Origin of the sequence: Nonomuraea sp. NPDC048892, assembly GCF_040649735.1 — a bacterium.
Lineage (GTDB): Bacteria > Actinomycetota > Actinomycetes > Streptosporangiales > Streptosporangiaceae > Nonomuraea > Nonomuraea maheshkhaliensis.
The window spans coordinates 874,759-930,034 of sequence record NZ_JBEZFZ010000001.1 but is presented as its reverse complement, the minus strand read 5'-3'; the positions used below and the strand labels follow the sequence as shown (position 1 = coordinate 930,034).

Below are 55,276 nucleotides of genomic sequence, written 5' to 3'. Positions count from 1 at the left end.
CAAAATCGACTGATCAACATGGCCCGAACGGTACCAGGGCGGTGCCGAGATCTCCAAATCAACACCTTCGCCCCGGACCATGGTGTTGATCAAGAACGGACTCCCAGGTTGAAATGGGGTTGATCAAGTAATCACTTCCAGGTGAAGGGGACCGTGAATGACCTCCCACATGCCGGTGACCCGCAGAGATCTGCTCAAACTCGGCGCCGGCGCCGCCGCGACCGCCGCGCTGGCGGCGCGACCCGCCGCCGCCACCGAGGGCCGTTTCGACCTGACCGGCTCGTCGTCGCCGCTGATCTGGAAGAAGGACCTGTACGACCAGACCGTCCTGCAGTCGTTCGCCTTCGACAACGTCCACGGGCACATCTACACGCTGCAGTTGCGGAACGGCACCGGCCAGAACGCCGCGGGCAACCTGTGCCTGACCAAGCTCAGCCTCACCGGCACGGTGCTCGGTCACATGTACCTCATGGGCTTCGGCCACGGCGTGCAGCTCGGGGTCGAGCCGTCGGGGTCGTCGGCGTACCTGTGGACGGAGACCGACGGGGTGACCGAGAACGGCAGCGCCAGGGGCAGCCAGTTGGCCAGGTTCAGGTTCGCGGACGGCCAGACGCTGGACACGTCGTCGCCGGCGCTCACCAAGTACAAGCCGATCGCGAGCGCGGACAACACCACGTGCGCGATCGACCCGTCCAGAAACCGGCTGATCATGCGGTACCGGTCCGAAGGCGCCTTCCGCTTCGCGGTCTACTCGCTGCCGGCGCTCAAGGCGGGCACGGTCAGCGCGTTGTTCGACATCGCCCAGCCGGCGGGCCTTGGCGTCTTCCAGGGGTACGCGGCCTTCGGAAACTTCCTCTACCTGCTGACCGGCGAGGCCTACAGCGACGCCAACCCCGCGCCGGGCAACACGCACATCACCTGCCTGGACCTGCGTACGGGCGGGCAGGTCCAGCGGGAGCTCACCGAGGCGGGCAAGTCGCTCGACTACCGCGAGCCCGAGGGCATGGCGATCCAGATCGCCGCCGGCCTCCCGCGCCTGTGCCTCGGCCTGGCCTCGGGCGTCGAGAAGGCGCGCAAGGCCAGCATCTTCTACAAGAGCGCGATGGTCTGAGCCCGGCCGCGCGGGGTTCCTGCCTGGCAGGATCTGTGGGTGAGAGGAGGAGCTGAGCGTGGAGGAGAGCGTCTCGCTGGCCCGGCTGGCCCGCCGGCTGGAAGAGGTGGTGGGCGACCTGCGCGGCATCCCCGTCGAGGTCGAGCGGGTGGAGGACAACGACCTGGTCCGCCGGCTGATCGCCCAGGCCGCCGACTCGTCCCGCGAGCTGCGGGCCATGCAGCCGCTGGGCGCGACGGAGACGGGCCGCGACGAGCAGCGGAGCAGGCGTCACGTGCTCGACGCGCTGCGGCAGGGCCTGTCGATGCGGACGATCATCCATTCCAGCGTGCTGGACGACCCGCGCAAGGCGGCCAGGATCAGGGAGCTGCACGCCGCCGGCGATCTGCACCGCCTGATCGACGAGCCGATCCAGCAGTTGCTGGTCTTCGACCGCTCGGTGGCGTTCGTCCGGATCACCCCCGTTCCCTATGCTCCCGGCGCGCTGGTGATCCGCCAGCAGAGTCTGATCACCACCCTCATCGACCTGTTCGAGCAGACGTGGATCAGGGCCAGGGAGGTCACGGAGCCGGCGCAGCGGCTGACCCCACGCGAGCGCGAGGTGCTGGCCCTGATCGCGGAGGGCCGCTCCAACAGCGCTGTCGCCCGCACCCTGTCGATCTCGGAGGCGGCCGTCGGCAAGCACGTGGCCAGCGTGTTCGCCAAGCTCGACCTGCCGTCGAGCGAGGACGACAACCGGCGGGTGCTGGCGGTGCTGGCCTATCTGAGAGGCGCGGCCAGGTAGGGCCAGACCTACCCCGTCCTCGTGCCACCCCCAGCGCGAGCGTGGACGGATGACCGCTTAGATGGATCCATGCAACGAATGTCTGGTTTGTTGGTGGGTGCGATTTTTGGCGCGGTCTTCGTGCTCGTCAACGCGCAGAGCCCGTTGAGCGCGCCGGTGTCGCTCGTGCTGCGGGTGGCCGCCTGCCTGGCGGCCGCGGGCGTGATCGCCATGTGGTTCACGACGGCCAGGAAGGAGCGCTCGGCCGTACGGGGAGAGCGGCCGGGCGGGCAGGAAGAGCGGCCGAAGAGCATGTTCGGCCGGGGTTACCTGATCGTGGTCGCCGCCGAGGTCGTCCTGCTCTTCGGCGGGCTGCGGGTGATGGCCGCCATGGGGGCGCCCGCGCAGGCCAACGTGGGCTGGGTGGCGTTCGTGGTCGGCGTGCACTTCATCGCGCTGGCGCCGGTGTGGAAGGACTGGGGCATCGCGGTGCCCGGCGTGGTGCTCACCCTGCTCGGCGGCGCCGGTCTGGTGCTGGCGGCCATGGGATCCGCCCTGGCGTGGGTGCCGTTCATCAGTGGCGTGCTGTCCGGCGTGGTGCTGCTGGGCGGGTCGCTCACCTTCGGCTGGCGGAACGTGCGGTCCGCGGCGCTGTGACCTCGTGGAGGCGGTCTGGCCTGTTGGTCATGATGCCGTCCACCCCGTACGAGACCAGCCGGCGGATGAGGGCCGACCGGTCCGCCGACCAGGTGTAGACCCGCATGCCCCGTTTGTGGGCCTTCCTGACGTAGCCCGCGGTGAGCCCGGCGTGCGGCACGGTCAGCCCGTCGGCGTAGCGGGCCAGCTCGGAGAGCCGATCGGCGGCGGGCTTGCCGAGCAGCGCGATGGGCAGGCCGGGCACCATGCTGTGCAGGACCCGCATCGACTGCCAGCCGAACGCCTGCACGGTCAGCCGTTCGGCGTTCCAGAGCTCGCGGGCGTCCTGCAGCTCGGCGGCCACCCGCCGGTCGATGTCCGGGCGGTGCGGCGGGTGCTTGACCTCCACCAGCAGCCTCGTGGCGGTGCCGCGTACCGACCGCAGGGCCTCCGTCAGCGTCGGCACTCCCTCGCCCCGGTAGCGCGGGGCGAACCAGGAGCCGGCGTCCAGGCGGCGGATCTCCGCGAGGGTGAAGTCCGCGACCCGCCACGGTGCGCGCCCGGGGAAGACCTTCTCCACGTTGGTGGTGCGCTCCAGCGTCTCGTCGTGCATCAGCACGAGCCGGCCGTCCTTGGTCTGCTGGACGTCGAACTCGCACACGTCCGCGCGCTGTGCCCTGGCCAGGGCACAGGCCGCGATGGTGTTCTCCGGCGCGTGCGCGGCACCGCCCCGATGGGCGATGTTGTCGACGCGGCGCGGCAAGGCGAGAGGCGCAGTGAGAGGCACTGCGAGCGGCGCCGTGAGGGGCGAGGCGAGGGCCGGACTGGCGGTGAGGATCAGGGTGGTGGCGGCGGCGACGCCGAGCGAGCGGTACATGGTCCTCCCCAGGCGTGCTCCCGCATGTCGAGTTATGCGGAAATGTGCCCAGAAAGGGGTCAAAGACCGCTTTCAGCGGAGGTCAGCACGAAAATTTGGGACAGAGGAGACGAGCCACCGGTCGGCCCCGCCGGCGGCGGGACCGCGACGCACCGAGCCCCGCCCGTGGCGCCAGCCAGGAATGCGGGCCAGGAATGCGGGCCAGGAATCGGGCTCGCCGCACACGCCGAGCCCGGCCCGCGGTGCGGACCGGGCTCGGGTCGATCAGATCGGGTCAGAACCGCAGTTTGCGCAGGTAGCGGTAACCGATCTCCGCCGTACGCCGTGGCGTCACGTCCGGACTGTCGTTCTCCACGATGTACTCCCGCACCTGGTGGGCGTCGAACACCCGGCGGAAGTCGATCGTCCCGGTGCCGAGGTCGGCGTGGTCGCCGTCGAGGTGCCGGTCCTTGACGTGGTACTGCAGCACGCGCTGCGGCGCCCTGCGGATCACGTCGATGGCGAACTTGATCGGGTCCCTGGCGCCGCGCCCGACGCCGCCGGTGACCGCCCAGTAGATGTCGATCTCCAGGTGGACCAGGCGCGGATCGAGCTCACGGGTGAGCACGTCCCACGGCGTCACGCCGCCGCCGAGGTCGGTGGTGAACTCGTGGGCGTGGTTGTGGTAGCCGTACCGGAGCCCGGCCGAGCGGGCGGCCCGCGCCTCGACGTTCATCCGCTCGGCCCAGCCCTTCCACTCGTCCAGGCTGTTGGACTGCAGGAATGGCACGACCATGTACGACTGACCGAGGGTCAGCGCGTTCTGGATCTTCGTGTCCAGGGCGGCGTCGTCGGGGCTGATGCCGTCGTGGCTGGAGGTGGCGCTGATCCCGAGCCCGTCGAAGAACGTACGCAGCTGCTGCGCCGTCCGCCCGAAGTAGCCGAGCGCGACCTCGACCTTCGGGTAGCCGATCTCGGCCAGGTAGGCCAGCGTGGTGTCGTAGTTCTGGGCGAGGTCGGCACGCACCGTGTAGAGCTGCATGCTGATCTGGCCCGGCGGAACGCGTCGCTTGGGGTGATGGTGGTGGTGCGGTGGCGTGGCCGCGGCGGCGGCGGGGGACGCGGCGGCCAGCGCGGCCGCCCCGAGCCCGAGGCCCGCGGCGAGCAGGGAGCGTCTGCTCGGCTCGTAGCCGTAACACATGGTGATCTCCTAACTCGTGGGCTGGAGCACGACCTCGGTGCTGCCGGTCAGCCCCGGCAGGTCGCCGGTGCCGGGGTCGGTGTAGGTGGCGACGAAGACGCCGGTCAGCTCGTCGTTCTCGGGGTCGTGGCCGCTCGGCACGGTGGTCTGGATCGAGCCCGTGCAGCCGCGCGCCGTGGTCTGCGGATGGCCGTGGTCGTCGTGACCGAGGATGTAGTTCACGGCCACGTTCGCGCAGTTCACCGGCTGGTCGTCGGTGACGCGTACCTCGAACTCGATCAGGTCGCCGAAGCGGAACGGCTGCCCCGCGACGGGACTGACCAGCTCGACGACCGGGACGGCGTTGCCGATGACGATCCGCACCGACGTGGAGGCGGACATGCCCGCGTCGTCGGTGACCTTGAGGGTGGCCTGGTAGAGGCCGTTCTCGCGGTAGGTGAACGACGCCGAAGAGCTGCGTGAGTCGACCCTGCCGTCGGCGTCGAAGTCCCACGCGTAACGGAGCCGGTCGCCGTCGGGATCGCTGGTACCGGTGCTGGTGAAGGCGACGGTCAGCGGGGCGAGCCCGCCCGTCACCGACGCCTGCGCCGCCGGGATCGGCGTGCGGTTGCCGGTGTGGCCGGTGAAGTCGATCCTGGCCAGCTGGGCGTCCGGGTTCTCGCTGAAGAAGCCGTCCCCGTACTCCAGCACGTAGAGCGCGCCGTCGGGGCCGAACTCCATGTCCATCGGGTTGTCGAAGACGATCGAGGGCAGCACGCTCTCGATCCGCTGTCCACGGTCGAACATCGCCTTGACGTAGTCGCGGGTCCACTCGTAGAACAGCGGGACGCCGTCGTAGTACTTCGGCCAGGCCACGGCGCGGGGTCCGCGGGTGTCGGCCGGGTCGAAGTCGTAAGCGGGCCCGCCCATCGGGCCGATCCCGCCGGTGCCCAGCGCGGGGAACTCCGCCGACGCCCCGTACGAGTACCAGACGTCCGGCTGCGTCACCGGCGGCAGCCGGCGCAGCCCGGTGTTGTGCGGCGACTCGTTCACCGGTGCCGCGCAGTCGAAGGTGGCCCCCGACGCGCCGGTGCCGAAGTCGTAGTCCACGTACGGCAGCCGCGCCGTCGCGCAGTACGGCCAGCCGTAGTTGCCCGCCCTGCGGATCGTGGTCCACTTGCCGGTGCCCGACGGGCCGCGCTGCGGGTTGGCCTGCTGCTGGTCGGGCGAGTAGTCGCCGACGTACAGCTCGCCGGTGCGGCGGTTGAGCTCGATGCGGAACGGGTTGCGCAGGCCCATCGCGTAGATCTCCGGCCTGGTGTTCTTCGTGCCCGGCCGGAAGAGGTTGCCGTGCGGGATCGAGTAGGAGCCGTTGTCACGGGGCTTGATGCGCAGGATCTTGCCGCGCAGGTCGTTGGTGTTGCCCGAGCTGCGCTGGGCGTCGAACGCCGGGTTGCGGTCGGCCCGCTCGTCGATCGGGGTGAAGCCGTCGGAGAAGAACGGGTTCGTGTCGTCTCCGGTGGACAGGTACAGGTTGCCCGCGGCGTCGAAGACGATGTCACCGCCGACGTGGCAGCAGATTCCGCGATCCACCGGCACGTCGAGGATGCGCTGCTCGGTGCGCAGGTCGATGGTGCTGCCGCTCCAGCGGTACCGCGAGAGCCGGATCAGGCCCTTGAACGGCGCGAAGTCCTCCGGAGTCCCGGTGAACGGGGCGTCGCCCTCGTTGACGTCCGGGGTGGCCGGGTCGTCGACGGGGGTGTCGAGCGGTGGCGAGTAGTAGAGGTAGATCCAGTCGTCCTTCTTGGAGCCCTTGCCGAAGCCCGGGCTGAGCGCGATGCTCTGCAGGCCCTCCTCGTCGTGCTGGTAGACGTCGAGCCTGGCGGCGAGCGTGTTGAGCCCCGTCTTGGGGTCGTGTAACCAGACCTCGCCGGGCCTGGTCGTGTGCAACACCCTCGAATCGGGTAACACCGCCAGGTCCATGGGCTCACCGGGGTTGTCGTTGAGCGTCACCTTCTGGAACTGACTGTCGGGCGGCGGGGCCGCGGCGCCCGAGGGCGCGCCAGCGTCGGCGGCCAGTGCGGCCTGCGGCATGAGGATCGCCGCAGCAGTCAACGCCGCGATCGTGCTTCTCACTCGCATGCCTCTCTCCTTCGGTTTACTCGGGGGGATAAGAGAGGGCAAAGTAACGTGAATGTAACCCGAGTTTCGCCGATCGACGAGGGCCTAATCGCCACGGATCGGGCATCTTTCGCGGATCATCGCCCTAAGTGCCGACGCGAACGCGGATCGCCCCCTGCCCGCGGGCGGCGGACAGAGGGCGATCGAGGAGCGAGGGCGGCGGGCGGGCGGCGGTCGTGGAGCGTGATCCGGGTTAGTTCTTCTTCTCCTGCATGGTGACGGTCACCGTGCTCTCCTTGCCGTTCCGCAGGTAGGTGATCTCGACCTGCTGGCCGACCTTGTAGCCGCGTACCTGGCCGACGACCGTGTCGCCGCCCTGGACCGGCGTCGCGCCGATCTTGGTGATCAGGTCGCCCTCCTTGAGCCCGGCCTTCTCGGCCGGGCTGCCCGCCGTGATCTGGCGGACGAGCGCGCCGGACACGTCGCCGGCGGCGTCGGTGACGCTGACGCCGAGGTACACGTGGCTCACCGTCCCCTTGCTGATGAGTTGCTCGGAGACGTGCTTGGCGGTGTTGACCGGGATGGCGAAGCCCAGGTTGACGCCGTCGGCGGCCACCGCGCTGTTGATGCCGACGAGTTCACCCGCGGCGTTGACCAGGGCGCCGCCTGAGTTGCCCGGGTTGATCGCCGCGTCGGTCTGGATCATGCCACCGAGCGTGGTCGTCTCCTCCTGGCCCTGCTGCCGGCCGCCCCAGCCCGGCGGGAGCTGCTGCTCGTTCGGGGCGTTGCCCGAGGTCACGGTGCGGTCGAGCGCGCTGACGATGCCCGACGTCACCGTCCCGTCCAGACCCAGAGGGCTGCCGATGGCCAGCACGTCGTCACCCACCTTGAGCTGGTCGCTGTCGCCGAGCGCCACCTTGGCCAGCCCCGAGACGCCCTCGGCCTTGATCACGGCCAGGTCGGTGGCCGGGTCGGTGCCGAGCACGGTGGCCTTGGCCGTCTTCCCGTCGTTGAACTTCACGGTCAGGCCGGAGTTCTGCCCGGACACGACGTGGTTGTTGGTCAGGATCTGGCCGTCCTCCGACAGCACCACGCCCGAGCCCTCGCTCGACTGCCCCTGGATCATCACCACGGACGGCTGCACCTTCGCCGCCACCTGCGCGACCGTGTACTGGTCGGAGGCGGTGTGGAACACCGGGCTCGGGTTGGCCGGCGTGGCGGTCACCACCGCCGGTGCGCCTCCTCCCGCGAGAGACGCGCCCACCGCGCCGCCGCCCAGCGCCGCCGCCGACATCGCGGCGACGGCGGCCAGGGCGAGGCCGGCGATCGCCTTGCGGGTCAGCACGAAACCGGTCCTCGGTGGCGCCGGCGGCATCGGCGGAGGCGGAGGCAACGGGCTCGTCGGCCGGGTGAACCCTCCGGCGGTGGGCGGCCTGTCGCCGAACTGGCTCCAACCGCCGGTGCGCGGCTCGTTCGCGTCCATGTCATCTCCTAGTGTCCCGAGGACACCAGGTTGCTCAACACGAAGTAAATCCTCGCTAAGCGGACGATCTCCCGGCCGCTGCGGCCCTGACACCTGCCTTATCGCCCCTGGCAGCGGCGATGCGTCACCCCCGGAAAAAAATCTAGGGCGCGGTGTCGCAGTACGGCCCAGGCGGCACCCCCGGCGCGGTGAACGACAGGCACATCACGTCGCCGGGGACCAGCGGCGGGTAGGGCTCGTACCAGCCCTGGACGTAGTCCTCCCCCGTGAAGTGCGTGAGGTTGCCGGTGACCGGCGTGCCGTTGACCGTGGCGTCCACCGCGAGCGTGACAGGCCGCGGTCTGATCGTGAAGGCGAAGCGGCCGTCGTCGAGGCCGGCGCACACCTGGGTCTCGGGCAGGCACACGGGCACGTCCGCGCGGGCGGGCGGGGCCGCCATGAGGAGGGCGAGCGGGACGGACAGTCCCAGGAGGAGGCGGGTGATCGGTTCGGCGTGGATGGCGCGCTCCCGTCGGTCGCGTGATCGTTCGCGGGTCTCGCGAAGCGATCTGACCCTAACCCGATCACCAGGTCAGGTCCACAGGTGAAGATCCCGGTCCGGCTCGCCGGGCACCGCCGGCCCTGAGGGCTCAGGCGGGCTCGCCGGGGACCGCCAGCCCCGTCTCGTACGCGACGATCACCGCCTGGACCCGGTCGCGCAGCCCGAGCTTGGTCAGCACGTTGCTGACGTGCGTCTTGACCGTGTGCTCGCTGACCACCATCTCCCGCGCGATCTCCGCGTTCGAGAGCCCGCGCGCGATCATCCGCAGCGTCTCCCGCTCGCGCCCGGTCAGCACGGCCAGCCGCTCCGAGGGCGGCACGGCGGGCCTGGGCGCTCTTGAGGTGAAGTCGGCGATCAGCCGCGTGGTGACCGAGGGGGCGAGCAGCGACTCTCCGGCCGCGACCACCCGTACGGCGTGCACGAGGTCGTCCCTGCGCACGTCCTTGAGCAGGAACCCGGCGGCGCCCGCCCGCAGCGCGTCGTAGACGTAGTCGTCCAGGTCGAACGTGGTCAGCATGAGCACCCGGCAGCCGCCGTCCGCGCACACGATCCTGGCCGCCTCGATGCCGTCCATGACGGGCATACGAATGTCGAGCAGGAGCAGGTCGGGGCGGTGCTCGCGGACGGCGGCGACGGCCTGCGCCCCGTCCCCCGCCTCGGCGACGACCTCGATGTCCGGCTGGGCGTCCAGGATCATGCTGAATCCGGCGCGTACCAGCTCCTGGTCGTCGGCCACCACCACGCGGAGCGTCATGACGCCGCCAGCGGGAGCAGGACGCGCACCCGGAAGCCGGGCCCGTCCTCGCGCGGGCCGGCCACGGCGCTGCCGCCGCAGGCCGCGGCGCGCTCGCGGATGCCGATCAGGCCGTTGCCTCCTGAGGGCAACTCCTGGTCCCGGCCGCTCGCGGCGGGACCTCCGTCGTCGGTGATGTCGATCATGAGTGCGTGGTCCTGCCAGGCGAGGGCGATGCGGGCGCGGGCGGCGCCCGCGTGCTTGACGATGTTGGTGAGGGCTTCCTGGGCGATCCGGTATGCGGCCACCTCCGCGTCGGGCGACAGCGCCCCCGGCTCACCGGACGTGGAGCAGGTGACGTGCACCCCGGCGGCCCTGACCTGCTCGGCCAGGGCGGGCAGCGCGGCGATGGTCGGCTGGGGCCCGCGTGGCCCCTGCTCCTCCTTGAGCACGTTCAGCATGCGGCGCAACTGGTCCATGGCGTCGCGCCCGGCGGCGGCGATGGCGTCGAAGGCGGCCACGGCCCGGTCGGGGGCGGCGGCCACCGCGACCGGCCCGGCCTCGGCCTGGACCACCATGACGCTGACCGCGTGGGCGAGGATGTCGTGCATGTCGCGGGCGATCCTGGCCCGCTCCCGCTCGGCGGCCCGCTCCGCCTCGGCCTCGCGCTCACGGGCGAGCTGAGCGGCGCGCTCCTCCAGCGCGGCGGTGTGCGCGCGGGAGGCGGCCGCGGCCCGGCCGATGGCGTACGCGGCGACGAAGAGCACGATCCCGCGCAGCGCGGTCTCGGACGAGCCGACGACGAGCAGGCCGCCGGAGATCGTGACGACGAACATGAGCCGGCGGATCCACCGGGTGCTGTGGGCCGCCACGGTGTAGAAGGCCACCAGGCTGCCGTACCAGACGGGCTGGCGCACCACCTCGTCCACGAAGTCGTAGCAGCCGGTCGGGACGAGCACGCCCAGCAGCACGGCCACGGGCGCACGGCGGCGCCAGATCAGCGGGATCGACGCGGCGATCACCACGGTGTAGCCCCACCAGTGCCACGGCCGGCCCCACGGGTTGTCCGCGCTGACGAACGGCCACAGCTGCGCGGCCAGCACGAGCGCCGCGAGCGCGCCGTCAACCAGCATGGGGGGCAGCGTGGCCACCCAGCCGCGGAGCCGGATGACATACCGCGGTTCGGTCATAACGCCCCATTTTGCCCGTCCGGCCGGGAAGACGGATCCAGCACTCATGGTGCGACATCCTCCTCGCGGGCCGGAGGAAGGGCATCGCCGGTGAGAGGGATCTGGCGGCTCCCTCTCAGAGGCGAGGACGAATGGGTCGTACCGGCGATCCGCGGAGGGGGGTGCGCCCAGCAGGCTTGCCACATCCCACAGGACCATCCCGCGACAACCCGGAGTTCACCATGATCAAGACCGCTGCCGCCGGCCTCGCCCTCGTCACCCTGCTCGTCGGAGCACCCGCCCAGGCCGCCACGCCCACACCCGCACCCGTACCCACACCCACGCCGTGCCCGGCGCCGGCCGCCGTCCGCACCGACCCTCCGGTGAAGGTGCCGCCGATCAACGACGCGGCGCTGCGCGAGTCGATCGCCGGGCTGCCCGCGGCCGACGCCACGGCGGCGATCGTCCGGGTGAGCGGCACCAAGGGCTCGTGGCGGGCCGTGCGCGGGGTGGCCGACCTGACGACGAAGCGGAAGGCCACGGCCGGCGCGCGCTTCCGGGCGGGCAGCGTGACCAAGATGTTCACCGCCGCGGTCGTGCTGCAGCTCGTGGCCGAGCGCAAGCTGTCACTCGACGACGCGGTGCAGGACCGGCTGCCCGGACTGCTGCCCGCCTCGTACCCGAAGGTGCGCGTCGGCCAGTTGCTCGACCACACCAGCGGCCTGCCCGCGCCGACCGTGCCCGGTACGTTCGAGTACGCCTACCGGACCAGGTTCAAGAAGTGGACCCCCGAGGAGTACGTGGCCCTGGCCGTGCGCAACCCGATCGAGTTCACCCCCGGCACCGCGCAGCACTATCTCAACACCAACACGTTCGTGGCGGGGCTGCTGATCGAGCAGGTCACGGGCAGGTCGTACGAGCGCGAGGTCACCACCCGGATCCTGCGCCCGGTGGGCATGAAGAACAGTTACCTGCCCGGCGCCTCGGTCCGCATCCGCGGCCCGCACCACGAGGGCTACCAGTCCGTGCCCGCGGGCTTCGACGACGCCGTCCCGTACGGCGACGGGCACGTGGTGAACATGACCGAGACCAGCGTCACCTCGACCTGGGCCTCGGGCGACCTGATCTCGACGGCCGCCGACCTGGAGAAGTTCGTCAAGGCGCTGTTCTCCGGCAAGGTGGTGCCGCCCGCCCAGCTGGAGCCGATGTTCACGGTGCCGGACGTGACGATGTTCGGCGCGTGCGACAAGCCGGCCGTGTACACCTCCGGCATGACGAGGCTGGTGCTGCCCGGCGGGCTCGTCGCGTACGGCAAGAGCGGAGCCCGTTACGGCTACTCCGCCGGCGTCGGTGCGACGCGCGACCTGGCCAGGACGCTCGTCTACTCGGTCAACTCCACCGACGCCAAGGCTTCGGGCCAGAACCAGCGGGCTATGGGCATCTCGGTGGCGGCGTTCTCCTGATGAGAATCCCGGCCGCGCTCTCCTGATCGAGACAGCGCAAGCGCCCGGCGAGACAGCGGAAGCGGCCGAGACGCCAGAGGTGAGGGCGGGGCCCCTCACCTCTTCCGGCGGATCCGCTCAGCGGCGGCGACGGCGCCTGCGCCGTGCGCGGCTGTAGCTTTCGTCGTCGCCGCCCCAAGGCGGCTCGTGGTACCGGAGCATGGGAAGTCGGAACGATGTGAGACCCAGATATCGCTGGATGGCCATGGTGTTCCCCCTCATGAAGCCCTTGAGGTTCGGCGCACCGGACGGCTGCGCGTCCGGCCACTACCGGACTGAGTCACGCTCTACCCGGAAACGCACCCGGCTATCCCGCTGACCTGCGTCTCAGCCCCTCCCCTACTTGACCGACAGCTTGCGCCGCTTGAACATCGGGTGCTTGGTCTCCCAGTAGCGCCAGCCCTCGACGCGGGACGGCACGCTGGCGATGCCGGCGGCGACCTTGTTACGCTCGCAGGTGCCGAGCACCGACCAGGCGGACCAGCCGACGCGGTAACCGAATACCCGGTACCACATGTTGCCGTACATGCCGTCGCTGATTTCCTTCGTGAATTCATGGCCGGAGAAGACCATGTGCCGCTCTTCCAGGTGCGGCAGCCCGAGCCGGCGCAAATGGTCGACGACGGTTTTGGTGTCGATGGTCTTGGAGAAGTCCTTCGCCTTCTCGTTCTCCGTTTCGAGGAATGCGGTGATTTCGGCCTCGCGCGTGACCGACACCGTCATGGAGCCGCCGGGGCCGTCGATGTAGCGGGTGCGGGGCAGGTAGAAGTTCCGCGGCGACATCTGGTGGATCCGGAAGAAGGTGCGTGGCCTGCAGTTTCTTCCGCCGTCGTCATCGTCATCGTGGTGATCGACGAATCCCCTGTCACTGGTGCGGTGGTGGTGGTCGTCGTCCTTGGAGTCGGCGTTCGCCGCCGGTGCCATGGTGACCGCCAGTGTCGCCGCGAGAAGACCGCGCAGTGCGGGCTTCGCCATTTCTCTCAGTGGGGTGAACATTACCGTTCCTTTCCGCATGCGACCTATAGTCGCCAGACCGGTACGATGCTTACAGTTGCCGCGAGCGAGATGACAACGCCACGCCGAAGTCGAATTTCCCGTATCCGGAAAAGAGCGATGAAAAAGCGTCATCAATCGACGCCTATTCGGTAAAGAAAGCACATACCCCGGGCAGCGATCCAGAAGTTACCCTCCGTGCGCGGGCGCTTTCGTACAGGTATGACGCCATATCTAAATGTGCATGCGTTGAGGCGGATGGATGACCCCGTACGTACCTCCCTACGGCAGATTCCGCGTTTCAGGAGGTACGTATGCACCGCAGAGTCGCCCTGCTCTCCACTTTCGTGCTCGCCCTGGCAGGTTCCCTCATCCCCGCGGGCGCCGCCCAGGCCGATCCCAGCAGGCCCGTCACCTGGTCCGCCACGGATTCCTGGTCGGAGCGCAGGTCCGTCTCGCAGTACTGGACCCCGCGTCGCATGGTCGCCGCGCAACCACTGGAGGCGCCCGCGCCCCGGCGTGGCGTCCGGTCGCGCACACCGTCCCAGGGCAGACCGTGGGCGACCCGCGGCACCTCGGGCAGCAGCAACGGCAGGCTGCAGGCCGCGGTGGCCAACAGCCCCGGCCTGCAGTGGACCGACGGCGGCGCCGTCGTGCGCACCACCGGCCGGGTCTTCTTCACCACCGCCGACGGCCGCAACTCATCCTGCTCCGGCTCGGCCGTGACCAGCGCGAACGAGAGCGTCGTGATCACGGCGGGACATTGTGTGAAGCTGAACGGCGCGGCGCACCGCAACTGGGCGTTCGTCCCGGCCTTCGACGACGGCCAGCGCCCGTTCGGCACCTGGGTGGCCAGCGAGATGTTCACCACACCGCAGTGGAACGCGCGCGAGGACATCAACTTCGACGTGGCCGCGGTGGTGGTCGCGCCGCTGAACGGCCGCACGCTGACCGACGTCGTGGGCGGGCAGGGGGTGGCGTTCAACCAGCCGAGGCAGCGGCAGAACTTCGCGTTCGGCTATCCGGCGGCCGATCCGTTCGACGGCTCCGAGCTGATCTACTGCAGCGGGCGCGCGTTCAACGACACCGTCTCGACCAACGACCAGGGGCTGCGCTGCAACATGACCGGCGGGTCCAGCGGCGGGCCGTGGTTCCAGGGGTTCGACCCGGCGACCGGGCTCGGCTGGCTGAACTCGCTCAACAGCTTCACCTACAACTTCGCCCCGAACTTCATGTTCGGCCCGTTCTTCGGGAACGAGGCGATGGCCGTCTACCAGACGGCCCAGAACTCGCAGGCCACCTGAGCGGCACGAGCCGGCCGACACGCGATGCGGCCGGCTTGAAGCGGTGCCGACCGGCCGGAAGCGGTTCGGACCGGCTGGGAAGCGGTGCGGCATGATGGGCCTGGATCCCCCAGGAGGCCCGCCATGCCGCCCGTTGTGCCGCCCGCCGTACCATCCACCGGATCGTCCGCCGGCGATCCGTTGCCGCTGCTCGAACGTCTCATCGCTGCGGACTCGGTCAATCCCGACCTCTCCCCCGGCGGCGCCGGCGAGTCGGCGGTGGCCGAGCTGTGCGCGGAGTGGCTGGGCGAGCGCGGTTTCGAGCTCCACCGGCTCGAACGAAGGCCCGGCCGCCCGTCTCTGGTGGCCGTGGCGCGCGGCACCGGGGGCGGGCGGTCGTTGATGCTCAACGGCCATCTGGACACGGTCGCGTACGGCACGTACGACGGCGACCCGCTCACCCCGCGCGTCCAGGACGGCCGGATATACGGCCGCGGCGCCTTCGACATGAAGGGCGGTGTGGCCGCCATGATGGCCGCCGCCGCCCGCGCCATCGCGGCCGGCCCACTGCGCGGTGACGTCATCGTGGCCTGCGTGGCCGACGAGGAGCACGCCAGCTTCGGCACCGAGGAGGTGCTGGAGAGGTTCACCGCGGACGCGGCGATCGTGACCGAGCCGAGCCTGCTGGAGGTGACGCTCGCGCACAAGGGGTTCGCCTGGTTCGAGATCGACGTCCTGGGCCTGGCCGCCCACGGCTCGCGCCCCGACCTGGGCGTGGACGCGATCGCCAAAGCCGGTCACTTCCTCGTCGCCCTGGAGGAGCTGGGCCTGCGCCTGGCCGCCTCGGGCGGGCACCGGCTGCTCGGGCCCGGCACCGTGCACGCCTCGCTCATCGAGGGCGGGGAAGGCCCTTCGACGTATCCGGCCCGCTGCCGGATCACCGTCGAGCGGCGCACGGTTCCCGGTGAGAGCGCCGAGACCGTACGGGCCGAGCTGGCCGAGATCCTCGACCGGCTGGCCGCCACCGTCCCCGATTTCCGGTACGAGCTGCGCGGTGGCCTGCACCGCGATCCGTTCGAGGCCGATCAGGAATCTCCTATCGCGCGGGTGCTGCTGCGGCACGTGGAGCGGGCGCTGGGCCGGCCGCCGGTGATCCGCGCGGAGCCGTTCTGGACCGACTGCGCCCTGCTGGCCCGCGCCGGGATCCCGTGCCTGCTCTTCGGGGTGGACGGCGGCGGCGCGCACGCCGACACGGAGTGGGCCGATATGGCCTCCGTCGAGCTGGTCACGGACGTGCTGGCGGCGACGATCGCCGAGTTCTGCGCCTGATCCACCCGCCCGGATGCGCCTCCCGGCCGCCGCATGCCCTGACAAATTCGGGCATTGACGAAAAATCCTTACATGGTAGTTGTAGATCGAGTCGGAAAGCTTCAAACCCCTCGCTGAGATCGTCCAGAGCTCACCCAAGGAGGACGCGCCATGGCGCGAAGCACGGCCACCGACCCGCCCGCCGACTTACTCGGCCCCGTCCAAGGAGAGGTCTCCTGGTTCTGCTGCGGCACCGCCTGGGGCCCGTGCAGCAGCACCGGCAAGGGAGCCTGCGGCACCTGCAACTCCGGCAACCTCCAGCACGCCTGGCCCAACACCTCCGACGCCTGCTGGGCCATCACCCGCCCCGACAGCTGCGGCGTCGGCCTGTCCCGCCGTACGTGCGGGTTCCGCCACCGCATCACGGCCCTGTGCAGCGGCTCCAGCGTCGTCACCGCCATCGCCGACTGCGGCCCGCAGACCGACCTGTTCTGCGGCGAGCGCAGTTGCTGCGGCGCGACCTGCGCCAGTAACCGGCTGATCGACCTCACCCCCGCCGCCTACAGCCAGATCGCCAGCCTCTCCTCCGGCCTGCGGCCGGCCGAGATCTCGACGGCCTGAGGAGGCGGAGCAGATGCGCAGCAGAAGGGATGTGCTCAGGTCCGCCGTGCTCGGCGGAGGCGCCGGCGTCGTCGCCGCCACCGCGATGGGCTCGCTCGGGCCCGAGGCGGCCTTCGCCGCCACCGCGTCCGCGCCCACGCAGAAGGTCGAGCCGGGCGCGCCCGACCCCGACTTCGCCGAGGGCCGGATCCGCTCGATCAAGGAGAACACGCTGCTCGTCCTGGGCTCGAACATGGTCTTCCACACCATCAGGGTCGTGGACGGCACGAGCCTGTGGAAGCTGGGACCGGTCGCGTTCGACCAGGCCAAGCCGGGAGACGGCCTGTACGCCAGGGGTGTGCGCATGCCGGACGGGATGCTGGCCGCCGAGTCGGTGTGGCTGAACATCGTCAACATCAAGGGCCACATCAAGAACATCACCGGACAGACCCTCCACCTCGACCACAACGGTCACGAAGTGCTGTGCCACGTCGTCGCCGGCAAGTCGGTGGCCATCCACTCCGAGTCGCCGCCCACCGAGGACCTGTCGATGCTGAAAGTGAGCCAGCACGTGCAGATCCTGGGCGCCTGGCGGCCGGACACGAACGAAGTGGACATCGCAACGGTCTTCTCCCCGCACTAGGAGGCAGTTCGTGAACGGGATCGCCGCGTCTCAGCCGTACGTGATCGCTTTCTTCCTCCTCTGGGCAGGTCTGTTGAAGCTGCTCAGCCGGCGGATGCGGGCACAGGCCGGCCAGACCGCTCTGGCCCGGCTCACCGGCCCGGCGCGCGCGGTCCCGGTCCTGCGGCTCGTCGGACTGGCCGAGGTCGCCGTGGCCACCGCCCTGCTGCTCCCCGCCCTCTTCTTCGGCGGGGCGACCGCGCACCTCCTCGATGGGGGCGCCGCGCCGTCGCCCGCGCATCTTCCCGGCGGGGTCGCCGCCGCGCTGCTGTCGGCCGGCTTCCTCGTCTATCTCGCCTACGCCCACGTCGCCGCGCCCGCCGCGTCGTGCGGCTGCCTGGGCACCCATGCCAAGCCCGTGGACGCGCGCTCCTTCGCCCGGGCGGGGCTGCTGCTGGCCGCCGCGCTGGTCACCGTGCTGTTCGCGGCGGCGCCCGGCCTGCTCCCGGCCGAGACCCTGCCCAGTGGTCTGGCGGGCGGTCTGGCGGGGGTCGTGGTCCTGGCGGAGATCGCGGCGCTGCTGGCTCTGTCATCGGAGCTGGACCGCTACTGGCTCGTCCCGCTGCGCCGCCTACTGGTCCGCCTGCGCCGACCGCTCGCTCTCACACCCACCGGGAGCGTTCCGCTGGAGGCATCGCTGCACCTGCTGCGCCGCAGCCCCGCCTACTGCTCGGCCTCGGCCCAGCTCACCTCGGACGTGCGCGACACGTGGGACGAGGACGGGTTGCGCTTCGTCGTCTACGGCGCCCGCGACCGCACGGCCGTCTTCGCCGTCCCCCTCGTCGGCGACGACCCGCACGCGGTCAAAGTCGCCCTGGTGAACGTCTGAAGCTCGAACGTCTGAAGCCCGGGAACGCTCAAGGGCGTGTGGACGCTCGGAGCGGGCCCGCGCAGCGGGTCAGTTGCCGCGGGAGGCCGCGTGGTTGCTGGCGATCAGCTCGTGGTGCCGGACGACCTCGGCGATGATGAAGTTCAGGAAGCGCTCGGCGAAGACGGGGTCGAGCTTCGACTCCTCGGCCATGGCGCGCAGGCGGCGGATCTGGGCCGCCTCCCGCTCGGGGTCGGCCGGGGGAAGCCGGTACTCGGCCTTGAGCCGGCCCACCTCCTGCGTGCACTTGAAGCGTTCGGCCAGCAGATGGACGAGCGCGGCGTCGAGGTTGTCGATGCTGTCGCGGAGCCGTTGCAGCTCCTTGCGGATGAAGATTTCCTGTTCGGTCAGATCCTGAGAGGTTTTATCCACAAATATCCCCACATAGCGCAACATGACCCTAGAAGGGGAAATGTTACCCGCCGGCCATCAGGTCGGCGAAGGCCCGAGCCGCCGCCCCCGAGCTGAACAGCCGCTCCAGCCGCGCCCTGGCCAGCTCCCGCCGGAACGGCCCCGCCAGCGTCGCGTCACCGGACTCGTGGGTCATCTCGGTCAGCCAGCGCGAGAACTCCTGGGCGTTCCACACCTTTTTCAGGCACGTGGCCGAGTACGCCTCCAGCGGCCCGCCGTCCCCCTCGCGCAGCGCCGCCCGCAGCGCGTGGGCCAGGACGTCCGCGTCGGCGATGGCCAGGTTCATCCCCTTTCCGCCCATCGGGGTGATGATGTGGGCGGCGTCCCCGGCCAGGAAGAGGCGCCCGTACCGCATGGGGTCGACGACGAAGCTGCGCATGTCCACCACGGCCTTCTCCGTGATCGGCCCCTCGGGCAGTCCCGGGTCGCCGAGGCGCAGCCGTAACTGGGCCCAGATCCGGGCGTCGTCCCAGTCGTCGAGCGCGTCGGCGGGCGCGCACTCCAGGTAGAAGCGGCTGGCCTGCGGCCCTCTCGGGAAGTGGGCGGCGAAGCCCGCCGGGTGGATCGCGAACATCGGGTGCCGCGGCGGCGTCACGTCGGCCATCACCGTGAACCAGCCGATGCCGTGGTCGTAGGTGTACGTGGTCAGCGCCTGCTCCGGCACGCTCGCCCGGCTGACGCCGTGGTGGCCGTCGCAGCCGGCCACGTACGAGCAGGCGATCTCGCGTACGGTGCCGTCCTGCTCCCGGTAGGAGACGACGGGGGCGTCACCCTCGACGCCGCGCGGCGTCACCTCGGCGGCGTCGAAGCGCAGGCCACCCCCGCCCGCCTCGAAGGCCGCGACGAGCCGGCCGACGAGGACCTGCTGCGGGACGATCCGCCCCGATCTGCCGTCGGCCAGCGCGACCACGTCGAGGAAGCGCGGCTCGCCGTCCACCCTGATCTCCATCGTGGAGTCCCGGTGCGTGCCCGCCAGCACGCTCTCGGCCAGGCCCCAGTCCTCGAAGACGCGGGTCGCGGCGTGATCGAGCACGCCGGCGCGCTGCCGCCGTTCCACGTAGGACCGGCTCTGCCGCTCCAGCACCACGCACGCGACGCCCGCCTGCCGCAGCAGATTGGCCAGGGTCAGGCCGGCCGGGCCGGCTCCGATGACGACGACCTCGGTGCTCTCCGGCATGCTCGGCCCCTCCGGCAATATCAGTGCTTGTCGTCCGGAATCCGACACCAGGATCGGCTGATCCGCAAGTCCTTCAGCTCCGGTCGTTCCTGCGGGTCTCGTAGTGCTGGGCGATCAGCGCCGCGGCGCACCCCAGCGTGGCCAGGCCGAACCCGACCCCGATGAACACGTTGACGTCGGCGATGGACGACACCGCGTTGCAGACCGCGAAGACGGCCAGCAGCAGCCAGAGCACGGGGCGGCGCATCCGGGAGAGGACGCCGGCGGGACGGGTCTCGGTGGTGTGATCGGTCATCATGCGCTCCTCGATCGATCCGTTCGTCATGTCGAGAACGCTACGGAGCGGCGCGGGCCGCGACGATCCCAGCAGCGGGACAGCCGGAGGTACAGCTAGCTGTACTTTTCGGCCGGCGATTGCCTGATGTCCCACCTCTTGTCCTAGTGTCTGTGCGTGTCCGAGCGGACGAAGAGCGGACGAAGCGCGGACGAAGGAGGTGCGGATGCAGGCCCAGGAGCCGGCGGCAGAGCAGCGGCGGGCCCGTTCGTGGGACGTGTTCGCCCGCGCCCGCACCACCCTCGACGGGCTGGAACACCTCGTGGGCGGCATGGGCACCAGCGCCCTGGCGCTCATCGCGCTGATCGGGCTGGCCGCCGTGCTGCCCTTCTGCCTCACGGGCGTGGGCCTGCGCCTGGTGCCGATCTCCCTGCGCGGGCTGCGTACGGTCGCCAACAGGGAACGGGCCCGGCTGTCCCGCTGGGGCCCGGAGATCATCAACCCCGATCCGGTGCCCGCCGACTGGCGGGTGGCCGTCAGGCAGCCCGCCACCGGCCGCGAGCTGCTCTGGCTGGCCTGGCACGCCACGATGGGGCTGCTGCTGGGCGCCATCGGGCTGACGCTGCCGTTCCGGGCGGCGCTCGACCTGGTGTTCCCGCTCTACTGGCCGCTGCTCGGGCCGGAGGATCGGGCCGGCGCCATCCTGGAGATCTGGCCGGCCGACGACCTGCCGAGCGCGCTCCTGGTGAGCCCGATGAGCCTGTTCTGGCTCGGGCTCGCGCTGGCCCTCATCCCGGGCATGGCCCGGCTGCAGGCGTGGCCCGGCCGCCGGCTGCTGGCCGCCGATCCGGGCACCGACCTGGCCCTGCGGGTGGCCCAGCTGACCGCCACCCGCGCCGCCGCGCTGGACGCGCACGCCGCTGAGCTGCGCCGGATCGAGCGCTCCCTGCACGACGGCACGCAGAACCGGATCGTGGCCGTCAACGTCCTGCTGGGCGCGGCCCGCCGCGCGGTGGAACGTGACCCGGCCACCGCCGACGCCGTGCTCGAACGGGCCCAGGACGCCGCCGAGCAGGCGCTGGCCGAGTTGCGCGCGGTCGTGCGCAGCATCCTGCCTCCGGTGCTGGCCGATCGCAGCCTGGCCGACGCGCTGAGCGGCCTGGCCGCGGCCAGCCCCGTGCCGTGCGAGGTCGACGCCGAGGTGCCGGGACGTTGCCCGGTCTCCGTCGAGGCCACCGCCTACTTCGTGGTGGCCGAGGCCCTCACCAACATCGCCAAGCACAGCAAGGCGCGGCGCGCCACCGTGACCGTGCGGCGGACCGACGACCGGCTGCGCATCCAGATCGTGGACGACGGCCGCGGCGGGGCCGTCGAGGACGGCGGGTCCGGGCTGGCCGGGATCCGCCGCCGTACCGAGGCGCTCGACGGCACCTTCACCCTGACCAGCCCTGTGGGCGGGCCGACCACCATGAATGTGAGCCTTCCATGCGGATAGTGATCGCCGAGGACGACGCCCTGCTGCGCGAGGGCCTCGCGCTGCTGCTGCGCGCGGAAGGGCTCGACGTGGTGGCCACCGCCCCCGACGCCGCCGGGTTCCTGGAGGCGGTGGACACGTACAAGCCGGACGTCGCCATCGTGGACGTACGCATGCCGCCGACCCACACCGACGAGGGCATCGTGGCGGCCGTCGAGGCCAGGCGGCGGCTGCCCGGGCTCGCCGTGCTCGTGCTGTCGGCCTACGTCGAGCAGGCGTTCGCCACCGACCTGCTCTCCCACGGCAGCTCCCGCCTCGGCTACCTGCTCAAGGAGCGGGTCGGCCGGGTCGGGGAGTTCCTGACGGCGCTGCACCGGGTGGCCGACGGCGGCACCGCCATCGACCCCGAGGTGGTCGCGCAGCTGCTGACCCGCAGCCGCCCGGACAACCGGCTGGAACGGCTGAGCCCGCGTGAGCGCGACGTGCTCGCGCTGATGGCGGAGGGGCTCGGGAACGCGGCCATCGCGGAGCGGCTGTTCGTCACCGACGGCGCCGTGCACAAGCACATCCGCAGCATCTTCGCCAAGCTCGACCTCGCGCCGACCGACGGGACGGACCGGCGGGTGGCGGCCGTGCTGCAGTACCTCGAAAGCGCCTGACCGCCACCGTACCTCGAAAACGCTCAACCGCTTTCAGGCGCCGAGGTCGCGGACCACATTGTCGAGCCGGATGGCCAGCCGGTCGAGCTCGTCCTCCGTCGGCTCGCCCGCCGGCAACTGGGCGATCACCTCGTCGCGCCGCGCGATGACCAGGCCCCTGTGCGCCTCGTCCACGTCGGAGGCGGGCAGCACCACGCAGTCACCGCGGACGAACACCAGCGTGGCGTCAGGATGACGCGATTCGAGCAGCTCACGGACGCACTCTTTGTCGATCACAGACATGGAAGACATCGGCTTTCCTCCCCCGGTCGGCCCCTCCAGGCAGCCGCCTACCCCCGTACGGAGCGCAAGAACCCCGGCCCTGCGGGACCTGCTTCCAGCAGGTGCCTGACCGGCGAATACACCCTTCTGCGGCAACACGTGTCGTCCTCGGTCAATTACGGAGAGTGACCGTATGGTGAAGTCAGTGGCCGCAGGTGGCCCCTCCGCAAGCGAGAGGATCGAAATGCCGCAGGAACCGAGAATCGACGTCGAGACCAGAGCCCACGGGATCGAGAGCAGCCTGTCCGCAGAACAGGTCGAGCGGATCGCCGAAGCGCTCGGCCACCAGGGCGTCTGGTTCGCCGGCCCGCCGGAGCGCTCCGGTCAGACCCGCCCGCCCGAGCAGGTCTGGGAGCTGGTCGGCGACAGCCCGCACCACGGCCGCCTGGCCACCGGCCGCGCCGCCGTGCACCTGGCCGAGGGGCACGACGCGCTGACCAGGCCGCTGATCCTGGCCGACGGCTTCAACTACGGTCCGAGCGACCTGGACGAGCTGTGGCGCCACTTCAACAAGCCGTACGCGCCCGGCAAGCCCGGCTTCCTCGACCAGCTCAGCACGCTCGGCATCGACGTGATCCTGCTGGGCTTCGACCAGCGGCACATCGCCGTCCAGGCCAACGCCGCCGTCGCGGTCACCGCCGTGCAGCGCGCCATCGCCGAGCGCATCGGCGACGCCCAGCTCGTCGTGGGCGGCGTCAGCATGGGCGGCCTGATCACCAGGTACGCGCTGGCCCGCATGGAGACCGAGCGCATCGACCACCAGACGGAGAAGTACTTCTCCTACGACAGCCCGCACCTCGGCGCCTGGATCCCGCTGGTGCTCCAGCAGCTGGCCTACCTGCACGAGGCGCTCGACCCGCGCTCCGACGGGCCGGGCCAGGCCGAGCTGATCCGCAGCCCCGCCGCGCAGCAGCTGCTGTGGGGCTGGGTCGAGAGCGCCGACTACTCGGGCCCGGTGACGGACAACGCGCTGCGCCAGGAGTGGATCGAGGATCTGCGCAGGGTGGGCTGGTTCCCGATGCGCCCGTACAAGCTGGGCATGGCCAACGCCACCGGCAACGGCGTCGGCAACGGCCTGCCCGCCGGCACCCCGGTCTTCGACCTCAACCTCGACGCGCTTCAGCTCGTCGCCCGTTTCCAGCCGGACCTGGGCGAGCTGCAGAACATCGGCACCGTGCGCTTCGGCGCCCCGGTGTGGACGAGCGCCACCTCACACGTCCCGGCGTTCGACGGCGCGCCCGGCGGCACGCTGGACGCGTGGGGCCGGCTCGCCGACGCGATGGGGCTGACGATCGAGCCGCGCTTCCGCAGCAGCTGCTTCGTCCCCGCGGTCAGCGCGGTCGCCCTGGCCAGGGACCTGTACCAGTGGCCGTCCGAGCTGCACCTGGACCTCAGCGACCTGCCGAAGGACGAGACGCAGCTGGACGCGTTCTGCTGCGACACCACCAACACCGAGCACAGCGCGGTGTCCAGGCCGCTGATCGAGTGGTTCCTTGAGCAGCTGGCCGGCTGGTAGAGCGAAGAAGGAGAGTGCCGGCTCGCCGCGCGAGCCGGCACTCGCCGTTCAGCGCACGCCCCGCCGCACGCGGCCGTTCAGCGCACGCCCCGGTGCACGCACAGGAGCTGGTCGCGGGTGGCGTTCTTGTCGCGGTAGGCGATGACGGCCGGGCCCTCGGCGCTGTGGTGGTCGGGCAGCCGCTCGTCGGCGAGCCAGCCGGAGCCGTTGAAGCTGCTCCACCACAGGCTCTGGTCGGACGCGCCGCGGTGCAGGCAGTAGAGCCGGTCCTTGTAGACGGTCAGGGCCGGGCCCTCGGTGGCGTGGTGCGCGGGCAGCTTCTGGTCGGCGCTCCACTTCCCTCCGTCCCAGCGGGTCCACCACAGCGCCGTGTCCCCGCCGGCGCCGCGGTGCACGCAGTAGAGGTGACCGCGGTACGTGGCCAGCGCCGGGTTCGAGCGCGAGGCGTGGCCGGGCAGCCGTTGGTCCTGGCTCCACCGGGAGCCGTCCCAGCGGGTCCACCACAGCGACTCGTCCGCGCCCGCGCCCCTGTGCACGCAGAAGAGCTGCCCGTCGTACGCCGCCAGCGCGGGAGCGGTCTTGCTGAAGTGCTGCGGGAAGCGCTCGTCGTCGCTCCACCTCGCCCCGTCCCAGCGGGTCCACCACAGCGACTCGTCCGCACCGGCGCCCCTGTGCACGCAGAACAGCTGCCCGTCGTACGCCGCCAGCGCGGGAGTCGCGGCGCTGAGGTGCCGGGGGAAGCGCTCGTCGTCGCTCCAGCCCTGCTCGGCGTCGTAGACCGTCCACCACAGGCTGGAGTCGCCCGTTTTGCCGCGGTGCGTCAGGAAGAGCCGGTCCTGGAACTGGGCCAGGGCGGGGCTCGACCCGCTGAAGTGGTCGACGAAGCGCTGGTCGCGGCTCCATCCCTCGCCGGGCTCGTGAACCGCCCAGTACAGGCTGGTGTCACCGGCGGGCCTGCCGTCCTGGCGGGCCGGGACGAGCATGCCGGGCGCGGTCCACGGCGAGACGAGCCTGACCCCGTACGGGCGGGCGATGGAGGCGATCCAGTCCGACCTGGCCCGCACGGAGCGCTCGACGAGCGGGGCGAGCCAGGAGCCGATCACGGCGCCCGCGGTCTCGCCGATGAGCTGCGGCAACTCGGCGGCCAGCAGCGCGGCCGACTCGTTCAGGTGGATCTCGTAACCCCACCACCTGGCCACCGGCCAGACGTCGGCGCCCATCGTGCGCAGCTCGCGCTGGAGGCGCTGGACCCGCTCCCGCTCCTTGGGGGTGAGCGCGGCGATCTGCCGCTCGCTCTCCCGCCTGGCGTCGGCCGCCTGGCGGGCGGGGGCGTCGTCGAGCAACTCCGTCTCGACGGCCGCGTCGACGGCGGCGGAGGCCACCGGGTCGTCCTGGGAGTGCAGGAGAACGGCCTCACCATCGAGCGCCGACTCCTCGGCCGTGTCGGTCCCGACCTTGCCGGCCCGGGTCTCGTCAGTCATTTTCCAGCCCCCTGGAGTGATAGATGAGCGAACTTCGCCATCGTAACGTTGAGTAGTGATTCAATTACTCTGGGGGTGTATTGTTCCGGGTAAAGCCCCCGCAGGGCGGCCTGAGGGTGCGGCGGGCGCGGTTCACAGCCGATTACTAAGCGGCGTTCATCGAACGCTCATGCAAGGACGTCATCGTCACGAGCATGCACACGTCCAGCGCGAACGTTTCGGCCGAGCCCGTGCGCCGGCCCGGCGGCGGCGCCGCCGACATCCTCGTCGTGGCCGGCGAGCCCGCACTGACGAAGCTCCGCTCCACGCTGGCGCGGCAGGAGTCGTGGCGGGTCCGCGGCGCGTACGACGGCGGCGCGGCCACCCGCGCGGCCCGGTGCGCCCGCCCCGACGCGGTCGTGCTCGACGCCACCATGCCCGGCGCGGCCGACGTCCGGCTGCCCGGCGTGCCCGTCCTGTACCTGACCACGACGGACCGCCTGGACGAGGAGCTGGCCGGGCTGGGCGCGGGGGCCGGCGACTACGTGACGAAGCCGTTCCGCGTGGAGGAGGTCGTCGCCCGGCTGCACCGGCTGCTGCGCCGCGCGCGTGCGGCCCGGCGGGACGGCGCCGGACTCGTGGTGGGGGACCTCACGCTGGACCAGCGCACCCGCCGGGCGCGGCGGGACGGCGAGGACATCCGGCTCTCGCCCACCGAGTACGAACTGCTGCGCCTGCTGATGCGCAACCCCGGCCGGGTGCTCAGCAAGGCGCACATCCTCGACCGCGTCTGGGCCTACGACTTCGGCGGCCGGGGCAACGTGGTCGAGCTGTACATCTCGTACCTGCGCAGGAAGATCGACGCCCGGCGCGCGCCGATGATCCACACCGTCCGCGGCGTCGGCTACACCCTGCGCCCGGCCGCTGGGGGCGGGGTGCCCGTCACGCCGGCCGGAGCGCGTCGGACAGCGCGCTCCCGGTCGGGCCGTTCAGGGTGATCGGGTCCAGGGGTTTCTGTCGGTGACCGCGTGGCCGGGTGTCCATCTGACGTAGTAGCCGACGCTCGCTCGCCGGGCTGCCCGCGTTCTGAAGCGGTACAGGCGTGCGTAGCGGCGGTCGCGGGCGCTGGCGAGCCGGTCGAGGAGGCTGGCGCGGCGGTCGCGGGCGCTGGCCCGGCGGTCGTCCGCGCTCGACGAACGCTCCAGCGCGGCGACGCGTCGCTCCTGGCCCTGCTCGCGTTCCAGTTGGACCCGGTCGGCGCGCAGGGCGGACAGTTCGTCGCGGATCGCGGCCCGGTCGAGCCGGTTGCGCTCCCGGTCGGCCGCCGCCGCGTCACGGTCCAGGGCCAGCAGCCGCCAGAGCTCGTCCGTGCCCTCGCCCCGCTCGGCCAGCGCTCGGTACCGGTCGGCGGCGGCCCGGTCGCGTTCCTCGGCCGCCCGGTCGCGACGCTCGGCCTCCCAGAGCAGGTCGTGCACGCGGCGGTCGTGCTCGTCGTTCTCCTGGCGCAGCCGCTCCAACTGCCGGACACGCGGCAACGCCTCCTCGTCCCTGGCGGTGGCCCGCAGGTCGCGCCGCCGCGCCGCCTCGTCGCGTTCGGCGGCGGCGCGGTCGCGCGTGTCGCCCTGCTCGTCACGCTGCCGTGCGGTGAGTTCGCGGGCGCGCGGCCGGTCCCGCTCGGACACCGTCGGCCGCCGGCTGTCTTCGCCTGTCATCGCCATCTCCGGGTACGAGCCGCGTGCCGTCCCTGTGAGTGTGCCCGGCCGCTAGGGAAGCCTCACCACGCCACCTCCAGGGAGGCCATGCCGTACACGATGCTGGACGTGCGGAACTGCGGCGTGTTGTCCGTCGTGCGCAGGCCGGGGAAGCGGCTGAGCAGGGCGGGCAGCGCGGTGCGCAGCTCCATGCGGGCCAGCGGGGCGCCCAGGCAGTGGTGCACGCCGTGGCCGAAGGCGACGTGGCCGGGGGCGCCGCGGGTGAGGTCGAACGTGTCCGCGTCGGGGATGAGCCCCTTGTCCCGGTTCGCGGCGGGCAGGGAGACCAGGAGCAGGTCACCCTCCGCGATCGCCTGCCCGCCGATCTCCGTGTCGGCGGTCGCGACCTTGGTGGTGCCCGAGTTGACGATGCTGAGCCAGCGCAGCAGCTCCTCGACGGTGGCGTCGATCCGCTGCGGCTCCTTCCTGAGCAGGTCGAGCTGCTCGGGGTGGCGCAGCAGGGCGAGCGTGCCCAGGGAGAGCATGTTGGAGGTGGTCTCGTGCCCGGCGAACAGCAGCAGCCCGCCGATCCCGACCAGCTCGTCGGTGGTCAGGTCGTCGCCGTGCTCGCGGACGAGCATGCCCAGCAGCTCCTCGCCCGGGTCCTGCTGAATGCGGGCGACCAGCCCCTCCATGTACGAGCGCTGCTGGAACTGGAGCATCATCCGCTCCTCGCCCGGCACGCTCATGTCGAGCATCCTGTTCGTCCGCTGCTGGAAGTCCTCGCGGTCCTCGTACGGCACCCCGAGCAGCTCGCAGATCACCAGCGCCGGGATCGGCAGCGCGAACGACGGCACCAGGTCCACGGGCGACCCGGCGGCCTCCATGGCGTCGAGGTGGTCGTTCACGATGGCCTCGATGCGCGGTTCGAGGCGGCGCATGCGCCGGATGGTGAACTCGGGCGTCAGCATCCGGCGCAGCCGGGTGTGCTCGGGCGGGTCGAGGCCGAGCAGGTTGCCCGCGCGCACCTTGGCGAGCTGCTCCTCCGTCATCGGCGGCGCTCCCGGCAGCCGCGCGATGGTCTGCGGGGCGACCTTGAACCGCTCGGCGTCGCCCAGCACCTCGCGGACGTCCGCGTACCGCGTCACCAGCCAGGCGTCGGCCCCGAATGCCGTCTGTACCCTCTTGACCCGCTCCTCGTCGCGCGCGGCCGCCAACTCCGGCGCTGGATCGAACTCCACCCGCCGCATGTGCAGCGGCATCGTCGAGGTCTCGCTCATGCAGTCCCCTGGATGGTCCCGGTTTTTGGCTTGCACGCTACTGATCGGGACGCCGGGCTCTCTAGAAGCGATCTTCAATCGTTGTGCGGTCGTACCAGAATCAATGCCGCATTGACGCGGGCCGTACGCCGTCAGGAATATACCTCTCATCATTCTGACGAATAGGACGTCCATGGACCTGGTTCCGCGCGTGCCCGACTCCGTACCGGTGCTGGTGGCCGGAGGCGGGCCCGTCGGCCTGGCCACCGCCGTCGAGCTGGCGTACCAGGGCGTCGAATGCCTGGTCGTCGAGCCGCGCGAGCAGGTGTCGTGGCTGCGGCCGCGCGCGAAGACCACCTCGGCCCGCTCGATGGAGCTGCTGCGCAGGTGGGGGCTGGCGCAGACGCTACGGGCGCGGGCGCCGCTGGCGGTGTCGTGGTCGGACCAGGCGGTGTTCGTGGACAGCCTGCTCGGGCGGGAGATCACCAGGATCGGCGGCTGCTTCGGCCTCGACCTGGCCGGCTCCGACCTGGCCGCCGAGTCCGGCCAGCAGGCGCCGCAGCCGCTGGTCGAGGAGGTGCTGCGCGAGGCGGTCGGGGACGCGCTGCTGACGGGATGGCGGGTGACGGGCCTGCGCGAGGACCCCGACGGGGTGACGGTCACGATCGCGGCGCAGGACGGCACCGAGCAGGAGGTACGCGCCCAGTACGTGGTCGGCTGCGACGGCCCGCGCAGCGTGACCAGGGAGGCCATCGGCGCCCGGTACGAGGGCCGCCAGGACGCCAGGCCCAACTACAACATCGTCTTCCGCGCCCCGGGGCTGGCCGAGCGCATGCCGCACGGCCCCGCCGTGCACTACTGGGTGCTGAACCCGGAGCAGCCCGGCATGGTCGGCCGCCTGGACCTGAAGGAGACCTGGTGGTGCATCGCGCAGGGGGTGCGCGAGCAGGACGCCGACCCCGTACGGCTGGTGCGGAACCTGGCCGGGGCCGACATCGAGGTGGAGATCCTGGCCACCGACCCGTGGACCGCCCGGATGTTGCTGGTCGACCGCTACGCCAGCGGGCGCGTGTTCCTGGCCGGCGACGCGGCGCACCAGAACCCGCCCTACGGCGGGCACGGGTTCAACACCGGCATCGGGGACGCGGTCAACCTCGGCTGGAAGCTGGCCGCCGTGTTGCGCGGGTGGGCGCCGGAGGCGCTGCTGGGCACGTACGAGCGGGAGCGCCGCCCCATCGCCGCCGACACGATCGAGACCGCCGCCGCGAACATGTCCACCCTCGCCCCGGAACTGGCCGATCCGGCGCTGATGGGCCCTGACGAGGAGTTCGAGCGGGTGCGTCCGGCCGTGGCGGAGGCGGTGCGCAGGACCAAGGACCGCGAGTTCCACAGCCTGGACCTGGTGCTGGGCTACACCTACGCGGGCTCCCCGATCGTCGCGCCCGGCTGCGGCGAGCGCCTGCCGCACCGCTGGCTCGCGCCCGGCGAGTCCCTGTACGACCGGCTCGGCCCCGCGTTCAGCCTGGTCGGCGACCGGAGCGCGCCGGGCGCGGACGTGCTGGTGGCGGAGGCGCGGGAGCTGGGCGTGCCGCTGCGCGTCGTGGACCTGCCCGGTGAGCCCCTCGCCCTGGTCCGCCCCGACCAGCACGTGGCCTGGCGCGCCGGCCACCCCTCGGGCGCGCTCCGGATGGCCCTCGGCTTCTCCTGACCCCCGGTCTACGCTGTTCACATGCGCGTAGTGGTGATCGGCGGAAGTGGACACATCGGCACGTACCTCATCCCGAGGCTGGTCGGCGTCGGGCACGAGGTGGTCAACGTCAGCCGGGGGCAGCGCGAGCCCTACAGCCCTCACGGCGCCTGGCAGCAGGTCACCACCGTCACCGCCGACCGCGAGGCCGAGGAGGCCGACGGCACGTTCGGCCGGCGGATCGCCGAGCTCGACCCCGACGTCGTGATCGACCTGATCTGCTTCACCGAGCACAGCGCCCGCGCGCTGGCCGACGCGCTCAGCGGCCGGGTGCGCCAGTTCCTGCACTGCGGCACGGTCTGGGTGCACGGCCCCAGCGCCCAGGTGCCGACCACCGAGGACGCCAAGCGGGAGCCGTTCGGTGACTACGGCGTCCAGAAGGCGGCCATCGAGGCGTTCCTGCTCGACCGGGCCCAGCGTGACGGGTTCCCGGCCACGATCATCCATCCCGGCCACATCACCGGGCCCGGCTGGGTGCCGGTCAACCCGGCGGGCAACGTCGATCCCGGCGTGTTCCAGGCACTCGCCGAGGGCGCCGAGGTGACGCTGCCCAACCTGGGCATGGAGACCGTCCAGCACGTGCACGCCGACGACGTGGCCCGGCTGTTCATGGACGCCATGGCCGGCCGCTCCGCCGCCGTCGGCGAGAGCTTCCACTCCGTCGCCACCACCGCCCTGACGCTGCGCGGGTACGCCGAGGCGGTGGCGGGCTGGTTCGGCAAGCCGGCGCGGCTGGCGTTCCTGCCGTGGGAGCGGTGGCGGGAGACGGTGTCCGAGCACGACGCGCAGGTGACCTACGACCACATCGCGCACAGCCCCCACTGCAGCATGGCCAAGGCCGAGCGGATGCTCGGCCACCGGCCGCGCCACACCTCCCTGGAGGCCATCCGCGAGGCGGTCGAATGGCTGGTGCGAGCGGGCACCATCAAGCCCTAGATCACCCGGTCAGAGGGCCGAACTCCTTGCGGGTGTCGATCACGTCGCCGAACAGTTCCCACCGCTCGCCCTTGAACGTCATGAGCTGCATCGACTCGATCGGGAACCCGTCGCCCTGCGCCGTGTCCATCGTCACCCCCGGCAGCAGCATGTCCACCTGCACCCCCTTGAGGTTGCGCACGGAGTCGCGCAGCCCCTCGCGGGTCGGGCACGCGGCCGCCTCCATGGCCTTGTGGAAACTGCTCGCCACGGCCCAGCCGAACGTGTGGTAAGGCACGTTGGGGTCGGCCTGCGGCGCGTACTGCCGCATCTTGTCCTTGTAGAGCTTCATCTCGGCGTCGTCCGCCCACGTCGGGTCGTTGGGGTCCTTGTAGTAGGTGGCCGACACGACACCCTGCACGTTCGGGAACCCGACCGGCTTCAGCACGGTGATCGAGGCGGCGACGTTGTTGACGATGTGCAGCGGGTTCCACTTGGTGTTCTTGGCGTCGGCCGCCAGCGCCTGCGAGCCGAACTTGGGCGTGGTGATGTTGAGGAACACCTCCGCCTCCGACTCGGCCAGGTTGCGCATCTGCGGATCGATACTGGGGTCGGTCACCTCGTAGCTCTGCTCGGCCACCACCTTGACCTGCGAGCCCTCCAGTGCCCGCTTGAAGCCGCCGAGCAGGTCCTTGCCGAAGTCGTCGTTCTGGTAGAGGACGGCGACCTTGGCCTCGGGCTTCTCCTTCTTCAGATAGGCCGCGTAGACGCGGGCCTCCGAGATGTAGTTGGGCTGCCAGCCGATGGTCCACGGATGTGTGGTGTCGGTGCCCCACTTGGAGGCGCCGGTGGCCACGAAGATCTGCGGGACCTTGCGCTGGTTGGCGTAGTCCCAGGTCGCGGAGGTCGAGGGGGTGCCGAGCGTCTGGAACAGGGCGAAGACCTGCTCCTGCTCCACCAGCCTGCGGGCCTCCTCGACGGCCTTGGGCGGCTGGTAGCCGTCGTCGCGGACGACGAACTCGACCTTGCGCCCGCCGATGCCGTTCTTCTCGGCGTTGACGTAGTCGAAGTACGCCTTGATGCCCTTGGGGATGTCCCCGTACGCGGAGGCGGGGCCGGACAGCGGATAGATGCCGCCCAGTTTGATGCTCTTGTCGGTAATGCCGGTGGTCTGCTGCCCGGCGCACTGGCCCGACGCGGCCGTGCCTCCGGTGTCACCGCCGCCGTCCCGTCCCCCGCAGGCGGCGACGGCGAGCAGGAGCAGCGCCGTGCAGCCGATGGCGGTTACTCGCATACCTCTTACTCCTTCCGGGGAATCTTCTTGACCAAGCGCCCGGCCAGGCCGGCCAGCCCCGTGGGGGCCACGTACATCACCACGATGATCAGCAGGCCGAAGATGACGCCGGGCGCGGCGTCGTTGACGTCCTGCGAGATGCTCGGCACGAACATCACGAACAGCCCGCCCAGCACCGGCCCCGACAGCGAGCCGAGCCCGCCGACGACCAGCCCGGCCAGCAGGGTGATCGACAGGTTCACGGTGAACGAGTCGGGCGAGACGAAGCCGATCACCCACGTGTAGACGCAGCCGGCCGCTCCGGCGAACATGGCGCTCCAGGCGAACGCGAGCGTCTTGTAGAACGACAGCCGCACGCCCATGACCTCGGCCGCCGTCTCGTTGTCCCTGAGCGCGTGCAGCGCCCGGCCCACGCGCGAGCGCAGCAGGCCCGCGGCCAGCAGGAACGCGGCGACGGCGACGACCAGGGTGAGGAAGTAGAGCCACTGGTCTTCGGCCAGGCCGCTCCAGGCGGGCGGCGCGGGCTTGGCCAGCGTCAGCCCCATGGAGCCGCCGGTCACCTCCTCGAACCGCTTGAGCAGCGGCACCAGGAAGATCGCGATGGCGAGCGTCACGAGCGCCAGGTACAGGCCGCGCAGCCGCATCGCGGGCACGCCGAGCGCCAGCCCCAGCACGAACGCCACCCCGGCCGCCACGGGCAGGGTCAGCGGGTACGGCAGGTCCCAGCGGTCGAGCAGGATGGCCCCCGTGTACGCCCCCACGGCGAAGAACGCGCCGTGCCCGAGCGAGATCTGCCCGGCGTGCCCGACGAGCAGGTTGAGCCCGAGCAGCGCCACCGCGTACACCAGCACCATCGTGAGCTGGAAGACGTGGAAGGGCGCGAGCTGGAAGGGCGCGTAGACGGCGGCGGCCAGCAGCAGGGCGAGCGCGGCCCAGCGCCACCTGGGGTCGGGCGGGCGCCGCGCGCGTACGGGGGCCGGCTCGGTGACGACCTTGGTGGCGCTCATGCCCGCTCCACCACCGCTCGGCCGAACAATCCCTGCGGCCGCAGCAGCAGGACCCCGAGAATGATCACCAGCGGCACCCCCACCTTGAGGTCGGATCCGATGATGCCGACGTACGCCCCGGCGAGCGTCTCCGCGACGCCCACGATCAGCCCGCCGGCGACCGCCCCGAGCGGGCTGTCGAAGCCGCCGAGCGTGGCCGCCGCGAACGCGTAGATGAGGACGCCTCCCATCATGTTCGGCTCCAGGAACAGCAGCGGCGCGACCAGCACCCCTGACACCGCGCCCACGGTGGCGGCCAGGCCCCAGCCGAGCGCCAGCGTCCGGCCGACGCGGATGCCGACCAGCCGCGCCGAGGCGGGGTTGGTGGCCACGGCGCGCATCCCGAGCCCGATCTTGGTGTGCTGGAAGAGCAGGTAGAGCAGCCCCATGACCACCGCGACCACGCCGAACACGCCGAGCGTGGAGAAGCTCACGCTGACCCCGGCCGCCTCCAGCGCGCCGCCGGGGAAGGGGTTGGGGAAGTCCTTGATGAGGAACGTCCAGATCCAGCCGGCCGCCGCGTTGACGAAGATGAACAGCCCGACGGTGACGATCACGATGGTGAGCTCGGGAGCGCCCTCGACCGGCCGGATGATCACCCGCTCGATGAGCATGCCGCCGGCGAACGACACCGCGAGCGTCAGCACCAGGGCCAGCCAGAACGGCAGACCGGCGGCCACGCACTGCCAGGCGACGTAGGTGGAGAACATGGCCAGCTCGCCCTGGGCGAAGTTGACGATGCCGGTGAACTGGTAGATCAGCACCAGGGCCAGCGCCAGGCTGGCGTAGATGGCGCCCGCGCCGAGCCCTTCGACGACCTGCTGCACGAATCCGGCCATCGCGCTACACCCGGTACCCGAGGTAGGACTGCGCGACCTGCTCGTCGGCCCTGATCTCCGCCGCCGTGCCCGACAGCACGATGCGCCCGGTCTCCAGGACGTGCGCCTGCTGGGCGATGCCGAGGGCGAGATGGGCGTTCTGCTCGACGACGACCACGGTGGTCCGCTCCTCTGCGTTGATGGCCTGGACGATGCGGAACAGCTCCCGGGTGACCAGCGGGGCCAGGCCCAGGGACGGCTCGTCGAGCAGCAGCAGCCGGGGGCGCAGCATGAGGGCGCGGCCGAGGGCCAGCATCTGCTGCTCGCCGCCGCTCAGGCTGCCCGCCGCCTGCTTGAGCCGGGTCTTCAGCACCGGGAAGTAGGTGTAGATGCGGGCGAGGTCCTGCTCGACCTCCGCTCCGCGGGGCCGGACGTACGCGCCGAGGCGCAGGTTCTCCTCGACGGTCAGCGGCATGAATGTGCCCCGGCCTTCGGGCACGTGGGCGACGCCGTGCCTGGCGATCGTGTCGGGCGAGCGGCCGGCCAGCGTGGTGCCGCCGAGCGTGATCGTGCCGCGGGCCCTGACCACGCCGGACAGGGCGCGCAGCAGGGTCGTCTTGCCGGCGCCGTTGGGGCCGAGGATGGCGCAGACCTCGCCCTCACGGACGGTGAAGCCGACGCCGTGCAGCACCCGCGCGTCTCCGTAACCGGCGACCAGGTCGGCCACCACGAGGTCGCTCATGCCGCCGTCCCCAGGTACGCCTCGATCACGGCGGGGTCGCGCTGGACGTCCTCAGGCGGGCCTTCGGCGATCTTGCGGCCGAAGTCCAGGCAGACGATGCGCTCGCAGATCCCCATGACGAACCCCATGTGGTGCTCGACCACGATCACGGTCAGGTCGTTCTCGGCGCGGATCGCGCCCAGGGTGCCCGCGAACTCCTCCACCTCGGCCGCGTTGAGCCCGTTCACCGGTTCGTCGAGGAGGAGCAGGCGGGGCCGGCCGATGAGCGCGCGGGCCAGCTCCACCCGCTTCAGGGTGCCGAACGGGAGCCCGGTCGCCGGATGGCCGGCCACCTCCGTCAGGCCCAGCCGCTCCAGGACCGCGTCCGCGTCGGCGCGCAGCTCGCGTTCCTCGCGGCGCACGCCCGGCAGCCGCAGCCCGGCGGACAGGAAGCCGGCGCGGCCCCGGTGATGCGCGCCGACCAGCACGTTGTCGCGTACCGACAGGCGCGGGAACAGGCCCAGGTTCTGGAACGTCCTGGCGATGCCGAGCGGGGCGATGGCGTAAGGGGCCACGGCGATGAGGTCGCGGCCCTCGTACGCGATCGTGCCCGAGTCGGCGTCGTAGCGCCGGGTCAGGCAGTTGAACAGGGTGGTCTTGCCGGCGCCGTTCGGCCCGATGAGTCCCACCATCTCGCCGGCCGCCACCTCGAACCCCACGCCGTCCAGCGCGGTGATGCCGCCGAAGCGAACGGTAAGATCGTGCACCTCCAGCATCCGGCCTCCTGGAGAACAATGTTCTGAAGTTGCGCTCAGCGTAGGAGCCGCTCGTCAGGAGCCGCATTGGGCACGGTGACCCAAGATGTTTCCGGCAAGTTGTCCTCTGAGCACAGGGAGGGTCTCGGACCGGTTACGACCCGTTGACCGCCCGGCGACGGGCATGGATCATCCCGGCATGTCCACCGGTTCGAGCACCGTGGCAGCCGCCGTCCGCGCGGAACGCACCCGAATCCTGTCCGAGCTGCTGAACGACCTTCCCGACCTGGCCGTCGTCGCCGTGTCGACCATGCTGGAGGAGATCCCCGCATACGCGGCGCAGGACGCCGCCTTCCGCACCGACGTGCGCGACCAGGTGGTCAAGCACTACCGGGCCAAACTGGGTGTGCTGCTGGAGGAGCGGACGGTCACCCCCGACGACATCTCCTTCACCCGGCGCGCCGCCATGCGCCGGGCCAGGGCCGGGATGGCGCTGGCCGACTACATCAACGCCTTCAGGGTCGGGCAGCAGGTCTTCTGGGAGGCCGTGGTCGAGCGGGCCGGGCACACGTACGCCGGGCGCGAGGCGGCGCTGTCGCTGGCCACGCCGCTGATGCGGTACTGCGACTTCGCCAGTACGCACGCGGCGAACGCGTACATGGAGTTCCAGCAGTACGCGGCGGCGGAGGCCGTACGGGAGAGCCGCGACCTGCTGGAGACGCTGCTGGCCGGCAGCCTGCCCACGCGGGGCAGGGAGCTGGCCGCGGCGCAGGCGCACGGCCTGGTGCCCGACACCCGCACGCCGCTGCTGGTGGTGATCGCGGTGCTGGCCGGGCCGCCCGCCCCGGTGCCGAGCGGCCCCGACCAGGGCGCCGACGCGCTGCACGCGGCGTGCGCGGCCATCGCCAGGACGGGTGGGAACGGCGTGCGCACGCTGTCGGTCGTGCGTCAGTCGGAGATCGTGGCCATCCCCGTGCTCGGCCCCCACCAGAGCCCCCATCAGAGCCCCCATCAGAGCGCTGAGGAGTTGTGCGACCGGCTGCAGGGGGTGCTGCGCGGCCTGGCCACGGAGGGCATCAGGCTGGCCATGGGCGTCAGCACCGTGGCGACGGGCGCCGCGCAGCTCCCGCAGGCCTACCAGGAGGCCAGGGCCGTGCTGGACTTCCTGCCCGAGGAGGGCGGGGTGGCGGCGCTGCCCAGGATCACGCCGTTCCAGTATCTGGCGCTCAAGGCCGACGACACCGCGCGCAACCTGGTGGACGCGCGCATCACCGCGCTGCTGTCGGAGGACCGGGCCCGCGGCGGCGTGCTGACGGCCACGATCAGGGCGTTCGCCGAGGCGGACCTGAACCTGCGGGTGGCGGCCGAGCGGCTGCAGATCCATCCCAACACAGCGCAGTACCGGATGCGGCGGATCCAGGAGCGCACCGGGCGGAGCCTGCGCTCGATCAACGATCTGGTCGAACTGCTGGTGGCCATAGCCCTCCAGGACACACTTCCCACCAATACCGGGCGGGAAAGACTGGGCACCGCGACCAATGAGGGGCGCGGGAGAGCGGACGTACCTTCTTTCCATGAACCTCGCTGACCGGCTCCACACCGCCGCCGACCGGCTGGGCGGCAGGGCGGTGCTCACGCTGGACGAGGCGGAGCTGACCTACGGCGCGCTGGAGGAGCTGAGCGCGCGGCTCGCCGGGTTGCTGCGGTGCCGCGGGATCGGTCCCGGCGACCGGGTCGCGATCATGCTGCCGAACGTGCCCGAGTTCGGCGTCGTCTACTACGGGGTGCTGCGGCTCGGGGCCGTGGTAGTGCCGCTGGACCCGCTGCTCCGGCGCCGGGAGATCTCGGCCTACCTGGGCGACTGCGGAGCCAGGCTGCTGATCGCCTGGCACGCGTTCGCGGAGACGGCGGAGGCGGGCTCGGCGGGCACGAAGGCGGACTGCTTCTTCGTGGTGCCGGGCGAGTTCAGGCGGCTGCTGCGGGGCGTGGCGGCCGAACGCGAGATCGCTCCCACGGCGGCGGGCACCACCGCGGTGATCCACTACACCTCGGGCACCACCGGCCGGCCGAAGGGCATCGAGCTGACCCACGCCAACCTGGGCGGCAACGCCGCGACCGTGGCCCGCATGCACGCGCTCGGCGTGGACGACGTGGTGCTGGGCGCGCTGCCGCTCTACCACACGTTCGGCCAGACCTGCTCGCTCAACGCGACCGTGCACGCGGGCGCGCGGCTGACGCTGCTGCGCCGCTTCGAGGCGGGCCGGGCGCTCGAAGTGATCAGGCGCGACGGGGTGACGGTCTTCCAGGGCGTGCCGACCATGTTCATCGCGCTGCTCGACCATCCCGGCGCCTCCGACATGTCGATGCTGCGGGTCTGCGCGTCGGGCGGGGCGGCGCTGCCGCTGGACGTGCTGCGCGCGTACGAGGCCAGGTTCGGCTGCGAGATCATCGAGGGGTACGGGCTCAGCGAGACCTCCCCCGTCGCCGCGACCAACCGGGGCGGCCGGCACCGCAGGCCCGGCTCGATCGGCTGGCCCATCAGGGACGTCGAGATGAAGGTGGTCGACGAGGACGGCCGCGAGCTGCCCGCCGGCGCGATCGGCGAGATCGTGGTGCGCGGCCCGAACGTGATGAAGGGCTACTGGAACGACCCCGAGGCCACGGCCGAGGCCGTCCACGACGGCTGGTTCCACACCGGCGACCTGGGCCGGGTGGACGAGGACGGCTACTTCTTCCTGGTGGACCGCCGCCGCGACGTGATCATCAGGGGCGGGTACACGGTCTATCCGCGCGAGGTGGAGGAGGTGCTCTACGAGCATCCGGCGGTGCGGCAGGCGGCGGTGATCGGCGTGCCGCACGCGGGGCTGGGCGAGGAGATCGAGGCCGTGGTGGCCCTGCGCGCGCCGGTGACCGGGGAGGAGCTGCGCGACTTCGTACGGGAGCGGGTGGCGGCGTACAAGTATCCGCGCCGGGTGTCGTTCGTGGACGAGCTGCCGATGAGCCCGACCGGCAAGATCCTCAAGCGGGCGCTGACCCGCCCGGCCGCCGGCGGCCGCTCCGGTTGATCTCAAGAGCGAGATATCTCACATAGCGGTATTAATCATCTTATTCAGTAAGATGAGATCTAAAGTGGCCAGGCATGACACCCTGGGAAATGGTCGCTGTGCTCGTGGCCGGCATCGCGGGCGGGGCCATCAACACCGTGGTCGGGTCGGGATCGCTGATCACGTTCCCCACGCTCCTCGCCGTGGGCCTGCCGCCGATCACCGCCAACGTCTCCAACAACATCGGCCTGGTCCCCGGCGGGCTGAGCGGTGTCATGGGCTACCGGAGCGAGCTCAAGGGCCAGCGCGAGCGGCTGCTCCGGCTCGCCCCCGCCTCCCTGGCCGGCGCGCTGACCGGCGGCCTGCTGCTGCTCAACCTGCCCGAGCGCACGTTCACCGTGGTCGTCACCGTGCTCATCGCGCTGTCGTGCACGCTGGTCCTGATCCAGCCCAGGCTCAACCGGCTGCTGGCCGCCCGGCCCCGGCGCGCGCACGGCGGCCCGTGGCTGTGGCTCGGCGCACTGGCCGCGGGGGCGTACGGCGGCTATTTCGGCGCCGGGCAGGGCATCCTGCTCATCGGCTTCATGGGCATCCTCATCGACGAGGAGCTCCAGCGCATCAACGCGGCCAAGAACGTGCTCGTCGTCGTGGTCAACGGCGCCGCCGCCATCCTGTACGCCCTGGTCGCCGACGTGGACTGGCTGGCGGTGCTGCTGGTGGCGCTGGGCTCGACGGCCGGCGGCTTCCTCGGCGCCCGCCTGGGTCGCCGGCTGCCCGCCCCGGTGCTGCGCGCGACGATCGTGGTCATCGGCGTCCTGGCGATCACCAAGCTCCTCGTCGGCTGAGGCGCGAGGCGGCGGTCAGTCCGGCGGGCGAACCTCGCCCGCGCTGCTCTCCCTGACGATCAGCCGGTGGGGCACCACGATCTCGGGTGGTGAGCCCAGCTCGCCGCGGATCGACTCCAGCAGCGTGTCCACCGCCCGGCGGGCGATCTCGCCCTTGTCGGGAGCGACCGTGGTCAGGCTGGGCGTGCTGTACTGGCCCTCCTCGATGTCGTCGAGACCCACCACCGCCACGTCCTCGGGGATGCGGCGGCCCGCCCTGATCAGCGCCCTGATCGCGCCGAGGGCGAGCAGGTCGTTGTAGCAGAAGACGGCGTCCGGCGGGTCGGGCAGGGCCAGCAGCCGCTCCATGGCCTCGGCGCCCAGCCGCCGGTGGAAGTGCGTGGTGGGCATGATCAGCGCCTCGTCGACCTCCAGGCCGTGCCTGGCGTGGGCCTGCCGGTAGCCGGCGGTGCGGAGCTGGGCGGTCTCGCCGGTCGCGTACGGCTGATCGCCGATGGCGGCCACCCGGCGGCGGCCGAGCCCGAGCAGGTGGTCGGTGGCGTCGCGGGCGGCGGCCACGTTGTCGATGGCCACGTGGGGGAAGCTGCCGTTGAAGATGTGCTCGCCGAGCAGCACGATCGGCACCCGGTTGCCCCTGCCGCGCAGCTCCTCGGCGGTGACCGACAGCGGGCTGAGCACCAGACCGTCGAACATGGTGGCCCGCGAGTCGCGCCCGAGCAGCTCGCGCTCCCTGTCACCGTCGCCGTCGGTCTGGTCGATCATGACCACGTAACCGCGCGTCCTGGCGGCGGTGATCACCTCGCGGGCCAGCTCGGCGAAGTAGGGGACGTCCAGCTCGGGCACCACGAGGGCGATCATCCCGGTGCGTCCCTGTTTGAGGTTGCGGGCGATGAGGTTGGGACGGTAGTCGAGCTCGTCGAGCACCGCCTGCACCCGGGCGCGCAGCTCGTCGGAGACCGGCGCGTAACCGTTCACCACGTTGGACACCGTGCGGATGGACACGTTCGCCCGCTTGGCGACGTCACGCAGGGTTGGACCGGCCATGCGTCTCCTATACCTCCGACCGCTCGTGTTGGGAAGATCCTAAACCCGGTCTTGCATCGTTGCAGACAAGTATGCATGATGTCTGCATCGTTGCAGAGCCCTCACAACGTCATTTCCTGTCCGGCGAGGAGTCGCACATGTCCACACCCCCTCTTGGCCGTCGTGGGTTTCTCCAGGGAGCCCTGGGCATCGGCGCACTCGCCGCCACCGGCTCCCTCGCCGCGTGCGCCCCCGGCGGCACGGCCACGCAGCCCAGCAAGCTCGCCGCGCCGAGCGCGTCCGCCTCGGCGGCCAAGGGCGAGATCACCATCTGGAACCGGTCCGGCGACCTGTTCAAGGTCTTCGACGCGGCCATCGCCAAGTTCCGCGAGGCGTACCCGAACGTCAAGGTCAACCATCAGGCCGTCGACATCGACGCCAAGCTCGCCAACACCCTGATCAGCGGCACCGACGTGCCCGACGGCAGCTTCTGGGACGACGCCAAGATCGGCGGGCAGGCCGAGCACCTCTTCGACCTGACCGACCTGATCGCGCCGTACAAGGATCAGACCTCGCCGTACAAGCTGTCGGTGAACACCGTGGACGGCAAGATCTTCGGCGTTCCGTGGGACCTCGACCCGGGCCTGCTGTGGTACCGCGAGGACATCCTGGAGAGTGCCGGGGTCGATCCCGCGAGCCTGGCCACGTACGACGACCTCATCACGGCGGCCAGGACCGTCAAGGAGAAGGACCCGAAGACCCAGCCCATCCACCTGGAGAAGACGCCGTTCCTCAGCCAGCTCTGGCTGGAGATGCTGGCAGGACAGCAGGGCACGAGCCTCACCGACGCACAGGGCAAGCTGCGCCTCGACTCCGAGGAGTACCGGCGGATCTTCACCTGGATCCAGACGGCGGTCAAGGACGACCTGGTCACCCACGCCCCCTACCTGGAGCCGGCCGACGTCAAGTCGCTCGACGACGGCAGGCAGGTGTTCGTGCCGTGGGCGATCTGGTGGTCGTTCGCGCCGCAGCAGCTGCTCAAGGCCACCAAGGGCAAGTGGCGCGCCGCGCCGCTGCCGGCCTGGACGCCCGGCGGCGCGCGCAGCGGCGCGATGGGCGGCAGCAGCTTCGTCATCCCGGCCAAGGCCAAGAACCCCGAGCTGGCCTGGCTGCTGTACGAGTTCCTGTGCTTCAAGGAGCCCGGCTACACCGCCGTGTACGGCCCCAACGACGTCTACCCCGGCGGCCTGTCCACCTCGATCCCCAGCTACACCCCGGCGGCCGACCCGGCCAAGCCGTTGTTCCAGCCCATCGAGGCGCTCGGCGGCCAGGACCTGTGGAAGGTCGCCGTCGAGGCCGGCGCCACCATCCCGGCCGCCACGCCGATCCCGTGGTGGTGGGCCCAGTCGGTGGACTACCTCGGCAACAACATGCAGCGCCTGATGGAAGGCAAGATGTCCCCCGACCAAGTGATCTCGGAGTCGGCCGAGAAGATCCAGCGGAACCTGATCGACCGCTCATGAGGTCTGCCCGGCTCTCGCCGTATCTGTTCATCGCCCCGTTCTTCGTGGTCTTCGCCGCGTTCGGGATCTATCCGCTGATCTACGCCCTGCAGCTCAGCTTCATGCGCTGGCGCGGGGCGGGCGCGGCCCGCTGGGTCGGGATCGACAACTACCTCTACCTGCTGACCAGCCCGGACTTCTGGGCCTCGCTCGGCAACAGCGCCGTCATGTGGGTGCTGATCGTGCCGCTGCAGGTCGTGGCCGGGCTGGGCGGCGCGGTGCTGCTGGCCAACGCCAGGCTGCGGCTGCGCGGGTTCTTCCGGGTGGCCTTCATCGCGCCGTTCGTGACCCCGCTGGTGGCCATGGCACAGGTCTGGATCGTGGTGTTCGACCAGGACTACGGCCTGATCAACTACCTGCTCAACCTGGCGGGACTGCCCGACGTGGCCTGGCTGACCTCCACGACGTGGTCGAAGCCGACGCTGGCGCTGCTGTTCCTGTGGAAGACCACCGGGTTCGCGATCATCATCCTGCTGGCCAGCCTCCAGGCCGTCCCCGGCGGCGTGTACGAGGCCGCCGCGCTCGACGGCGCCTCCCGTGCCCGCCAGTTCTGGTCGATCACCGTGCCGCTGGTGCGGCGGAGCATGGCCTTCCTGGTGGTCATCCAGACGCTGGCGGTCTTCCAGATGTTCGCCGAGCCGTTCGTGGTCACCCAGGGCGGCCCGTACGGCTCCACCACCACCGCGGGGCTCTACCTCTACAACCACATCACCGCCTCCGACCTGGGCACCGGCGCCGCGAACTCGTTCCTGCTGGTCCTGCTCGTCTTCGGGCTGTCGCTGGTGTCGGTCAGGCTGCTGCGCCCGAAGGACGAGGTGTCATGAACAACACCAGGCCGGGCATCGCGCAGTACGCGGTGCTGGCGCTGCTCGCGATCGTGTTCCTGTATCCGATCTGGTGGGCGCTCAGCTCCTCGTTCAAGCCCGCCGCGGAGATCATCACGAGCCCGCTGTCGATCGGCGAGCTCACCCTGGCCAATTACCGGGCCATGTTCGCCGACGTGCCGATCGGCACCGGGTTCGCGAACACGGCGCTGGTGCTGCTGGTCAAGGGCGCGATGACGATGTTCTTCGCGCCGCTGGCCGGCTACGCGTTCGCCAAGTACGACTTCCCGTTCAAGAACCTGCTCTTCGGCACGGTGCTGCTGACGCTGATGCTGCCGACGCTGGTGCTGATCATCCCGCTGCTGCTGGAGATGAGCGCGCTCGGCTGGGTGAACACCTACCAGGCGCTGATCCTGCCGGGCAGCATCGACGCGTTCAGCATCTTCTGGATGCGGCAGACCATCGCCGCCATCCCGAACGAGCTCATCGATGCCGGGCGGGTGGACGGGGCCGGCGAGTTCGGCATCTTCGCCAAGGTCGTGCTGCCCGTCATCAGGCCGGGCCTGGCGGCGCTGGCGGTGCTGACCACGATGAACGTCTACAACGACTTCGTCTGGCCGGTCGTCGCCGTCAACGACACCTCCCATCAGACCCTCCAGGTGGTGCTGTCCACGCTGGCGCAGAACGTCACCGGCAACCGGATCGGCGCCGACTTCGCCACCGTCTGGGGCGAGCTGCTGGCCGCGGGGAGCATCGCCATGCTGCCCCTGCTGGTGATCTTCGTCCTGCTGCAGCGCCACTTCATCAACGGCATCCTCGCGGGCAGCGTCAAGGGCTGACCCCGATCATGAAAGAGAGCACTATGTCGCCGCGTGCGGAATACCCCCGGCCCCACTTCGACCGGTCGCACACCTGGTCGAGCCTCAACGGAGACTGGGACTTCCGGGCCGACACCGAGCCGGGCTGGAACCGGACCATCACCGTGCCCTTCGCCTGGGAGACCCCCGCGTCGGGCATCGAGGCCCACTGGCTGCCCGTGGCCTGGTACCGCCGCTCGTTCACCGTGCCGGCCGGCTGGGCCGGACAGCGGGTCGTGCTGCACTTCGGCGCCGTGCACCACGAGGCGACCGTCTACGTCAACGACGTCGAGGTGGCCTCCCACCGGGGCGGCTACACCCCGTTCGAGACCGACGTCACCGACGCGCTGGACGGCACGGGCCCGCAGCAGGTCGTGGTCCGGGTCTCCGCCCCGCTGGACAAGCGGGAGATCGCGCACGGCAAGCAGCGCAGCATTCCGCGCGACGACTTCGACGGCGTCTGCTTCACCCCGTCGTCGGGCATCTGGCAGAGCGTCTGGCTGGAGGCCAGGCCCGCCACCTACGTGTCGGCGCTGCGGCTGCGCCCCTCTTCCGGGCTCGACGCCATCGAGGTCGAGGCGGAGGTCTCGGGGGCGGCGCAGGCCGCGCTTGTGCTGCGCCTGCGCGGCACGGATACGAGCGTCGAAGTGCCCGTCGAGAACGGCCTGGTCAAGGCCGTGATCCCGGTGGCCGGGCCGCGCCTGTGGTCGCCGGAGGACCCGCACCTCTACCACGTGGACGCCACCCTCACCTCCGCCGACGGCACCGACACCGTCGCCGCCTACACCGGGCTGCGCCGGATCGAGGTGATCGGCGAGGACCTCTACCTCAACGGCGCCCGCCTGTTCGTACGCGGCGTGCTCGACCAGGGCTACTGGCCGCGCACCGGCATCACCGCACCCGACGACGCCGCGCTGCGCCGGGATATCGAACTGGCCGCCGCGGCCGGCTACAACCTGGTGCGCAAGCACCTCAAGCTGGAGGATCCGCGCTTCGTCCACCACGCCGACGTGCTCGGCATGCTCCTGTGGGCCGAGCCGGCCGCGACCGGCCGCTTCTCCGCCGATTCGGTAGCGGCGTTCGAGGAGCAGGTCGCGCCCATGGTCGAGCGGGACGGCAACTCCCCCGCGATCGTCATCTGGGGCCTGTACAACGAGGAGTGGGGCCTGGACTGGGACATTCCCGGCGACCCGGCCAAGCAGGCGGCGGCGGCAGCGGCGTACGACCTGCTCAAGTCGCTCGACGCGAGCCGGCCCGCGGTCGACAACTCCGGCTGGACGCACGTCAAGACCGACCTGCTCGACTGGCACTACTACGACGAGTCCGCCGCCTCCTGGGGCAGGACCGTCGCCGCGCTGCTCAACGGCGAGCAGGACGACTTCCCCGTCGGGCTCGGCCCCGGCTTCGTCGTGCGCAAGAAGCTGGCCGGCACGCCCGAGCAGCCACTGCGCGGCCTGCCCAACCTCAACAGCGAGTACGGCACCGGCTTCACCTCCGTCGAGCGGGGCTGGCAACTGCGCTGGCAGACCCAGGAGCTGCGCCGCCACGACCGCGTGGCCGGCTACGTCTACACCGAGATGTACGACATCGAGCACGAGTCGGCCGGGCTGCTGGACTTCGAGCGCCGGGCCAAGGACCTGGGCGGCGTCGCCCCTGCCGACGTGAACGCCACGACCACGCTCGTGCTCGACGTCGTCCCCGTGGCGCCGGGGCGTGACCTGCTCAGCGAGTCGGGCGAGGTGAGCGTGCCGGTCCGGGTCTCGCATCACGGGAGCGAGCCGGTCAACGGGCACCTGCGCACCGCCTGGACTCCCGTGCTCGGCGCCGCCCCCGCTCCTGACGCCTTCACCACCTCCGAGGACCCCTGGATTGAGGCCAAGCCGTTCCTGCTCAGCGGCCCCGCCGAGGTCCGCGCCGCGCTGCCGAAGGGCTGGAGCAGCGGCCGGCTGCACGTCGCCCTCGTCAGCGACGGCACGATCGTGGCCTGCTCGGCCGTGGACGTGGACACCTTCACCGGCCGCGTCATCGGCGACCAGCACTGACCGATCCCTCCCGCTCAATCACCCCCCTCCCCAACAAAGGAGAGCAATCAGTGCGCTACACACCCCCCACGCGGATCCTGTCCGCCTTAGCCCTGACCGCCGCCTGTCTCGTCGGACTGACGGGCCCGATGGCCGGCGCCGCCTCCGCGGCCCCCGCCGGCCAGGTGCTCTACTCCCCGAACCTGTCCACGTTCCCCCAGGGCGACGCCAGCTACCCCAGGGCGATCAGGCTGGACCATGACGGCTCGCCGAACGAGACCATGCTGGCCACCTACGCCCGCCGGGGGCACAACGCGCGCGCGTCGTTCCCGATCCACCGCAGTACCGACGGCGGGCGTACGTGGTCGGCGAACCCCATCTCCACCATCACCTCGAACACGCCGGGCTGGGACCTCGGCGCCCCCGTCCTGTACGAGGTGCCGCGCACCGCGAACGGCCTCAACCAGGGCGACCTGCTGGCCTCCGGCACGGCCTGGGCCGAGGGGAACTTCACCGCCCAGAAGGTCGAGGTGTTCAAGAGCACCGACCACGGCGCGACGTGGACGTACCTGTCCAACTGCACCCAGACCAGCGGCCAGCCCAACACCATCGGGCACGGCATCTGGGAGCCGTGGTTCCTGCTGACCCCGAACAACACGCTGGCCTGCTTCATCTCCGACGAGCGGCCCGCGAACACCCCCACGAACAACCAGGTCATCGGCCACTACACCTCCACCAACGGCGGGCAGTCGTGGAGCGCCACGATGACGCAGGACGTCGTCTTCCCCGCAGACAACCTGGCCAGGCCCGGTATGTCGATCGTGACGGCGCTGCCGAACGGCACGTTCCTGATGGCGTACGAGCTGTGCAGGGACGCCACCAACGCCGACCACGCCTGCGAGGTCTACACCAAGACCAGCTCCAACGGCCTGAGCTGGGGCTCGGGGGCGGGCACGCTCGTGCGCACGTCCGACCAGCGTGAGCTGCTGCACACCCCGTACGTCGCCTGGCTGCCGGGCGGCGGCGCCAACGGCACGCTGCTGCTGTCGGGACAGCGCGTCGTGGCCGGCCCGACCGGCAACAAGACCGTGCTCGGTGAGTCGGGCCAGGTCCTGTTCGCCAACACCGACCTGGGCGCCGGCGCGTGGACCGAGATCGAGGCTCCGGTGAACATCTCGCCCACCGGCGGTTACGCCCCCGGCGTGCCGTCCTGCCCCGGTTACAGCTCCCCCATCGTGCCCTCCGCGAACGGAACCGACTTCCTGTACCTGGCCGCCACCCACCTCACCGGCAACCAGTGCCAGGTCAGGTACGGCATCGGCACGCTGCCCGGCCGGGCGGGCCAGATCACCGGCCCGGCCGGCGCCGGCAAGTGCCTGGACGTGGACACCAACACGAACACCAACGGCAACGCCGCCCAGCTCTGGGACTGCGGCGTCGCCACCGGCCAGCGCTGGTCCAGACACCCCGACGGCACCCTGCGCGCCTTCGGCAAGTGCCTGGACATCGACGCCAACGGCACCGCCAACTTCACCAAGGTGCAGCTCTGGGAGTGCAACGCCAACGGCGGCCAGAGGTGGGTGCCCCAGGCCAACGGCTCGCTGCTGAACCCGCAGTCGGGCCGCTGCCTCGACGCGCCCGGCGGCGCCACGGCCAACGGCACCAAGCTGCAGATCTACGACTGCAACGGCCTCGACCCGCAGAAGTGGAACCTGCCCGCCTGATCTCCTGAAGGACCCTCACCCTCGTGGTGGGGGTCCTCCTGGACATGCGTCAGGCGAACGGCTGGGCGATCTGGTCGAGCGTCTCGTCGATGACCTCGAGCAGCGTGCGGGCCTGCTCCTCCTCGGTCCACAGGTGCGTGGCCAGCCGGAGCCCCACCAGGAAGGCCGCCGCCAGCACCCGGGGCGAGACCGGGCAGTAGCGCTCGGCGACGGCCGCCGACAGGTCTCGCTCCAGGGCCGCGTGGTTCGCCAGTTGCCGGGCGAGCAGCGAGGGGTGCCGCTTGGCCAGCCGGGTCCGCAGCGCCCACTCGCGCTCAGGCTCGCCCTCCTCCCGCTGCAGCTCCTCGATCGCCTCGCGCAGCGCCTGCCAGGCCGGCATCCCCTCCGGCTGTGCCCGCACCCGCCCCACCAGGGCCATGATGCGCTGCTCCTCACCGTAGAGCAGCGCGTCCTCCTTGCCGGAGAAGTAGTTGGAGAACGTCCGCCGCGAGATGTTCGCCGCGTCGGCGATCGACTCGACCGTGACGGCGTCGAGCCCGTGCTCGACCACCAGCCGCAGGGCCGCCTCGTGGACGGCCTGGCGGGTCTCGGCCTTCTTGCGTTCGCGCAGCCCCAGCGTGCTTTCCATGATGCCGGTCAGCTTACCCCGAACGGTGTCTACATCTGTAGACACGCTTTGTGCCGGCGACGTGCGGGACAATCGGGGCGTGCAGTTCGGCGTCCTCGGCCCGCTCGTGGTCCGGCCGCCCGCCGGTGACCCGCTCGCCGTCGGCGGGCCCCGCCCGCGTGCGCTGCTCGCGATGCTGCTGCTCGACGCGGGCCGGCTGGTCAGCATCGAACGCCTCATCGACGGCCAGTACGGCGACCGGCCCCCTTCCGGCGCGGCCAACGCCGTCCAGGCACAGGTCTCCCGCCTGCGGCGCAACCTGCCCGCGGACCTGATCGAGTTCCACGGCTCCGGCTACCGGCTGGCGGTCGACCGGGAGAGCGTGGACGCACACCGGTTCGAGCGGCTGTCGCGCGAGGGGCGCGGGCTGCTGGCCGCGGGACGTCACTCGGCCGCCGCCGCCGTGCTCAGGGAAGGGCTGGAGCTGTGGCGCGGGCCGGCGTTCGCGGACGTGGCCGAGGCGCCGTTCGCGGGACCGCAGGCCGTACGGCTGGAGGAGCTGCGGCTGGCGGCCACCGAGGACCTGTTCGAGGCCGAGCTGTCGCTGCCCGAGGCCGGCCCGGTGAGCGGGCTGCGCGAGCTCGTGGCCGCGCATCCGCTGCGGGAGCGGGCGCGCGGGCTGCTGATGCGCGCGCTGCACGCGGCGGGACAGCAGGCGGAGGCGCTGGCCGTCTTCGACGAGGGCCGGCGGCTGCTGGCCGACGAGCTGGGGGCCGACCCCTCGCCCGAGCTGGCGGCCCTGCACCTGGAGATCCTGCGCGGGGAGCGGGAGAGCAGCACGCGGATCCCGCCGCCGGCGCAGCTCACGAGTTTCGTGGGCCGCGAGGCGGAGCTGGCCCGGCTGGACGCGCTGCGCGGGGCCCGGCTGGTGACGATCGTCGGGCCGGGCGGCACCGGCAAGACCCGCCTCGCCATCGAGTTCACCACCCGCCGCGCCTCCTCTGGGCGTGACGGCGGGCCGGCGTTCGTGGACCTGTCGCTCGCGGACGGCGCGACCGGGCAGGTGGCGCGGGTGGTGCTGGGTGCACTCGGGTTGCGCGAGTCCGCGCTCAAGCCGCCCGCCGCCGCCGGCGAGTTCGATCCCGCGGACCGCCTGATCGCCGCGCTGGCCGATCAGGACGTTCTCCTCATCCTGGACAACTGCGAACACGTGATCGCCGCAGCCGCCGCTCTCACCCGCCGCCTGCTCGCCCGCTGCCCCGGCCTGCACGTCCTGGCCACCAGCAGGGAGCCGCTCGGCATCACCGGCGAGCAGTTGGTCCCGCTCGCTCCCCTCCCCACACCGCCGCCAGGGGAGGCCGACCCGGCCGACTATCCGGCGGTCAGGCTGTTCGCCGACCGGGCGGCGGCCGTACGGCAGGGGTTCACGCTCGATCCCGGCACCCTGGACGCGGTGCTGCGGATCTGCGCGGCACTCGACGGCCTGCCCCTGGCCGTCGAGCTGGCGGCGGCACGGGTGCGCACGTTCGGAGTGGCCGAGATCGCCGACCGGCTGGCCGAGCACGGCCGGTTCCGGCTGCTCTCGCGCGGCGACCGTACGGCCGCCGCGCGCCATCAGACGCTGCACGCGGTCGTGGAGTGGAGCTGGAGCCTGCTGGACGCCAGGGAACAGGCGCTGGCCAGGCGGTTCTCGGTGTTCAGCGGCGGCGCGACCCTGGAGGCGGTCGAACACGTCTGCGCCACGCCCGCACCGACTCAGGCCGAGGAGTCGGCGGGTGGGGAAGTGGCCGAGACGGAGGAAATCGTCGAGGCGGAGGAACTGGCTGACGTACTGGCGGATCTGGTGGACAAATCGCTCGTCGAGACCGACGGCGAGCGTTACCAGATGCTCGACACCATCCGCCTGTTCTGCGCCGGACGGCTCGCGGAGGCGGGCGAGGAGGAGGCGCTGCGGCGGGCGCACGCGGCCTGGTTCCTGACGTTCGCGCGGCGCGCGGAAGACCGGCTCTACCGGGCCGAGCAGTTGGAGTGGCTGGCCCGGCTGTCCGCCGACAACGCCAATCTGCAGGCGGCGCTGCGCTGGGGTGTCGAGCACGACAGGCCGACGGCGTTCCGGCTGATGACGGCGCTGGCCATGTACTGGTGGCTGAGCGGGCGGCGCGGCCAGGCCACCCCGCACGCCGAACGCCTGCTCGACGGCCCAGAGCCGGGGGACGAGCTGGCCGAGGAGTACGTGATGGCCGTGCTGCACGCCGTCCCGGGGGCGGACTCGCCGCACTGGGAGCGGGCGCGGACCATCGTCGAGTCGCTCGACCGGCCGCTGCGGCACCGATTCGGCGTGGCGCTCTGGGGCATGATCGCAGGCCCGCCCAGAGGCGGGATGGGGGCGGCGCGGGATCGGCGGATCCCGCAGGCCGACCCGTGGAGCCGGGCGCTCGAACGGCTCGGCTTCTCCCTGATGGCCCTGCACGACGGCCGGCTCGCCGAGGCGGAGGCCGAGCTGGAGGAGGTGCTGTCGGACTTCGGCGCGGTGGGCGAGCGCTGGGGCACCGGGCAGGCGCTCGACTGGCTGGCCCTGCTCGCGAGCTGGCGCGGCGACTGGGCCCGTGCGATGGAGCTGTGGGACCGGGCGCTGGCGATGGTCGCGGAGCTCGGGGCGCTGGACGAGCTGGCCGACATCCTGCTCAGACGCGGCAACGCGCACTGGCGCTCGGGGAACGCCGAGGCGGCCCGCGCCGACTGCGAGCGGGCGGGCGAGCTGGAGCGCCGGCTGGGCCGGCCGGAGCTGCTGGCCTGGGTGCGGCTGGAACTGGGGGACATGCTGCGGCTCCAGGGCGACCTTCCCGGGGCGGCCGAGCGGCTTGAGGCGGCGCTGTCCGGCTCCGGGGCCGGCACGTTCACCGCCGGCGGAACGACGTCACGGGTGCACACGGCGCTGGGCCGGTTGGCGACCGCCCAGGGGGACGTGGACCGGGCGGCACGCATGCACGCCGAGGCCGTGGCCATCGCGCTGCGCTCCCCCCTGGCCAACGACCTGGCCGAAGCGGCGGAGGGCCTGGCCGGCCACGTCCTCACGGCCGCCGCACCCGGCCCCGGTGACGGAGGGGACGAGCGGCGGCGGGCAGCGGTCGGGGCGGCGGTGCTGCTCGGGGTGGGAGCGGCGGTGCGGGGGATGGCCGTGGTCGGCGACCGCGACGTCGCCGCCACCGCCGCCGAGGCCACCCGCGTCCTCGGCCCCGACGCGTTCGCGGCCGCGTACGCGAGCGGCGCCGCCATGAAGCGGGACGAGACCGTGACCGTCCTGCGCAGCACCACCGGCCGCTAAGCCCGCATTGACAGCACCTGGGGGTGCTGTCAGCCGGGTGTCGCCGGGTTGTCAGCGGGTGCGGCGAGGCTCACTGGCATGCGAAACGTCAACGTCCTCATCTCCGGAGCCAGCATCGGCGGCCCCGCCCTCGCCCACTGGCTCGTCCGTTACGGCTTCAAGGTCACCGTCGTGGAGAAGGCCGGGACCCTGCGCGAGGGCGGGCAGGCCGTCGACTTCAAGGGCGAGACCCACCAGACCGTGCTGACCAGGATGGGCATCCTCGACGACGTCCGCCGCCTGCAGACCGGCGGCGCCGACCAGGAGATCGTGGATGCGAACGGCCGCGTGCTGGCCGTCATCCCCGGCGAGTTCACCGGCGGCGACCTGGAGATCAGGCGCGGCGACCTGTCCAGGCTCCTCTACGAGCGCACCGCCCCCCACTGCGAGTACGTCTTCGGCGACTCGATCACCTCGCTCACCGAGACCCCGGCCGGCGTGCATGTCACCTTCGAACGCGCGACCCCCCGTACCTTCGACCTGGTCGTGGGCGCGGACGGGATCCACTCCAACGTGCGCCGCCTGGCCTTCGGCCCCGAGGCCGACTTCGTCAAGTTCCTCGGCCACTACTACGCCCTGGTCGAGCTGGACGCGGACTTCGGCGAGCGGGCGATGATGTACAACGAGCCGGGCCGGATGGTCGCGGTCGGCGGCACCAAGGCGACCGCGTTCTTCGTCTTCGCCTCCGACCCGCTCGACTACGACCGCTACGACGCCGAGCAGCAGAAGGCCATCCTGGCGCGGAGGTACGAGGGCATGGGCTGGCGTACCCCGGAGATCATGAAGGCGGTGAGCACCGCCGAGGACGTCTACCTCGACTCGCTCAGCCAGGTCAGGATCGACCGCTACAGCGCGGGCCGGGTGGCGCTGCTCGGCGACGCGGCGTACGGCAACACCCTGGGCGGTTTCGGCACCGGCCTGGCCATGGTGGGCGCGTACGTGCTGGCGGGCGAGCTGGCCGCGGCGAACGGCGACCACCGCGCGGCCTTCGCCGAGTACGAGCGGCAGCTACGCCCCTACGCCAAGATCGCCGAGAACGGCAACGCCGGCCCCTTCCTGGCCCCCAGCGGCGGCGCCAGGATGCTGATGCGCAACTGGACCTTCAAGTCGAAGTTCCTGCTCGGCCTGATGATGAAAATGACCGACAAGTACGCCACTCACATCGACCTCAAGTCCTACTGAACGCTCTGATCCGGCCGACCCCGCCCTCCACGAGCAGGTGCGGTGGGGCGTCCATGAAGGGGACCCGCGCCTCGGCCGGATCGGCGCACCAGTCCTGGACCGGTACGAATCCAGGCCCGATCAGCTCGAACCCGTCGAAGAAGCGCAGCACCTCCGCCCTCGTGCGGAATCTGGACTGCGCCGGCGAACCGGCCGTGGCGAGCTGGAGCTGGGCGACAGCCTCGGGCGCGCTCTCCGCCATGGCGTGCGAGAGCACCAGATGACTGCCCGCTACCATGTGCTTCCTGAAGGCGGCCACGATCCCCTCGGGATCCTCCTCGTCCATGACGAAGTGCAGCACCCCGACCATGAGCACGCACACCGGCTGGTCGAAGTCGATCAACCCGGTGACGTGCGGGTCGGCCAGGATGTCACCGGGACGGCGCAGGTCGGCCTCGATGCCGGCGACGCCGGGAGAGTCGGCCAGCAGCACCTGTGCGTGCCTGCGCACCACGGGATCGTTGTCCACGTAGATCACCCGGCAGGCGGGATGCACCGCGCGGACGGTCTCGTGGATGCTGGGCGCGGTCGGGATGCCGGTGCCGAGGTCGATGAACTGCCTGACGCCCCGCTCGGCGAGATGACCGACCGCCTCGATCTGGAACCGACGGTTGGCCCTGGCCACGAGGCGGGTGTCGGGCGCGACCGCGAGCAGCTTCTCGGCCACGGCGCGGTCGACCGCCAGGTTGTCCTTGCCTCCGAGCAGGTAGTCGTAGACCCTGGCCGAGCTCGGCATCTTCGGGTTGACGCCGGGCGGAACGCGTTCTAGATCGGTCACGGTGTTTCGCCCCCTCCGCCGCGAACAACTTGGACGTCATATTACTCGCTGCTTACCGAGGATCTTCTTCGATCCGCCAGGCGAGCGAAATAGAACAAGTTCTCGTGGAGTTGACCAGGCAGGAGGTCCGGTGTCCGAACGTCTTCCCCAGGACGGACCGGAAATACAGCCGCCGGACCGATGCGCTCAGGGCCCGAGCCTGTGCATCCTGGTGGTGACGGGTCCGGTGCGGGCCTCGTTCCGGACCTGAGAGGAGTCACGAGGGCATGGACAACGCGGCAGGCCGCCCCACCGTGATCTTGGATAACGGCGTCGTCGGCAGGGTCGTGCTGGCCCATCCCCATCGGCGCGACCTCGTGCTCGTGCTCGGGATGGACGGCACCCTGCTCAGCTGCCAGCTCGACGACATCGCCTGCGTGGTCGGCGGCTCACCGCTCTGCCGCGACGGCTGACCTCCGCGCCTCGTGCCGGCTAGTTCAGGAAGTTCCTGACCCCGTCGGCCAGGGCGCCGGCCATCCGCTTGCGGAAAGCGGGATCGGACATCTTGGCGGCGTCGCCCGGATTGCGCATGTTGCCGCACTCGATGAAGATCGCCGGCCGCGTCGACAGGTTGAGGCCGCCCAGGTCGACGCGGGTCGTCAGGCCCCTGCGCCCCACATAGTCGGCGTACGGCATGCCCGTGCCCTCGCGGTAGGCGTTACGAACGGCCAGGCCGAGCCGGCGCGAGGGCCGCACCACGTCGTCGTTGTGCCCGGGGAGCAGCCCCGGCATGATCACATGAAACCCGTGCCCGCTCGGCGCCGCGCCGTCGCCGTGGATGGACACGACCGCGTCGGCCCTGGCCTCGTTGCCGATCGCGGCCCGCTCGGTGACGCAGGGGCCAACGCCCTTGTCGTTGGGCCTGGTCAGCACCACCTTCGCGCCCATCTTCTCCAGGATGGGCTTGAGCTGGCCGGCGACGTCCCAGGTGAAGGCGTGTTCGGGAAAGCCGGCGTCGGTCCGGGTGCCGGTGGTGTTGCACGGCTTTCTGCCGGTGATGACGTCGACCAGCCGGTTGATCTCCTTCGGGTGCGAGGCGTTGCCGCCGTTGTGCCCCGGGTCGATCACCACGGTCTTGCCCTCCAGCGGACGACCTGGAGTGGCGGCCGGCGGCGGGGACGCGGGCAGCGCCGCCTCATGGGCGGCGGGCACGGCGGCGCCGCCGCATCCGGCGATCAGCGCGATCGACGCGGCCAGGGTGAGCTGGGTCACGGATCCGGCTCGGTAGACGCGCATGTGATCGACCGTACCCGGAGCGGGACGACAATCCCAAGACCTCTCTGACCTGCGCTGTCGTGTCGCGCGCCCAGCTTGGCGATCACGCTTCCGTCGGCGCGGGCTCCCGTGTCCCATGGACGCGGACGCGGCTACGCGCCCGGCAGTGGCGGCTCCTCGCGTTTGCGGATGACGTACGGCGGCATCGCCAGCGCGTGCAGGCCCGTCTCGCGCAGGGTCTGGATCGCGTGCTCCGGCGTCTCGGCCGGCGGTTCCCCCGGGCCGGAGAGCGTGACGCCGGCCAGCACCGGCGTGCCCGTACGCGCGTGCCAGGCCGTCAGCAGGGCGTGCAGGAACGGCAGGCTCTCCCGCTCGACCGTCTGCGGCGTGGCCGTGCCGTCCACGTGGGTGATGCCCGGCAGCAGGTCGCGGTGTTCCGGGCGGACGGCGACGGCGTACTGCATGAACGGGGACGGCCGGTCCAGCTCGAAGATCCGTTCCGCGTGCTCGGCCGTCACCACGGGCGCCGGTGGCCGGAACCACTCGCGGCCCTTCACCTCGAAGTTGACGTAGTCCTGGAGGTCGGGGTCGCGCGGGTCGCCGAGGATGCTGCGATGGCCCAGCGCCCTCGGGCCCGACTCGCTGCGCCCCTGGTACAACCCGATCACCCGGCCGCTCTCCAGCAACGCCACGAGTGCCGCCGTCAGGTCCTCTGGCCGCTCGACGTACAGGTCGGCGGGCAGACCGCGGATAGCGGCCTCGATCTCGCGCTCGTCCCGGTCGGG

General features: G+C 71.3%; 51 protein-coding genes (1 of these 51 cut by a window edge). 26 read left to right on the top strand and 25 right to left on the bottom strand.

Going from position 1 to position 55,276, the window contains the following annotated elements:
* The first annotated feature begins 157 nt into the window (after window positions 1-157).
* From AB0C28_RS04545 to AB0C28_RS04535, 3 genes are all read left to right on the top strand, one after another.
* Window positions 158-1,111, top strand: a complete 954-nt coding sequence (locus AB0C28_RS04545; protein WP_357838552.1) for a teichoic acid biosynthesis protein C — start codon at window positions 158-160, stop codon at window positions 1,109-1,111.
* Window positions 1,112-1,169: 58 nt separating this feature from the next.
* Window positions 1,170-1,895 carry a LuxR C-terminal-related transcriptional regulator gene (locus AB0C28_RS04540; protein ID WP_357838555.1) on the top strand — a complete coding sequence of 242 codons (726 nt, stop codon included), beginning with the start codon at window positions 1,170-1,172 and terminating at the stop codon, window positions 1,893-1,895.
* A 93-nt stretch (window positions 1,896-1,988) separates the two neighbouring features.
* Window positions 1,989-2,531 carry a hypothetical protein gene (locus AB0C28_RS04535; RefSeq protein ID WP_358073069.1) on the top strand — a complete coding sequence of 181 codons (543 nt, stop codon included), beginning with the start codon at window positions 1,989-1,991 and terminating at the stop codon, window positions 2,529-2,531.
* Here the strand turns inward: AB0C28_RS04535 and AB0C28_RS04530 are convergent.
* From AB0C28_RS04530 to AB0C28_RS04500, 7 genes are all read right to left on the bottom strand, one after another.
* Window positions 2,491-3,387 (bottom strand): glycerophosphodiester phosphodiesterase family protein, encoded by an 897-nt coding sequence (locus AB0C28_RS04530; protein ID WP_357838560.1) that lies wholly within the window; start codon window positions 3,385-3,387, stop codon window positions 2,491-2,493. The two genes, AB0C28_RS04535 and AB0C28_RS04530, sit on opposite strands and share 41 nt — an antisense overlap.
* 274 nt (window positions 3,388-3,661) lie before the next feature.
* Entirely contained in the window at window positions 3,662-4,567 is a 906-nt protein-coding gene (locus tag AB0C28_RS04525; protein WP_358073068.1) for a sugar phosphate isomerase/epimerase, read from the bottom strand.
* Between the two features lie 9 nt (window positions 4,568-4,576).
* Window positions 4,577-6,688 carry a PQQ-dependent sugar dehydrogenase gene (locus AB0C28_RS04520; RefSeq protein WP_358073067.1) on the bottom strand — a complete coding sequence of 704 codons (2,112 nt, stop codon included), beginning with the start codon at window positions 6,686-6,688 and terminating at the stop codon, window positions 4,577-4,579.
* Between the two features lie 232 nt (window positions 6,689-6,920).
* Complete coding sequence (locus tag AB0C28_RS04515) at window positions 6,921-8,150, bottom strand: trypsin-like peptidase domain-containing protein (protein ID WP_357838569.1); 1,230 nt, start codon at window positions 8,148-8,150, stop codon at window positions 6,921-6,923.
* Between the two features lie 142 nt (window positions 8,151-8,292).
* Window positions 8,293-8,589: a hypothetical protein gene (locus AB0C28_RS04510; protein WP_357838572.1), complete on the bottom strand. Its 297-nt coding sequence runs from the start codon at window positions 8,587-8,589 to the stop codon at window positions 8,293-8,295.
* A 190-nt stretch (window positions 8,590-8,779) separates the two neighbouring features.
* Window positions 8,780-9,445: a response regulator transcription factor gene (locus AB0C28_RS04505; RefSeq protein WP_358073066.1), complete on the bottom strand. Its 666-nt coding sequence runs from the start codon at window positions 9,443-9,445 to the stop codon at window positions 8,780-8,782.
* The gene (locus tag AB0C28_RS04500) at window positions 9,442-10,614 is read right to left on the bottom strand and encodes a histidine kinase (protein ID WP_357838578.1); all 1,173 of its coding nucleotides are present in this window, start codon (window positions 10,612-10,614) and stop codon (window positions 9,442-9,444) included. The genes AB0C28_RS04505 and AB0C28_RS04500 overlap by 4 nt, the downstream gene beginning before the upstream one ends.
* 221 nt (window positions 10,615-10,835) lie before the next feature.
* Here AB0C28_RS04500 and AB0C28_RS04495 point away from each other — a divergent pair, with 221 nt between their 5' ends.
* Window positions 10,836-12,056 carry a serine hydrolase domain-containing protein gene (locus AB0C28_RS04495; RefSeq protein ID WP_358073065.1) on the top strand — a complete coding sequence of 407 codons (1,221 nt, stop codon included), beginning with the start codon at window positions 10,836-10,838 and terminating at the stop codon, window positions 12,054-12,056.
* Between the two features lie 378 nt (window positions 12,057-12,434).
* On the opposite strand, the gene AB0C28_RS04490 is transcribed toward AB0C28_RS04495, so the two are convergent.
* Window positions 12,435-13,091: a hypothetical protein gene (locus tag AB0C28_RS04490; protein WP_357838583.1), complete on the bottom strand. Its 657-nt coding sequence runs from the start codon at window positions 13,089-13,091 to the stop codon at window positions 12,435-12,437.
* Window positions 13,092-13,402: 311 nt separating this feature from the next.
* Here AB0C28_RS04490 and AB0C28_RS04485 point away from each other — a divergent pair, with 311 nt between their 5' ends.
* The 5 genes from AB0C28_RS04485 (at window position 13,403) to AB0C28_RS04465 (ending at window position 17,790) form a co-directional block, all read left to right on the top strand.
* Window positions 13,403-14,392, top strand: coding sequence for a peptidase (locus tag AB0C28_RS04485; RefSeq protein WP_358073064.1), 990 nt, complete (start codon window positions 13,403-13,405; stop codon window positions 14,390-14,392).
* A gap of 123 nt (window positions 14,393-14,515) precedes the next feature.
* On the top strand, window positions 14,516-15,700 hold the full coding sequence (locus AB0C28_RS04480; RefSeq protein ID WP_357838588.1) for a M20/M25/M40 family metallo-hydrolase: 1,185 nt from the start codon (window positions 14,516-14,518) through the stop codon (window positions 15,698-15,700).
* A gap of 150 nt (window positions 15,701-15,850) precedes the next feature.
* A complete protein-coding gene (locus AB0C28_RS04475) occupies window positions 15,851-16,300 on the top strand; it encodes a hypothetical protein (protein WP_346108450.1) in 450 nt (149 codons plus the stop codon).
* Window positions 16,301-16,313: 13 nt separating this feature from the next.
* The gene (locus AB0C28_RS04470; protein ID WP_358073063.1) at window positions 16,314-16,922 is read left to right on the top strand and encodes a cell wall protein; all 609 of its coding nucleotides are present in this window, start codon (window positions 16,314-16,316) and stop codon (window positions 16,920-16,922) included.
* Between the two features lie 10 nt (window positions 16,923-16,932).
* Window positions 16,933-17,790, top strand: a complete 858-nt coding sequence (locus AB0C28_RS04465; protein ID WP_357838592.1) for a MauE/DoxX family redox-associated membrane protein — start codon at window positions 16,933-16,935, stop codon at window positions 17,788-17,790.
* 69 nt (window positions 17,791-17,859) lie between these two features.
* On the opposite strand, the gene AB0C28_RS04460 is transcribed toward AB0C28_RS04465, so the two are convergent.
* From AB0C28_RS04460 to AB0C28_RS04450, 3 genes are all read right to left on the bottom strand, one after another.
* On the bottom strand, window positions 17,860-18,201 hold the full coding sequence (locus AB0C28_RS04460) for a chorismate mutase (protein ID WP_357838595.1): 342 nt from the start codon (window positions 18,199-18,201) through the stop codon (window positions 17,860-17,862).
* A gap of 43 nt (window positions 18,202-18,244) precedes the next feature.
* A complete protein-coding gene (locus AB0C28_RS04455) occupies window positions 18,245-19,417 on the bottom strand; it encodes a 4-hydroxybenzoate 3-monooxygenase (RefSeq protein ID WP_358073062.1) in 1,173 nt (390 codons plus the stop codon).
* Window positions 19,418-19,490: 73 nt separating this feature from the next.
* Window positions 19,491-19,742, bottom strand: a complete 252-nt coding sequence (locus AB0C28_RS04450) for a hypothetical protein (protein ID WP_357838601.1) — start codon at window positions 19,740-19,742, stop codon at window positions 19,491-19,493.
* Between the two features lie 175 nt (window positions 19,743-19,917).
* Here AB0C28_RS04450 and AB0C28_RS04445 point away from each other — a divergent pair, with 175 nt between their 5' ends.
* Both AB0C28_RS04445 and AB0C28_RS04440 read left to right on the top strand, forming a co-directional pair.
* Window positions 19,918-21,186 carry a sensor domain-containing protein gene (locus tag AB0C28_RS04445; RefSeq protein ID WP_357838604.1) on the top strand — a complete coding sequence of 423 codons (1,269 nt, stop codon included), beginning with the start codon at window positions 19,918-19,920 and terminating at the stop codon, window positions 21,184-21,186.
* The gene (locus AB0C28_RS04440; protein ID WP_346108464.1) at window positions 21,177-21,824 is read left to right on the top strand and encodes a response regulator transcription factor; all 648 of its coding nucleotides are present in this window, start codon (window positions 21,177-21,179) and stop codon (window positions 21,822-21,824) included. The genes AB0C28_RS04445 and AB0C28_RS04440 overlap by 10 nt, the downstream gene beginning before the upstream one ends.
* Window positions 21,825-21,857: 33 nt before the next feature.
* Here the strand turns inward: AB0C28_RS04440 and AB0C28_RS04435 are convergent, their stop codons facing one another.
* A complete protein-coding gene (locus tag AB0C28_RS04435; RefSeq protein WP_357838607.1) occupies window positions 21,858-22,115 on the bottom strand; it encodes a hypothetical protein in 258 nt (85 codons plus the stop codon).
* Window positions 22,116-22,329: 214 nt separating this feature from the next.
* On the opposite strand from AB0C28_RS04435, the gene AB0C28_RS04430 reads away from it, so the two are divergent.
* Complete coding sequence (locus tag AB0C28_RS04430; protein ID WP_357838610.1) at window positions 22,330-23,661, top strand: hypothetical protein; 1,332 nt, start codon at window positions 22,330-22,332, stop codon at window positions 23,659-23,661.
* Between the two features lie 77 nt (window positions 23,662-23,738).
* Here AB0C28_RS04430 and AB0C28_RS04425 read toward each other — a convergent pair whose 3' ends face one another.
* Window positions 23,739-25,142 (bottom strand): hypothetical protein, encoded by a 1,404-nt coding sequence (locus AB0C28_RS04425; RefSeq protein WP_357838613.1) that lies wholly within the window; start codon window positions 25,140-25,142, stop codon window positions 23,739-23,741.
* A 194-nt stretch (window positions 25,143-25,336) separates the two neighbouring features.
* On the opposite strand from AB0C28_RS04425, the gene AB0C28_RS04420 reads away from it, so the two are divergent.
* On the top strand, window positions 25,337-26,119 hold the full coding sequence (locus tag AB0C28_RS04420) for a response regulator transcription factor (protein ID WP_358073061.1): 783 nt from the start codon (window positions 25,337-25,339) through the stop codon (window positions 26,117-26,119).
* Here AB0C28_RS04420 and AB0C28_RS04415 read toward each other — a convergent pair.
* Both AB0C28_RS04415 and AB0C28_RS04410 read right to left on the bottom strand, forming a co-directional pair.
* Entirely contained in the window at window positions 26,111-26,833 is a 723-nt protein-coding gene (locus AB0C28_RS04415) for a hypothetical protein (RefSeq protein ID WP_358073060.1), read from the bottom strand. The two genes, AB0C28_RS04420 and AB0C28_RS04415, sit on opposite strands and share 9 nt — an antisense overlap.
* Before the next feature lie 62 nt (window positions 26,834-26,895).
* A complete protein-coding gene (locus AB0C28_RS04410) occupies window positions 26,896-28,092 on the bottom strand; it encodes a cytochrome P450 (protein ID WP_357838620.1) in 1,197 nt (398 codons plus the stop codon).
* Window positions 28,093-28,264: 172 nt separating this feature from the next.
* Here AB0C28_RS04410 and AB0C28_RS04405 point away from each other — a divergent pair, with 172 nt between their 5' ends.
* Window positions 28,265-29,779: an FAD-dependent monooxygenase gene (locus AB0C28_RS04405; protein WP_358073059.1), complete on the top strand. Its 1,515-nt coding sequence runs from the start codon at window positions 28,265-28,267 to the stop codon at window positions 29,777-29,779.
* 21 nt (window positions 29,780-29,800) lie between these two features.
* Window positions 29,801-30,754: an NAD-dependent epimerase/dehydratase family protein gene (locus AB0C28_RS04400; RefSeq protein ID WP_358073058.1), complete on the top strand. Its 954-nt coding sequence runs from the start codon at window positions 29,801-29,803 to the stop codon at window positions 30,752-30,754.
* A 1-nt stretch (window position 30,755) separates the two neighbouring features.
* Here the strand turns inward: AB0C28_RS04400 and AB0C28_RS04395 are convergent, their stop codons facing one another.
* From AB0C28_RS04395 to AB0C28_RS04375, 5 genes are read right to left on the bottom strand one after another with little or no spacing between them, the layout of a single operon-like run.
* Window positions 30,756-32,027 (bottom strand): ABC transporter substrate-binding protein, encoded by a 1,272-nt coding sequence (locus AB0C28_RS04395; RefSeq protein ID WP_357838626.1) that lies wholly within the window; start codon window positions 32,025-32,027, stop codon window positions 30,756-30,758.
* 5 nt (window positions 32,028-32,032) lie between these two features.
* Entirely contained in the window at window positions 32,033-33,034 is a 1,002-nt protein-coding gene (locus AB0C28_RS04390) for a branched-chain amino acid ABC transporter permease (protein WP_357838628.1), read from the bottom strand.
* The gene (locus tag AB0C28_RS04385) at window positions 33,031-33,912 is read right to left on the bottom strand and encodes a branched-chain amino acid ABC transporter permease (protein ID WP_358073057.1); all 882 of its coding nucleotides are present in this window, start codon (window positions 33,910-33,912) and stop codon (window positions 33,031-33,033) included. Before AB0C28_RS04385 ends, AB0C28_RS04390 begins: the two co-directional genes overlap by 4 nt.
* A gap of 4 nt (window positions 33,913-33,916) precedes the next feature.
* Window positions 33,917-34,633, bottom strand: coding sequence for an ABC transporter ATP-binding protein (locus tag AB0C28_RS04380; RefSeq protein ID WP_358073056.1), 717 nt, complete (start codon window positions 34,631-34,633; stop codon window positions 33,917-33,919).
* On the bottom strand, window positions 34,630-35,388 hold the full coding sequence (locus AB0C28_RS04375) for an ABC transporter ATP-binding protein (protein ID WP_357838637.1): 759 nt from the start codon (window positions 35,386-35,388) through the stop codon (window positions 34,630-34,632). Before AB0C28_RS04375 ends, AB0C28_RS04380 begins: the two co-directional genes overlap by 4 nt.
* Window positions 35,389-35,566: 178 nt before the next feature.
* On the opposite strand from AB0C28_RS04375, the gene AB0C28_RS04370 reads away from it, so the two are divergent.
* The 3 genes from AB0C28_RS04370 (at window position 35,567) to AB0C28_RS04360 (ending at window position 39,256) form a co-directional block, all read left to right on the top strand.
* A complete protein-coding gene (locus tag AB0C28_RS04370; RefSeq protein WP_357838640.1) occupies window positions 35,567-36,955 on the top strand; it encodes a helix-turn-helix domain-containing protein in 1,389 nt (462 codons plus the stop codon).
* Window positions 36,942-38,432, top strand: a complete 1,491-nt coding sequence (locus tag AB0C28_RS04365; protein WP_357838643.1) for a long-chain fatty acid--CoA ligase — start codon at window positions 36,942-36,944, stop codon at window positions 38,430-38,432. The genes AB0C28_RS04370 and AB0C28_RS04365 overlap by 14 nt, the downstream gene beginning before the upstream one ends.
* Window positions 38,433-38,506: 74 nt before the next feature.
* Window positions 38,507-39,256, top strand: coding sequence for a sulfite exporter TauE/SafE family protein (locus tag AB0C28_RS04360; RefSeq protein ID WP_358073055.1), 750 nt, complete (start codon window positions 38,507-38,509; stop codon window positions 39,254-39,256).
* A 15-nt stretch (window positions 39,257-39,271) separates the two neighbouring features.
* On the opposite strand, the gene AB0C28_RS04355 is transcribed toward AB0C28_RS04360, so the two are convergent.
* Window positions 39,272-40,300, bottom strand: a complete 1,029-nt coding sequence (locus AB0C28_RS04355; protein ID WP_357838649.1) for a LacI family DNA-binding transcriptional regulator — start codon at window positions 40,298-40,300, stop codon at window positions 39,272-39,274.
* Window positions 40,301-40,437: 137 nt separating this feature from the next.
* Between AB0C28_RS04355 and AB0C28_RS04350 the strand changes: the two genes are divergently transcribed.
* From AB0C28_RS04350 to AB0C28_RS04330, 5 genes are read left to right on the top strand one after another with little or no spacing between them, the layout of a single operon-like run.
* Window positions 40,438-41,802 (top strand): extracellular solute-binding protein, encoded by a 1,365-nt coding sequence (locus AB0C28_RS04350; RefSeq protein ID WP_357838652.1) that lies wholly within the window; start codon window positions 40,438-40,440, stop codon window positions 41,800-41,802.
* Window positions 41,799-42,665, top strand: coding sequence for a sugar ABC transporter permease (locus AB0C28_RS04345; protein ID WP_358073054.1), 867 nt, complete (start codon window positions 41,799-41,801; stop codon window positions 42,663-42,665). Before AB0C28_RS04350 ends, AB0C28_RS04345 begins: the two co-directional genes overlap by 4 nt.
* On the top strand, window positions 42,662-43,504 hold the full coding sequence (locus AB0C28_RS04340; RefSeq protein WP_346108499.1) for a carbohydrate ABC transporter permease: 843 nt from the start codon (window positions 42,662-42,664) through the stop codon (window positions 43,502-43,504). Before AB0C28_RS04345 ends, AB0C28_RS04340 begins: the two co-directional genes overlap by 4 nt.
* A 23-nt stretch (window positions 43,505-43,527) precedes the next feature.
* Window positions 43,528-45,564 (top strand): sugar-binding domain-containing protein, encoded by a 2,037-nt coding sequence (locus AB0C28_RS04335; protein ID WP_357838659.1) that lies wholly within the window; start codon window positions 43,528-43,530, stop codon window positions 45,562-45,564.
* 50 nt (window positions 45,565-45,614) lie between these two features.
* On the top strand, window positions 45,615-47,267 hold the full coding sequence (locus tag AB0C28_RS04330) for a ricin-type beta-trefoil lectin domain protein (RefSeq protein WP_357838662.1): 1,653 nt from the start codon (window positions 45,615-45,617) through the stop codon (window positions 47,265-47,267).
* A 49-nt stretch (window positions 47,268-47,316) separates the two neighbouring features.
* On the opposite strand, the gene AB0C28_RS04325 is transcribed toward AB0C28_RS04330, so the two are convergent.
* Entirely contained in the window at window positions 47,317-47,895 is a 579-nt protein-coding gene (locus AB0C28_RS04325) for a TetR family transcriptional regulator (protein WP_357838665.1), read from the bottom strand.
* 79 nt (window positions 47,896-47,974) lie between these two features.
* Here AB0C28_RS04325 and AB0C28_RS04320 point away from each other — a divergent pair, with 79 nt between their 5' ends.
* On the top strand, window positions 47,975-51,199 hold the full coding sequence (locus tag AB0C28_RS04320; protein ID WP_357838668.1) for a BTAD domain-containing putative transcriptional regulator: 3,225 nt from the start codon (window positions 47,975-47,977) through the stop codon (window positions 51,197-51,199).
* 78 nt (window positions 51,200-51,277) lie between these two features.
* Window positions 51,278-52,420: an FAD-dependent monooxygenase gene (locus AB0C28_RS04315; RefSeq protein WP_357838671.1), complete on the top strand. Its 1,143-nt coding sequence runs from the start codon at window positions 51,278-51,280 to the stop codon at window positions 52,418-52,420.
* Here AB0C28_RS04315 and AB0C28_RS04310 read toward each other — a convergent pair.
* Window positions 52,407-53,237 (bottom strand): SAM-dependent methyltransferase, encoded by an 831-nt coding sequence (locus AB0C28_RS04310; protein ID WP_357838674.1) that lies wholly within the window; start codon window positions 53,235-53,237, stop codon window positions 52,407-52,409. The genes AB0C28_RS04315 and AB0C28_RS04310 overlap by 14 nt on opposite strands.
* A 266-nt stretch (window positions 53,238-53,503) precedes the next feature.
* Here AB0C28_RS04310 and AB0C28_RS04305 point away from each other — a divergent pair, with 266 nt between their 5' ends.
* Window positions 53,504-53,689, top strand: coding sequence for a hypothetical protein (locus tag AB0C28_RS04305; RefSeq protein WP_346108514.1), 186 nt, complete (start codon window positions 53,504-53,506; stop codon window positions 53,687-53,689).
* A 19-nt stretch (window positions 53,690-53,708) separates the two neighbouring features.
* Here the strand turns inward: AB0C28_RS04305 and AB0C28_RS04300 are convergent, their stop codons facing one another.
* Both AB0C28_RS04300 and AB0C28_RS04295 read right to left on the bottom strand, forming a co-directional pair.
* Window positions 53,709-54,512 carry an N-acetylmuramoyl-L-alanine amidase gene (locus AB0C28_RS04300; RefSeq protein ID WP_357838678.1) on the bottom strand — a complete coding sequence of 268 codons (804 nt, stop codon included), beginning with the start codon at window positions 54,510-54,512 and terminating at the stop codon, window positions 53,709-53,711.
* A gap of 131 nt (window positions 54,513-54,643) precedes the next feature.
* Window positions 54,644-55,276: the end of a carbamoyltransferase C-terminal domain-containing protein gene (locus AB0C28_RS04295; protein ID WP_358073053.1), read on the bottom strand. 1,152 nt of this gene lie beyond the right edge of the window; 633 of the gene's 1,785 nt are visible here — the last part of the coding sequence; the start codon falls outside the window, past its right edge; its stop codon occupies window positions 54,644-54,646.

Excerpts from the sequence above, each read along its gene's own strand:
- AB0C28_RS04505 (WP_358073066.1), bottom strand. The coding sequence starts at position 9,445 with ATGACGCTCCGCGTGGTGGTGGCCGACGACCAGGAGCTGGTACGCGCC.
- AB0C28_RS04305 (WP_346108514.1), top strand. The coding sequence starts at position 53,504 with ATGGACAACGCGGCAGGCCGCCCCACCGTGATCTTGGATAACGGCGTC.
- AB0C28_RS04355 (WP_357838649.1), bottom strand. The coding sequence starts at position 40,300 with ATGGCCGGTCCAACCCTGCGTGACGTCGCCAAGCGGGCGAACGTGTCC.
- AB0C28_RS04485 (WP_358073064.1), top strand. The coding sequence starts at position 13,403 with ATGCACCGCAGAGTCGCCCTGCTCTCCACTTTCGTGCTCGCCCTGGCA.
- AB0C28_RS04445 (WP_357838604.1), top strand. The coding sequence starts at position 19,918 with ATGCAGGCCCAGGAGCCGGCGGCAGAGCAGCGGCGGGCCCGTTCGTGG.
- AB0C28_RS04315 (WP_357838671.1), top strand. The coding sequence starts at position 51,278 with ATGCGAAACGTCAACGTCCTCATCTCCGGAGCCAGCATCGGCGGCCCC.
- AB0C28_RS04365 (WP_357838643.1), top strand. The coding sequence starts at position 36,942 with ATGAACCTCGCTGACCGGCTCCACACCGCCGCCGACCGGCTGGGCGGC.
- AB0C28_RS04545 (WP_357838552.1), top strand. The coding sequence starts at position 158 with ATGACCTCCCACATGCCGGTGACCCGCAGAGATCTGCTCAAACTCGGC.
- AB0C28_RS04510 (WP_357838572.1), bottom strand. The coding sequence starts at position 8,589 with ATGGCGGCCCCGCCCGCCCGCGCGGACGTGCCCGTGTGCCTGCCCGAG.
- AB0C28_RS04525 (WP_358073068.1), bottom strand. The coding sequence starts at position 4,567 with ATGTGTTACGGCTACGAGCCGAGCAGACGCTCCCTGCTCGCCGCGGGC.
- AB0C28_RS04440 (WP_346108464.1), top strand. The coding sequence starts at position 21,177 with ATGCGGATAGTGATCGCCGAGGACGACGCCCTGCTGCGCGAGGGCCTC.
- AB0C28_RS04350 (WP_357838652.1), top strand. The coding sequence starts at position 40,438 with ATGTCCACACCCCCTCTTGGCCGTCGTGGGTTTCTCCAGGGAGCCCTG.
- AB0C28_RS04515 (WP_357838569.1), bottom strand. The coding sequence starts at position 8,150 with ATGGACGCGAACGAGCCGCGCACCGGCGGTTGGAGCCAGTTCGGCGAC.
- AB0C28_RS04300 (WP_357838678.1), bottom strand. The coding sequence starts at position 54,512 with ATGCGCGTCTACCGAGCCGGATCCGTGACCCAGCTCACCCTGGCCGCG.
- AB0C28_RS04490 (WP_357838583.1), bottom strand. The coding sequence starts at position 13,091 with ATGTTCACCCCACTGAGAGAAATGGCGAAGCCCGCACTGCGCGGTCTT.
- AB0C28_RS04375 (WP_357838637.1), bottom strand. The coding sequence starts at position 35,388 with ATGCTGGAGGTGCACGATCTTACCGTTCGCTTCGGCGGCATCACCGCG.
- AB0C28_RS04390 (WP_357838628.1), bottom strand. The coding sequence starts at position 33,034 with ATGAGCGCCACCAAGGTCGTCACCGAGCCGGCCCCCGTACGCGCGCGG.
- AB0C28_RS04400 (WP_358073058.1), top strand. The coding sequence starts at position 29,801 with ATGCGCGTAGTGGTGATCGGCGGAAGTGGACACATCGGCACGTACCTC.
- AB0C28_RS04455 (WP_358073062.1), bottom strand. The coding sequence starts at position 19,417 with ATGCCGGAGAGCACCGAGGTCGTCGTCATCGGAGCCGGCCCGGCCGGC.
- AB0C28_RS04380 (WP_358073056.1), bottom strand. The coding sequence starts at position 34,633 with ATGAGCGACCTCGTGGTGGCCGACCTGGTCGCCGGTTACGGAGACGCG.
- AB0C28_RS04415 (WP_358073060.1), bottom strand. The coding sequence starts at position 26,833 with ATGACAGGCGAAGACAGCCGGCGGCCGACGGTGTCCGAGCGGGACCGG.
- AB0C28_RS04385 (WP_358073057.1), bottom strand. The coding sequence starts at position 33,912 with ATGGCCGGATTCGTGCAGCAGGTCGTCGAAGGGCTCGGCGCGGGCGCC.
- AB0C28_RS04435 (WP_357838607.1), bottom strand. The coding sequence starts at position 22,115 with ATGTCTTCCATGTCTGTGATCGACAAAGAGTGCGTCCGTGAGCTGCTC.
- AB0C28_RS04425 (WP_357838613.1), bottom strand. The coding sequence starts at position 25,142 with ATGACTGACGAGACCCGGGCCGGCAAGGTCGGGACCGACACGGCCGAG.
- AB0C28_RS04520 (WP_358073067.1), bottom strand. The coding sequence starts at position 6,688 with ATGCGAGTGAGAAGCACGATCGCGGCGTTGACTGCTGCGGCGATCCTC.
- AB0C28_RS04360 (WP_358073055.1), top strand. The coding sequence starts at position 38,507 with ATGACACCCTGGGAAATGGTCGCTGTGCTCGTGGCCGGCATCGCGGGC.
- AB0C28_RS04500 (WP_357838578.1), bottom strand. The coding sequence starts at position 10,614 with ATGACCGAACCGCGGTATGTCATCCGGCTCCGCGGCTGGGTGGCCACG.
- AB0C28_RS04325 (WP_357838665.1), bottom strand. The coding sequence starts at position 47,895 with ATGGAAAGCACGCTGGGGCTGCGCGAACGCAAGAAGGCCGAGACCCGC.
- AB0C28_RS04405 (WP_358073059.1), top strand. The coding sequence starts at position 28,265 with ATGGACCTGGTTCCGCGCGTGCCCGACTCCGTACCGGTGCTGGTGGCC.
- AB0C28_RS04345 (WP_358073054.1), top strand. The coding sequence starts at position 41,799 with ATGAGGTCTGCCCGGCTCTCGCCGTATCTGTTCATCGCCCCGTTCTTC.
- AB0C28_RS04410 (WP_357838620.1), bottom strand. The coding sequence starts at position 28,092 with ATGAGCGAGACCTCGACGATGCCGCTGCACATGCGGCGGGTGGAGTTC.
- AB0C28_RS04430 (WP_357838610.1), top strand. The coding sequence starts at position 22,330 with ATGCCGCAGGAACCGAGAATCGACGTCGAGACCAGAGCCCACGGGATC.
- AB0C28_RS04395 (WP_357838626.1), bottom strand. The coding sequence starts at position 32,027 with ATGCGAGTAACCGCCATCGGCTGCACGGCGCTGCTCCTGCTCGCCGTC.
- AB0C28_RS04470 (WP_358073063.1), top strand. The coding sequence starts at position 16,314 with ATGCGCAGCAGAAGGGATGTGCTCAGGTCCGCCGTGCTCGGCGGAGGC.
- AB0C28_RS04420 (WP_358073061.1), top strand. The coding sequence starts at position 25,337 with ATGCACACGTCCAGCGCGAACGTTTCGGCCGAGCCCGTGCGCCGGCCC.
- AB0C28_RS04450 (WP_357838601.1), bottom strand. The coding sequence starts at position 19,742 with ATGACGAACGGATCGATCGAGGAGCGCATGATGACCGATCACACCACC.
- AB0C28_RS04370 (WP_357838640.1), top strand. The coding sequence starts at position 35,567 with ATGTCCACCGGTTCGAGCACCGTGGCAGCCGCCGTCCGCGCGGAACGC.
- AB0C28_RS04475 (WP_346108450.1), top strand. The coding sequence starts at position 15,851 with ATGGCGCGAAGCACGGCCACCGACCCGCCCGCCGACTTACTCGGCCCC.
- AB0C28_RS04335 (WP_357838659.1), top strand. The coding sequence starts at position 43,528 with ATGTCGCCGCGTGCGGAATACCCCCGGCCCCACTTCGACCGGTCGCAC.
- AB0C28_RS04530 (WP_357838560.1), bottom strand. The coding sequence starts at position 3,387 with ATGTACCGCTCGCTCGGCGTCGCCGCCGCCACCACCCTGATCCTCACC.
- AB0C28_RS04480 (WP_357838588.1), top strand. The coding sequence starts at position 14,516 with ATGCCGCCCGTTGTGCCGCCCGCCGTACCATCCACCGGATCGTCCGCC.
- AB0C28_RS04495 (WP_358073065.1), top strand. The coding sequence starts at position 10,836 with ATGATCAAGACCGCTGCCGCCGGCCTCGCCCTCGTCACCCTGCTCGTC.
- AB0C28_RS04340 (WP_346108499.1), top strand. The coding sequence starts at position 42,662 with ATGAACAACACCAGGCCGGGCATCGCGCAGTACGCGGTGCTGGCGCTG.